Consider the following 47372-nt stretch of genomic DNA (forward strand, 5'->3'; position numbering starts at 1 on the left):
TGAATATGCGTCCCATAACGCACCACCGATTAAGTCATTCTTTGCCATTTTCTTTCCTTTAGTTGTTGTATAAAATTGCCGCTTAGATTCTAGTATCTAGCACATTAACACTCTGCGGCAGTATCTTTGAGAAAATCACAAAGGTAGAATAAAGCCGCTCAATGCAAACCCTAGCAATTCTAAGATTTTTGATGAGAAATGTGGGTTGCAAGAAAAATTTCAAGGGAGTTACCTTAAAGGGTAATGACCGCAGAAATTTTTCGCCGCTCCCGCATTTATCGCAAAAAGCTGAATTGCCAAGCCAAAGATACAAACGCAATCAGTTTTCATAGCTACTAGAAATCGCCCTTAGCCTCTCCACCGCCTTCTTAAACACTTCAAAAGTGTAGTCCATCTCGGCTTGCGTGTTGTAGCGGCTTAGAGAGATTCTAATCGCCGTGTGAGCTAGCTCTTTATCCGCGCCTACTGCTACCATAATGGGATTTGCCTCTAAGTCCTCGCTCGCACACGCGCTACCTGTGGAAGCCGCAATGCCAGCTTTGTTTAAATCCCACAGCATTGCCTCTCCCTCAATGCCCTTCACGCTCACTAGGATCGTGTTTGGCACGCGGTGTGTAATATCGCCGATGACTTGCACATCATCTAGCCCAAGCAGTTTGGATTCTAGCTCATCGCGCAAGTTTTTGACATAGCTATTTTCATAGTCTAAATACTCCACCGCAAGCCGCATAGCCTCGCCCATACCCACGATATAAGGCACATTAAGCGTGCCCGATCGCCGCCCTCTCATATGCTCTCCGCCGTGTAGCAGTGGGGTTAGCTCCACACCCTTTCTAATGTAAAGCCCGCCCACGCCCTTTGGTCCGTGGAATTTATGTGCTGAAAAGCTTAGGAAATCCACATTCGCACTTTGCACACATACAGGAATCTTGCCAATCGCCTGCACCGCGTCCGTGTGGAAAAGCACGCTCTTTTCCCTACAAATCTCGCCGATTTCTTCGATGGGGAAAATCGCGCCTGTTTCGTTGTTTGCCCACATTACGCTTACAAGCGCGGTTTCATCGCTGATGGCTTCCCGCACATCTTTGACATAGATCGCGCCGTGTTTATTGACCTTTAGGCGCGTGATTTTTACCCCCAAGCTCTCTAAAAAGTCGCAAGTTGCCCCCACGGCTGGGTGCTCGACTTCTGTGGTGATAATGTGGCTTTTCTCTCCGCTTCTAATCTTGTCAAAATACACGCCTTTAAGCACCCAGTTATTGCTCTCTGTGGCGCAGCTTGTGATGATGATGTCATCTTCATCGCGTGCATTGATACCAGCGTAGAGCTTCTCAAGTGCATCGGCGATTGCTGGGTGCGTTTCTGTGCCGTATTTATGCAGGCTATTTGGATTCCCATAATGCTCGCAGAAAAACGGCTCCATTGCTTCTTTGACTTTAGGATCGACCATTGTTGTGGCATTATTATCAAGATACACTCGCATGTCATCTCCTTGCTTTTCTTTTTGTTTGTGGTTTTTCGGCTCATGATCGCTCTATTGATAGCTGTGGTTGATTGATATCTATGAAACAAGCGCGGATTGTAGCATGGATTTTCTTAAGGATTGCATGGAGTTTGTGGGAGCATGAGAATACTAGAATCTCCCAAAACACTCTAGAAACAAGCAAAATCACTCACGCATATTGAACTTCCAAGCTCGTTTAAGCTTTTTAAAAAAAAAAAAAAAAAATAGAATCCCAAAACAAAAGCAACCCCAAGACTACAAGATTTTAAGGATATTTCATGCTTGCAGAATCTACATCTCCCATCACTCATGCCTTGCGCTATGTAAAAAAGTCCATTAAGCCCTATGTGCCATTTAGCTTGCGCTACTACTACCGCACTAAGCTCGCTCCTAGCACTATGAGACGAGTGGCGCTGGATTCTCGTGCAAGCGATGCGATGAGCGTGCTTAATCGCTATATCGAGCTTACTACGCCCACTAGCGACCCTGAATGCAAAAGAAAAATTCTCAAAGACAATCTTCGTTTGATTGAGATAGAGATTGCAAGCTTTTGCAATCGCACTTGCTGGTTTTGCCCAAACTCTATCATCGATCGCAAATCCAAAAGTATCCAGCTCCCAGAGGAGATTTTCCTAAAGCTCATCGATAATCTTGCAGAGATTGAGTATGCAGGTGTGCTGAATTTCCACCGCTTCAACGAAACGCTCGCCGATAGAGATCTTATCATCAAGCGCTTAAAGCAAACCCGCTCTAAGCTACCAAATGCGGTGCTTGGGATTTTCACTAATGGCGATTATCTCAACCGAGAATATCTCGATGAGCTACGCGATGCGGGAGCGAGCTATATGTATATGAGCTACTATGCCAAGAAAGGTGAGCGGTTTGATGTGGAGCGCTATATCAAACCTGCTATTAAGAGAATGGGCAAAAATCTTGGGCTAAATTATGTCGTAAGTGTAAATACTCCAGAGGAATATGGTGTAACATTTGACTATGAGAGACTTAATGTCTATTATTGTAGCTGGAATGCTGATATCGGCGGCGGCGATAGGGGTGGAGTCATCGAGCAGATTAAGCAGCGGGAGCTACACAAACGCACAAGCCCATGCTATTTTCCGCTTATGGATATTTATGTGGATTACAATGGGCTTGTCATGCCCTGCTGCAATCTCCGCAGTGATGTAGGCGCGCATGCGCCATATATCTTAGGTGATGTGTCGCGCGAGAATCTTTTTGATCTGTTTATGAATGATAAATTTATCGCACTGCGTCAAGAGCTTACAAGAGAGGGCGAAAAAAGTGGTGCATGTGCGAGCTGTCATTACAAGAAATCCATGGGGGAGTGGGCGTTCTCTAAAAGCTAGGATAGAATCTAAGCTAGATTCCATAGCCCCATTTATGTCCTATGCTTGCTAAGTATCTCCATAATCTCGTGCATTTTGGCGCAGTCTTTTGCGCCATTAGATTCTAGCCCTTTGGAGAGATCGATTCCATATGGGTGTAGTGCTAGCGCGCGAGAGAGATTGCCTGCATTGATCCCGCCAGCAAGGAAAAACTCCCTATCAAATCCAGCTTCCCGCGCACGCACCACATAGTCCCAGTCAAAGCATTTTCCGCTACCGCCTTTGGCATTATCAAGCAAGAGCAGATCTGCTGTGCTTTCTTGCTGGGCGAGAATATTTGGCACATTGCTTGCTGCGATGGCTTTGATGATGGGTGTGCTAGTGCGCTGTCGCAGCGCTAGAATCCTGCTCTCACGCCTAGTGAAGTTCTCGCTAGATTCTATCTCATTGCTATCGTGGAGCTGGATATAATCAATCACGCCAGAATCCACTAGCTTCACAATCTCATCTACACTCTCCCCTACAAATACCCCAACCGCCTTAATCCTGGAATCTAGCAGAGACTTTAGACGCGCAGCTTGTGTTATGCTTACCTGTCGCGGACTGCTGGCAAACACAAACCCCACAAAATCCGGCAGTAGCGTATTTACACAAGTGATATCCTGCTCCCTGCTAAGCCCGCACATTTTGATGCTAGGGGGCTGCTTGGCTTGGTGTGGGCTTAACTTGGATTCTCGCATTAGAGCATGTCGTCTTTGGTGGGTTTCTCAAGCCGAAAGCACTGCAAAATCCCTTGACACGCGCGCATGCCAAATAGCATAACAAGCCATGAGACATAAATCCATACCATGAGAAATAGCACAATAGAAACCGAGCCATAGAGTGTGGAGTAGGTGGTATTAAGCGTTACATAATAGACAAAGAGATTTTTCATCATAAACCAAATGCTCCCAGAAACGCATGATGAGATAAGGAGGGTTTTTTTATGCAATGGCTTGTTGGCGGAGATACGAAATAGCACAAGAAATAGCACACAAGTCGCACACCATGAAAAAATATGCGACCATAAAAGCGACTTGGAGTGGGCGTTTAGGATATCTTGGGCGTAGAGACTGAAATAAAACATCGCCACAGAAGCTAGCGGAAAGAGTGTAATCATAGTCCAATACATCATAAGCGAGTCAAAGAATTTGCGCGGCTTGGAGTTAAACATTTTTGAGGTGATAAACTCATAGTTGCGAAAAAATAGCAATGAGGTGATAAACACAGAAATCACCCCAACCATACCCATTTTGTTGCCATTTGCGAGAAATGTATTCATGAAATTCATCACCACTTCGGCATTTGTAGGCAGGATATTTGAGAGAATAAGACGCTCGACATCGATGACTTTATCCTGGAAGCTCGAGAATGCCAGCAAGACAGAAAAGGTGATAAAAAGCATAGGAATAAGCGCGAAAATCGTATAAAAGCTTAGCGAAGAGGCATAGTAGAACATCTCTTGGCGATAGGTGAGAAAGCGATAGGCGAGCATGAAGCTTTTGCACAGCTTGCTTATAAACTCGCGCCAATCTCGCACCTCGCGCCAGCTTGCCATGCGGCTTTTGAATGATTTCATATACTTCCTTCATGCTTTTTGGTAACCAGCCCACATCATAGCAAAAATTGCTTTGGATCTAGCGCGAGCCTAGAGTCCAAAAGCCCTAAAAGCTAGAATCTAAACCAGCTAGAGTAGGGGATCTAGCGCACTCACCAGCGCAGCTATCTCAAGCTCTGCATTAAGCGTGATGTCTGCTTGGGCTTGGTAGATGGCTTGACGCTTGGTAAAAAGCTCAAGCGCCTTTGTCCTATCGCCAAACAGAGGGCGCTTGGCTAAATCGCTTTGGGAGAGCCTTGCGCAAATGCGCTCAAATGCCATATCCAAATACACCACTATGCCCATGGGCTTTACGCTATTGTGCGCACTCATGCCTCCGCCTGTGGAGATGATAGCCCCATGCACACTGGATTCTACCCAGTCAATAAACTCCCTCTCCCTCTCTCTAAACGCCCCCTCGCCATAGCGCGCGAAATACTCTGCCACACTGATACCCTCGCGCTGCTCGATAAGCATATCACTATCAAGTACAAATCGCCCAGATACCCTGCCAAGCTCACGCGCTAGCGTGCTTTTTCCGCAGCCCATGAAGCCAATTAGCACGATGTTTTGCATTATTGCACAGAGATAATGTAGTAGTCGCCATCGCGCGTGATGTCATAGGGGTATTGCCCATCAAGCGTGATGACAAAGCGATAGAAATCTTTGTGAGTCCCGAGTGAGGCTTTGGTGAAATACTTCACGCCAAGGTTGATTGAGCCGCTTGGATTCTCGTCTTTTCGCTCGATGTCTAGCACGATACGATAGGGGCTTGGCAGGACAAAAGAGCGCACAATCGTGGCGTTAGTATAGAGATAGAATTTGTTCCCTTGTGTGAAAAACTGAAATGGCTTAATCGTCCAGTAGCGCACATCTTCGTTTAAAATCGCGCCTTTTTGCGTGAGTAGTAGTGGATAGTGCCAGTCGATACTCTCATCTATGGGGATTGTTTTTTCCTCGATGCTGCCATCGATTTTCTGGTAAGTGATTGTAATGCTTTTTAGGATTCTGGCGTTACTTGGGAGCTTAAAGTCAAGCTCGGTGAATGGGTCTTTGGCATTTTTGGGAGTGATGTTGTCTTCTTTGGGACGAATGATAGGCTCAAACGGATTCTCGCGCGCATGGAGATGAAGCGCTACCATTGCCAAAGCACAAATCCAAAGGATATACTTTCTCATGGTTCAAGCCCCTTTAGCTCAAACAAACTCTTCTGTAAGCTCGCATTTTCATCTTGCAGGCTATTGACTTCTTTGATGAGATCATCGCGCTGGGCGATATTTCTCATCAGCACGCTTAGGGAGTGATCACCAAAAAGCAGCACCCCTACATACCCACCAGCTACCACAAGCCCCACAAAGCCTAGCAGGTAGATTCTGCGCGCATAAAGCTTATACCAAAAGTCTTGGTTTTTTAGCATGGTCAGCAGCGCGCGCATATCCAGTCCCAGAATCTACTAGAGTCTTATAAGAAGCTTTTGTCAAACAACGCTCTGCCCAGATAATGCGCATTGGCGATGTCTTTTTGGATAGCAAGCAAGCGATTATACTTGCTCATTCTCTCACTCCTAGCAGTCGAGCCTGTTTTAATCTCGCCTGTGTTTAGCGCGATAGCAAAATCTGCGATAAAGTGGTCTTCACTCTCTCCGCTTCTGTGGCTCATAATGCACTTATAGCCGTATCGTTGGGCAAGGCGCACGCTCTGCATTGTCTCACTCACTGTGCCAATTTGATTAGGCTTAATCAAAATCGCATTGGCGATGTTGTTTTTAATCCCTTGGGCTAAAATCTCGTGATTGGTTACAAACAAATCATCGCCTACAAGCTGGATTCTCTCGCCTAGCTTTTGTGTAAGCAGCTTCCAGCCCTCCCAGTCATCTTCACTTAGCCCATCTTCGATAGAGACGATGGGATATTTCGCGCAAAGCTTCTCATAATACCCCACAAGCTCGCTAGAATCTAGCTTTCTCCCCTCTCCCTTTAGATGATAGACTCCCTTTTCATCGACAAGCTCGCTGCTTGCTACATCAAGTGCTATGGCAATCTGCTCTCCGGGCTTATACCCTGCTGCTTCTATGGCTTTTAGTATTACTTCAATAGGCTCTTCATTGTTTGTAAGATTAGGTGCGAAGCCCCCTTCATCGCCGATACTTGTGATATGCCCAGCTTTATTGAGAATCTGCTTTAAATGCTGATACACCTCCGCACTCGCACGCAAGGCTTCATCAAAGGTATCAAAGCCTAGGGGCATAATCATATACTCTTGGAAATCCACGGTATTATCCGCGTGGCTACCGCCATTGATGATATTAAGCATTGGCACGGGGATTGTTAGGGCATTGCTCCCGCCTAGATAGCGATAGAGGGGGATATTTAGGCTCTTTGCCGCTGCGCGTGCCACTGCCATAGAGACGCCAAGCGTGGCATTTGCTCCAAGGTTTGCGTAATTATGCGTGCCATCAATATCTTTTAAAATCCCATCGATAAGCCCTTGATCAAAAGGGCTAGAGCCAATGAGTGCATCGCAAATCGTGGTATCGACATTTTCGCACGCCTTTAGCACTCCTTTGCCAAGGAAACGCTTCTTATCTCCATCGCGTAGCTCTAGAGCTTCTCTCTTGCCTGTGCTAGCCCCACTTGGCACGATGGCACTGCCACTTGTGCCATCGCTTAGAAGCACGCTTGCGCAAATGGTTGGATTCCCGCGAGAGTCAAGCACTTCTTGGGCATAGATATTATCGATGTAAATCATAGTAGCTCCTTTGTGAGTTTTGCGATTGGCTTAGTTAGATTCTGGCTCATCTGGGAGTGGAAGGATCTCTTCACTCGTGCCAATTTGCTCTTTGATCTTTTGGGTGATTTCTTGGGCTAGGGCGGTGTTTTCTCTAAGCATAAGTTTGGCATTTTCCCTGCCTTGCCCTAGCTTTTGGTCTTTATAGCTAAGCCATGCGCCACTTTTATCGATGAGATCAAGCTTCACGCCATAGTCGATAATCTCCCCCTCCTTACTAATCCCCTCGCCAAACATAATGTCAAACTCCGCTTCTCTAAAAGGTGGGGCGACTTTGTTTTTGACAACCTTTGCTTTGACGCGATTACCGATGTGCTGCTCGTTTTGCTTGAGCGAGGCGATGCGGCGAATATCTATGCGCACACTTGCGTAGAATTTCAGCGCATTCCCACCTGTGGTGGTCTCTGGGCTGCCATAGCCCATCATACCGATTTTCATACGGATTTGGTTGATAAAAATGAGCGTGGTGTTCATCTTATGCAATGCGCCTGTAATTTTACGCAAAGCGTGGCTCATAAGCCGTGCTTGCAAGCCCACATGCTGATCACCCATATCGCCATCGATTTCTGCCTTTGGCGTGAGAGCTGCCACAGAATCGATCACCACCAAATCCACCGCCCCACTGCGTGTAAGCGTCTCTAAAATCTCTAATGCCTGCTCGCCATTATCAGGCTGGGAGACTAGGAGATTCTCCGTATCGACCCCTAGCTTTTTCGCATAATACACATCAAGCGCGTGCTCGGCATCGATAAAGGCGGCGATCCCGCCATTTTTCTGGCACTCCGCGACAATTTGTAGTGAAAGGGTGGTTTTCCCGCTGGATTCTGGACCATAGATTTCGATAATCCGCCCCTTTGGCACGCCCCCAATCCCTAGAGCCATATCAAGCCCAAGCGAGCCTGTCGCGATAGAATCCACTTTTTCCACCTGCTTATCGCCAAGCCGCACAAGCGCGCCTTTACCAAAGGCTTTATCGATTTGCTTTAATGCTAAATCAATCGCCTTTTTTTTATTCTCGTCCATCGCCATAAAAGTCCTTAAAATGTGGTATCTAGTATTTGATGATAATCTCGTGCGAAGCGCGATTATAAGCTAGGTTTTATCAAATATTCCTTAATGATACCCAGAATCCTCAAGCACACAGCACTAAGCCTCTAAAGACTTTAGAGTCTCCATGGTTTGGGCGATGAGCGTAGCACACGCACTAGAATCTAGCTCATTACGCGGGGTGGTAAGTGTTATATAAGTGAGCTGCTCGCTTCCCCAGCGTCCTTGATCGTAGCTAGGATATAGCCCGATACATTTAAGCCCAAGGTTTAGTGCTAGATGTATCGTGCCTGTGCTTGGGCTTATGCAGTAGCGTGCTTTGCCCACCATGGCGATAAGATTCCCTAGATTTGTATCATTGGCAAATACAAAGATCTTCCGCGCCAATCCTCGGGCAATGAGTGCGTGCATAAAAGTTTTATGCACGCTTGGATAGGTGATAAGTAGCACAGGATAATCGCGTGCTAGAAGTTCTTCTATGAGATCAAGCCATGCGGATTCTGGGAGCGAGAATCTGGAATTGTGATTAAAGGGATTTACCAGCACAAATCTAGAATCCAAAATGGCTTCATCGTGCCCACTACGGCAAGGTGCTAGTAACCCCCCCCCTCCCCAATATCGAGCGTTTTTGTAGGTAAAGATTTTGTCGATTTTTTCTTGCACTTTTGGGCTTGCATGAAGGCGCGCATTTGCCAAGAGTGGGATTGAGTGGATATACTCATCATAGCGCGCTGTATCGATCATGCGCACAAGATGAAGCAAGATATGTTCAAATGGTATAGATTTGTATTTGGGCTTAGAGTAGATTGGTAGCGTGCGCGCACGCGGGGCGAGCAGGCTGATAAATTTTCTTGCACAAAGCACTCTTTTGGCATTGGTGGCAAGCGCGAATCGCAGGAATGCGCTTTTGGCATCGCTTAGGATAAGATAGTCGCAGGAGAAGCTGCTAATTGTAGCAATTTGCTTAGCACGCAGAGGTGCGTAGGACTTTTGCGCGGTGGGGGATTTGTCTGTGGTTTGCCAAGTATTGATTGCAATATCTATGAGATGATCGATGTGCTTGGCTTGGGAGTAGAGTGCTGTGGTAATAGCATTGCCAAAGACGATAAGCTTGCAGGGGTAGAGGGCTTTTAGCGCATAGATTGCCTTAGCATAAGCGACATTGCTTCCTAGCTCTATTGATGCCACCAGGAATCCAATCTTAAGTGGCTTTTGTGCATGCAGCTTGCTAGGCTTTGAAAAACAAAAACTCATGCGCTCTCTCTTTTTGTATGGGTGTAACATGGAGAATTTCATCACCGACTTTTACGCGTTGGGCTTTGGGGGCAATATCTGGTGCGCCGAGATTGGCTTGTGTGGATTCTGGGCTAGAATCTGCTAGGCTTTGCCTCTGCTCGTGAGGCTTGGCATAGGCGAGTGTGCATTGTGCGGCTAGAAGCTTGTCTGCCTCGCTAGCATTAGATTCTACTACGCTTACAGGACCTATGGAGTCTAGTAGCGTGATTTGGAGCATGCGTGGGTTTGGCGTGCTTAGCTTGGCGTTTTCTTGTTCATTGCGCCCGATGATAAGCCGCGCGCCACCAGGGAGAATCATATAGCGCCCGACTTTGACAAGCTCGATATCCTCTAGCACCATTTTCCTATGCGCGCTTAGGTCTTTGAGCTTTTGCGCCACACTTAGATCTGTGAGTAAGCAGCCCCCGCCTGGATTCTCATAGTGCTCCCAGCCCCAGCTTTTTACCATTTCAAGCTGCCTGCTTCTTCCGCGCCCACTCACATCAAGTAGCTTCTCTCTATCTACCCAGCCTACTCTCTCTGGGAAGCTTGGCTCTAGGAGCTTGGCACTCATAGGGCGTAGCAATAGCTCATCAAGGAAGCGAGGTTTAGATTCTGGGCTACTAGAATCTAGCGAACTAGAATCCATGGGGCTAGAATCTAGCAAGTGTGAGAATCTAGGATCATTGCCCAGATCTCGCACAAGCTTTCTTACTTGATCGAGTGCTTCTTTGCGCTGGGATTTTGGACGCTGCCCTAGCACCTCTCCGCTTACCACAAAGCTCGCGCCAAACTCCTCTAGACGCAAAAATGCTTGCGCAAACATATTGGCATGGCAGTCGATACAAGGGTTGAAATACTTACCATAGCCATATTTGGGCGTGAAAAGCACATTGTCAAAAAACTGCTTTCTAATATCAACTAGCACAAGCTCTGCGCCCACCTGTGCTGCTGCTTTGCGCAGATACTCGCTTTTGTCCTTATTGCCTCCAAAGCCGATATTGAAATGCACGGCTTTGACATTGATTCCTTGGAGTGTGAGTAGCTTCATCGCTATAAGGCTATCACACCCTCCGCTAAAAAGTGCTAATGCTGTCATATTGGTTGTAATTCTCCTTGTTTGAGTTTGGCGATTTTGCCCCGAAGCGTGGTGATTGTTTCAAGTGAATTGCCCGGAGTGCGGAGCTTAGATTCTAGGAAGCGCTGGATAAAGATTCTAAGCTCCGCGTCAAACCCGCCCTCGCACACAGGCAGCGGGTCAAGGGCTATGGCAAGCAGATCTTTGTTGTGCAAGTCATTGGCGCAGAGTGCATGAAATGCTTCTCTATACTGCAAAAATATACTCTCATCGATAAAATCCAATCCACGATTGAGCAGGGCTTCATCTTCGAGCATGTAGCGCAGGATTAGCCGCTCGAGCTTATCGCCGCTGGATTCTATGAGTGGTAGTGTATTGTGTGTGCTAGCTGTGCGTGCAGAGGATTTGGTGCGCTTAAGCAAATGGAGCGGGATTTGCAGTAAATCCGCGATGAAAGGTGCGTATTCTTCTTGCATAAGCGGGGAGAGCGTGCGAGAAAAAGCGCCGATCTCTTTGAGTGCATCTTCCTTGGCAAGGGGGTTGGCGAGATTATGCTTACTAGCAATCATCTGCAAGCAAAATTCTATAAAAGGTGCAGGCTTAGCAAAAAGCGCTTTAAGCTCTTCAAGCCTACCACTAGCTACCATATCTGCTGGATCTGCGCCATCTGGGAATATCACCACTCCGCCCTTCTTGCTAAGGGGGGCAAGCAGGCTGCTGGCGCGAAATGCTGCGTTAATGCCGGCTTTATCTCCATCATAGCTTAGGATAATCTCTGGATCGCCTTTATTAAGCAGGGGGATATGCTCTTTTGTAAGGGCTGTGCCAAGCGTGGCAACAGCATTTGTCATGCCTGCTTTGTGGAGCATGATTGTATCGATATAGCCTTCGGTAATGATGATACGCCCATTTGCAAAAATACTCTGCCTAGCCAAATGATAGCCATAGAGCAAGCGAGATTTATTAAAGAGCGAGCCTTGTGGGGAGTTGAGGTATTTAGCTTGCGCATCTGCGCGCAAGCTTCGCCCGCCAAACCCCACGACTTTCCCGCTAGCAGAGTGGATAGGGAAGATGATACGATCACTAAAGCGCGCATAGGGTCTAGCGTTTTTCTCGCTTTTCCCTAGCACGCCATGTTTTTCTAGCTCGGTGGTTGGAAGATTGTGCGCGTTGATATAAGTCAGGTGGCGCTCATAGCTTGGGGCAAACCCTAGATTCCACTGCGCGATGAGTGTATCGGTGATCCCGCGATTATGCAGATACTCTAGCATGGCGCGAGAATCTAGTAGGCAAGTGTGGTAGAAGCTTGCGATTTTCTCCAGCACTTCGCTTTTTTCCACGCGCTTGCTGTCGTATTCAAGCGTGAAATTTAGCATGTCTGCGATTTTCTCCACTGCCTCAACAAAGCTTAGTTTCTCATATTCCATGACAAATTTTATGCTATCGCCACCTATCCCGCAGCCATAGCAGTGGAATATCCCCTTGCTCGGCGAGACCATAAAGCTTGGAGACTTTTCGTTGTGAAAAGGGCAGTTTGCCGCATAATTTGCGCCCACGCGCTTTAGCTCAAGATAGCTAGAGATGATTTCGAGAATATCGATACGATGTTTTAGATTCTCGATTGAAGCTTGAGTGATCATAGTGCTATATTCTTGTGTCCTAGATTTTAGACAGGCATTGTAGCAGTGGATTTATTAGAAGTTGATTAGGGCGGCTAAGGCGTGCTAGAGTGGGCAAACAGAGTCGTAGGGTATGGTAGAATGTCGGGCAAAATTTCGACGCTCGTATGGAGCAAATTCTCGTATAAAAGCTAACGCGCATTTAGAGCAAGGAGAATCCATGAGTAAAAATCTCGCCTGGCTACTAGTCCTCATCGGTGGCGTATGTGAGGTGTTTTGGGTAAGCGGGCTTAAATATGCCGATACGCTTGGTTTGCAGATTCTCACAGGTGTTGGGATTAGCATATCATTTGTATGCATGCTGCTTGCTATCAAAGCACTTGAAATTAGCGTGGCATATAGCGTTTTTGTGGGTATTGGGGCTGGCGGAATTGTGATTATGGAGATTTTGGCGTTTGGTGAGCCAGCTTCGCTTGCCAAACTCTCGCTCATAGCACTGCTGATGTGTGCGGTGCTTGGACTAAAATTTACCACACATGAGGGTGGGCAGGAAAATAGCAAGAGAGAAAATGCAGAGCAAGAAAGCACAAAACAAGAAAGCCACATGGATAAAAACCCCCTCAATACACATAAAGGAGTGAAATAATGCATTGGCTCGCATTGCTTGGCGCTGGAGTGCTGGAGATCGTGGGCGTGATTGCTATGAAGCGCTTTGTAGATGGAAGGAGAATCTATCTACTAGCAATCCTTGCTTGCTTTGCACTAAGCTTCACTTGCCTAAGCTTTGCCATGCAGGCAATCTCCATGGGCGTGGGGTATGCGATTTGGACAGGGATTGGCGCAGCGGGAGGGGTGATCGTGGGCGTGGTGTTTTATGGGGAGAGCAAATCGCTGCTAAAACTCCTTTGTGTGTGCGTGATTATCGCTTGTAGCGTGGGGCTAAAGCTACTAGGCTAGATTGTTATAAGCATAAATATAAGTGTCTAGTATTTGTTAAATATTGCTGCGATTTGTGCTGGGCTGTTTGTTTGAGTAAGTGCTAGGAGCAAAAGCACGCGCGCTTTTTGTGGGTTCAAATCCCCACTGCCGATGAAGCCAAGCCCAGAATCCTCCTCATTTGCGCTGATGAAGCCATTATTGATACGCGAGCTTTGCACGACGATTAGCCCTTGAGCCATGAGCTTTTTTAGCATGGTTTTGTGGCTTTTATGGATACTTCCTGCCCCCATGCCAGCGATGACTAGGGCTTTTGTGCCGTGATGAAACAGCGCTTGTGCTGCCACTGCCAAGCCATCATTAGCATAAGAGTAGAGGATATCAACCTTTGGCAGAGAATCTAGCGCGCTTACATCAAACTCGCTCTCTAGTGTGTGGGGCTTGGTTGGCATGGTGTAGAATACCACTTTGCTATCAAGCACATAGCCCATATCTCCACTAGCTGGCGAGCCAAAGGCTTGGGTATTGAGCGTGTGCAGCTTGCTCACATAGCGCGCACTTTGGATTCTATCATTCATCATCACCATAACGCCTTTGCCTTTAGATTCTGGGCTAGCGGCGAGTGCTATGGCATTGTAGAGATTTTTAGGACCATCGGCGCTTAGCGCTGTGGCTGGGCGCATAGCCCCTACAAACACAATAGGCTTATCACTCTTTGCCACTAGATGTAGGAAAAACGCACTCTCTTCCATGGTGTCTGTGCCATGGGTTATCACCACGCCATCGACGCTAGAATCTATCAGTAGTGCATTTACGCGCTTAGCAAGCTTGAGCCAAATCTCATCACTCATGTCCGCGCTATCGATATTAGCGATTTGCTCCCCTGTAATATTTGCCAGCTTTTTAATCTCTGGCACGGTGCCAATAAGCGCTTCCACGCCTATCGCACCTGCTTTATAGTCTGCGGTCTTTAGTGCAGAATCACTTGCGCCAGCGATCGTCCCGCCCGTAGCGAGGATCACAATTGTTGCGCGCTTGGCACTAGTGCTTTGGGCTGTATTGCTTAGATTTTGTGAGATTGCAGGATTTTGGCTTTGATCTTGCATGGCACTCCTTCGCTGTTTAGAATCCTCGAGTGTGTCGCTAGATTGCACAGAATCATAGCGTATATTAGGGATTTTGCATATCAGCGTGCCTAGCCCAAATTCTGGCATATTGTTTTGTGCTTTTAAGCTGTTATTGCCGTAGGGAGTGAAATAGTGGGATTGCGCGTTGTGTTTGCGATGTGGATTGATGAGGTTGGATTCTGGGCATAAAGCCAAAAAGTCTTTACGCTTTGCCCTCTTGCCCCAAAAAAGCACGCCCCTATGCCGCTGTCTAAGCATATTGGGCAAATGCTAGCAGCACATGTGGGCGCAAAGGTGTATTGGGATAATGCTACTCTACTTCCGCATCGATGACATCATCGTCTTTTTTCTTAGAGTTTGCTGTGTTGGCATTTTGGCTAGCCCCTTGCTCTTTGGCATACATTGCTTCTGTGAGCTTGTGGCTCACTTCTGTCAATGCCTTTAGCTTCTCATCGATTTGCTCTTTTGTGGCGTTTTCATCTTTGAGCACTGCTTTTAGCTCTTCTAGGGCGGTGTTGATTTTCTCTACTTCGCTAGATTCTAGCTTGTCTTTCATCTCGCCTAGCGTTTTTTCTGTTTGATACACGAGCGAGTCCGCCATATTGCGGGACTCTATCGCGCCTTTGCGCTTGGCGTCTTCTTCTTTATGCAGCTCGGCGTCTTTGACCATTTTTTCAATTTCGGCATCAGATAGCCCGCTAGAGCCTGTGATTTTGATCTCTTGGGATTTGCCGCTGACCTTATCTTTCGCTGATACCGTTAGAATCCCATTGGCATCGATGTCAAAGGTTACTTCAATTTGCGGCACACCGCGCGGAGCTGGTGGGATACCTTGCAAGTCAAAATTCCCTAGCAGTTTATTGTCCCTAGCAAGCTCTCTCTCGCCTTGTAGCACGCGGATGGTAACAGCTGGCTGATTATCTTCAGCAGTGGAGAAAGTCTGCGCCTTTTTGGCAGGAATTGTTGTCCCCCTATCAATCACGCGCGTCATCACACCGCCAAGCGTCTCAATCCCTAGTGATAAAGGCGTAACATCAAGCAGCAGCACATCTTTGACATCACCTTTCAAAACGCCGCCTTGGATCGCCGCGCCCACAGCTACGACTTCATCAGGATTGACAGATTTATTCAAATCTTTGCCGATGAAGTCTTTAACTCGCTCTTGCACCTTTGGGATTCTAGTGCTTCCCCCTACCATCACCACTTCGCTAATATCACCCTTGCTAAGTCCCGCATCTTTGATGACGGAGTCAATCTTGCTAATCGTCTCTTCAATCAAATCATCAATCAAGCTCTCAAATTTCGCACGAGAGAGCTTTTTGACAAAGTGTTTAGGACCATTACTATCAGCGGTGATAAAAGGCAGGTTGATCTCTGTCTCTTGCGCGCTAGAGAGCTCTTTTTTAGCATTTTCTGCGGCGTCTTTGAGCCGCTGGAGTGCCATAATGTCTTGCTTAATATCAATGCCGCTTTCATCTTTAAACTCACTCGCTGCCCAATCGATAATGCGATTATCAAAGTCATCGCCCCCTAGGAACGCATCGCCCCCTGTGGCAAGCACTTCTACGACATTATCACCAGTTTCAAGCACGGTTACATCAAATGTCCCTCCGCCTAAGTCATAGACCATAATTTTCTCGGCTTCTTTTTTATCTAGCCCATACGCAAGCGCGGCAGAAGTAGGCTCGTTGATAATGCGCAGCACATTAAGCCCTGCGATGGTGCCTGCTTCTTTGGTGGCTTTTCTTTGTGCGTCATTGAAGTAGGCTGGCACGGTGATGACTGCTTCTGTAACACTCTCGCCCAAGTAGCTCTCGGCATCTTCTTTGATTTTCATCAAAATCTTTGCCGAGATTTCTTGGGGCGTATAAGTCTTATCCGCGATTTCTACCGCACAAGCACCATTTCTATCCACGATTTTATAGGGTAGTCGCTCTTGGGCTTGCTTTGCCTTATCTTCATTAAGCATTAGCCCCATAATGCGCTTGATAGAGTAGATTGTCTTTTGCGGATTGGTGATCGCCTGTCGTTTTGCTGGCTCACCGACTAGAATCTCGCCTTTATCGGTAAATGCCACGATTGATGGGGTGGTGTTTTTACCCTCTTTATTAGCGATGATTTTGGCTTCATTGCCTTCATACACTGCCATTGCGGAGTTTGTTGTCCCTAGGTCGATTCCAATTACTTTTGCCATTTTGTATCCTTTATGTTGAGATTAGTTGTTTTTCACCACTGCGACCATCGCTGGGCGCAAGGTGCGTTCCTTATACTTATAGCCTTGCTGCATTACTTGGGCGATGTGCCCATCTTGCGCTTCTGGCTTTGCCACTTGCATAATGCACTCGTGCAAATTTGGGTCAAACTCCCCACTTGTGTCAATCGCTTCTACGCCGTGGCGGCTAAGGATTTTTAGGAAATTATCTTGCACAAGAGCTATGCCCTCTAAAATCGCGCTATGCTCCTTGGCGGCGGCTTTGGCATTATCCAAAGCGTCCAAAATAGGCAGCAAATCTTTGGCGATTTTTTCATACGCATATTCTAGGGCTTGATTTTTCTCGCGCTCTAGGCGTTTTTTGACATTTTCAAAGTCCGCGTAAGCGCGCATGTATTTTTCCTCTAGCTCCTTATACGCAGCATCGAGCATGCTGGGTTCATCACCAGCTGTATTAGATTCTGGCGCACTAGAGTCCAGGGTGGATTCCATAGATTCTCCAGAAGCCAGTGCGGAATCTTGGCTAGATTCTAGCTCTGCATTATCGCAGGTGTCTTGCGCCTGATTTATGTCATTGTTTTTTGTTTCTTGCATTCACTCTCCTTTACTGAAAGATTGGATTCTCTTGGCTCTAGGAAGCTAATGCCTCGTAGAATCCTTGATAGTCCTGACTCAAGCGCCCAAGCGTTAGCATTTGCACTCTCTCGCCTTTAAATATTGCATTATGTGCGATGATGAGATAGTCGCTTGAGTCTGGGAAATGCAGCGCACACCCTAGAGAAAACATCTCACCGCGCGCAAATCCAAGTGCATGCTCTGGCATGCTTTCAAACATCTCACCAAGCGCTGCTAGACCAAAAAAGCGCGTTTTCTCTACGCTCTGGAGAGCTTGGAGAGCCTGGCTTAGGCTTTGGGCGCAGACATCGTGAGCGATTTTTTGCAGGTCATGGATTTGCACACCTACAAGCTCATGACAGAATCTCGCCATATTTGCCACAAACGGGATTGCCACGCAATCGCGCTCAAACACCAACACCAGCGTGCCATCATCATTGGTATCCACCTCGATGACGCGTAGGAGCTTTTGGCTTGCACTAGCGCGTATGGCACAAGTGAGACCAAATTCATCACACAAGGCATGAAGCCGATTGGGCTCAATGCTAGGCTCTAGGAGCTCTGGCTGGAGGACTTCTCTCCAGTAGTTTCGCAGTGCCAGTCGTGTAGGCACGCGTCCAGAGCTGATGTGCGTCTGGATAAGCACGCCTTCTTGACCTAGGATCTTAAAATAGTTGCGAATCGTGGCAGAGGAGATCCTGCCCTCTAGGCAGCTTTTTAGTGATTCTGACCCAATAGGCTCCTGGCATTTGACATACTGCTTAATCATCTCCTGAAGCAGGAAGTCCTTTTTTTTCATGCCTTATCCCTAAAATTTGCTTGATTTATGCTTGGAGTTTTGCTTGTAAGCACCTGCTATTTACAAGCGGGAGAATTCTACCCCGCAAAAGTAAATGAAATTAGCATTTATCTAAAAAGATTGCTAAAAATCGCTAAATATTAGTCTAGTAGTATAAAGTTTAGTTAGTGATATAGGATAATGATTCTTTACTATATCCATATAATAATCCCTGCGTTGCGCGAGAATCTTGGGCTATCAAAACAGCATTGCGCCATATTATTAAGAAATCTCATAAGGATTTTTCGGCACAATGCGTGGCTATCCAAGCCACCCTAGAATCTAGCCGTATTGTTTTGTAGAATCTAGCGCACTGCGAGATTCTAGCCGCACTCTAGGAGCTTGGCAATCCACTATCACGCAAGGATCTTGTATGTCTGCTATCACTGAAGAAAATCTCCCCCTACTCACCCAAGCCGCAAATGAGCTGCGCTATCTCTGTGCTGATATTGTGCAGCGTGCTAATAGCGGGCACCCGGGCGCACCTATGGGGCTAGCAGAAGTGGCAGTCGTGCTATCCCACCACCTGCGCCTAAACCCCAAGAACCCGCGCTATCTCAACCGCGATCGCCTAGTTTTTAGCGGTGGACACGCCAGCGCGCTTGTGTATAGCCTGCTGCATTTATGGGGCTTTGAAGTGAGTATGCAGGATTTACAAGCCTTCCGCCAGCTTGACTCTACAACGCCCGGACACCCAGAGTTTGCCCACACGCCCGGCGTGGAGATCACCACAGGACCACTAGGACAAGGCATAGCCAACGCCGTGGGCTTTGCTATGGCACAAAAACGCGCCAATGCTATGCTAGCAAAAGTGGATTCTAGCCCTGAAGTGCTTGATCATTTTGTGTATTGCCTTTGTGGCGATGGGGACTTGCAAGAGGGCATTAGCTATGAGGCTTGCTCGCTTGCTGGCTTGCACCAGCTAGGCAAGCTTATCATCATCTATGATAGCAATGGCATAACCATAGAGGGCGGCACGCAAATCGCCTTTAGCGAAAATGTGCGCGCGAGGTTTGAAGCACAGGGCTTTAGCGTCTTTGAGTGCGATGGGCATAACCTTGTAGCCATAGATTCTGCCCTAGAATCTGCCAAAGCCTCTCCTAAGCCAAGCCTTATCATCGCGCACACCACTATCGGCAAAGGCGCGCTAGAGCTAGAGGGCAGCCATAAAGCCCACGGCGCACCGCTAGGCGCAGAGCTTATCGCTAAGGCAAGAGAGCAAGCAGGCATTAGCAAGCAGAGCTTTGCTATCAGTGATGAAGTGGGCTTTGTCTTCCGCGCGTGTATGGAAAAGGGCGCGAGCCTAGAAGCCTTGTGGGAGAGAGGCTTAAGCGATCAAGCAAAATCCCTGCTAGCAACACTCACCGCGCCACTAGAGCAAAAAGTGGATTCTATCTCCTACCCCACTTTCACGCAAGGAGACTCCCTAGCCACGCGCGTGAGCAATGGCAAAATCCTAAATACCATCGCCAAAGCCCTGCCAAACTTCATCGGCGGCAGCGCAGATCTCGCCCCTAGCAACAACACTGCCCTGCTAGATTCTAGCGACTTCCCTAGTGGTAACAATCTCCACTTTGGTATCCGCGAGCATTCTATGGGCGCGATTTGCAATGCCTTTGCCAACTACGGACTTTTCCTGCCCTTTTGCGCGACATTTTTTGTTTTCAGCGATTATATGAGTGCGAGCGTGCGGATCGCTAGCATTATGAGGGCAAAGGTGTTTTATATCTTTACGCACGATTCTATCGGTGTGGGCGAAGATGGCGCGACCCACCAGCCAATCGAGCAGCTTAGCCACTTCCGCGCTATGCCAAACCTCTTAGTCTTCCGCCCAGCCGATGCGCAAGAAAACATCGCCTGCTGGCAAGTAGCCCTAGAATCTAGCGCGCCAAGTGCCTTTGTCCTCTCGCGCCAAAATCTCCCTGTGCTAGAGCCTGTGGCAAAGAGCCAAGCGCAAAAAGGCGGCTATGTCAAAAAGGATTCTAGCCTAGATAATCAAGCGCAAATCACCCTGCTAGCAAGCGGGAGTGAAGTGTCTTTATGCCTGCAAGCCCAAGAGCTGCTAGAATCTAGTGGCATTGCTACACGCGTGGTGAGTATGCCCTGCTTTGAGCTACTATGCGAGCAGGATTGCAGCTACCACAAAGAGCTTTTTAGCGGAGCGGTGCTAGCTGTGGAAGCCGCTAGGGGCAATGAGCTTTATCGCTTCGCAGATTTTGTGCTAGGGCTAAATAGCTTTGGCAAGTCGGCTAAGGGTGAAGAGCTTTTTACGCATTTTGGGCTTAGTGCGGAGCATATCGCCACAATCGCCAAAGATCTTGCAAGGGAGCTTTTATGCTAGGGCTAAAAAAGTGGATTCTAGGTAAAAGGTGGATTCTAGCCGCAATGCCCTATTTCCGTCATTGCGAGACTTCTGCTAGGAAGTCGTGGCAATCCACAAGCCCCCTCTATCACTCTCAAGCGGCAAAGCCACTAGCACAGCAGCTCATAAGCCCACGCAAGTGGATTCTAGGAAGTGGGCGAGTGTGGCTTATCGCGCTAGGGCTTTTGGGGGCTTTGCAGTGTATGGATGCGAGAAAATCACCGCAATACATCACAGATTCTAAAGACTTTAGCACCATAGGCATTGATCGCCACGATATAGAAGCAGTGGTAGAGAAAACCACGCGCAAGCTCCTAGGGTCTAGCTTTGTCCGCGAGCTACAAGGGCAGAGAGTCCTAGCCATATCCACGATACAAAACAACACAGAAGAAGATATTGATGTAGAGTTTTTGAGCCGCAAGATTACACGCACACTGCGCAAGAGCAAGAAATTTACCCTGACAAACGCCATTGCTGGCAGTGGCTCTAGCACGGATAATTTACTCACAGATTCTAGGAAGCTTACCAAAGACAAACGCTTCAACCAATACACCACCCAAGAAGATGGCACACTCCTAGCCCCTGATCTCTCCCTTAGCGGCAAGATTATCCAGCGCACCAAAAGTGTGGGCGATAGGGTGAGGGTGGATTATGACTTCTTGTTTGTGCTAACAGATTTAAAAAGCGGGCGCGTGGTGTGGGACGATGAAGAAAACATTGCCAAGGCAATTGACAAATCCCAAGTGGCGCGATTTAGCAAGCTAGGGGCTGGGACTTGCCAAGGTGGCGATGCGATCGCGTGTGAGAGAGAGGCGCAAGCCGCGCTAGAAGCAGATGACCCACAAAGCGCGCAAGAGCTTTTTAAGCAAGCGTGTGATTTGGGCAATCGCCAAGCTTGCGAGAATGCCGCCTATCTCAAACGCGCACTAAAAGAGCAAAAAAAGCAAGAGAAAAAGGCTAGAAAGCAAGCAAGAGGCGGGCGATTTGGGCTAAGTGTGGGCGCGGACATTGGCTTTGGCGGGGGCAGTGCGAATATGGCTCCTGTGCCTTATATCTCTAAGCCAACTACTAGCAGCGGTAGCAGTAGTGGCAAGGGATTTATCCACTACACTGATGGCGAATACTCCAAAGATATTTCATCAGTCTATATGCTTAAAGCTGGGCTATGGTATCGGCAAAGAAATGGCATATATCTAAGTGCTGATGTGCTCTATGGCGGCTATCAGGCTAAAACCTATGACTCACCATATCAATTTACCTGCACGGGCAATAGCTATGGGTATTGCAGCTGGGAGGGCGTGGATATTACAGGACTAAAGTTTGACCATAAGCTCTTTGGCGGTGGGGCGCGCGTGGGCTATGCGATTGCAAATGATGATAATAGCGTGGCACTAGTTGGCTTTGTGGGTGGAGGCGCACTCAAAGATGTAGGCTCTAGTATGAAAAGTGTCGGGGGCTATGCCATCAACCAAAAGCTTGATAATCTCTTCCCATTTTGGGAGATAGGGCTTATGATGAGCTTTAAATATGTATCGCTAGAGACAAGCTATCGGCATTTGTTTAATGGCAAAGATGATAAAAGCTGGGCGAGTATCGGTGCGTTTAATGTGGGTGTAGGATTCTTGCTCCCGGTATGGTAAGTGCTGTGTATCCACATGCGATATTGCCAGAATCCACAGAATCTAAAATCTTCACGCTAGATTCTGTGGATTCTGGCTGGATTTTCGCGCCAGGCTTCCCTGCAAATCTCTCTAGCGCACATACGCGCTATGTCGCAGAATCAACCAAGCTCCGCTATATATCTAAACGCCATGCCAAACGCCTATTTCACCAGATTCTCGCATGCCAGAATCCAGCCTCACAAACTCCACATAATCGCCCCTGTAGTCCCCGCCAGAATCTAAACCCCAAATACCTAATCGCGCGCAACAAAGCAAGACACCTGGCACATCTTCCCCACATCATCACGCTTGGCATTGGCGGGAATATGGGAAGTGAGCGTCAAATTCTCGCGCGATTTTCTCATCTCTTGCGATCTTTGCTGCGCACTAAATCTTGCCAGCTCATCTATGCAAGCCCAATTTACCGCAATCCCCCTTTTGGCTACCTAGATCAGCCCCATTTCTATAATGCCACGCTAACACTTCGTAGTTCGCTTAGTATTACACAGCTTTTTGCGCGTGTGTTTTACTTGGAGCGGCGCTTTGGCAGGGGGAGAAAAAGAGCCTTCAAAAACGCTCCGCGCACGCTGGATATTGACATAATTTTCTATGATAAAGTGATAATAAAGCGAGCATATCTTACAATCCCTCATGGAGAATTTCACAAGCGAGAATCTATCTTGCTGCCCCTAAGCTTTGAAACCATGTATCTAAGGAGTGGATCGTGCAAACCTTTACTTACAGCGGTGAGACCCCAGCCCAGGCACTAAAAAAAGCGCGCGATGAGCTCGGCGATGAGGTAATGATTCTAAAAACGCAAGAAGTGCGGAAAAAATCTCTCAATCAGCCTGCTCTCTATGAGCTAGTCGTAGGGCTAGAAGAGCCAGCCCAAAAACCAGAATCCAAGCCACAAGAGTCCAAAGAAGCTGCGCAATCCCCCCAGAGCTCTCAAAATCCTGTCGATCTACTCCCAGCCAATAGTATTCAAAAGCGCCTTGAAGCCATAGCCGAGAAAGAAATTGCTGCGAAAAAACGCCAGCGTAGCTTGAATCACATGTTTGATGATGATGTTACAATCCAGCTCTCTGATACTGTGCGTGAGATTAGTAAGCTCGCAGGCTTACCCACTTCCATGCCCGATCTCTCCAAACTCTCCCAGGTCAAGAAATCCCAGCCGCTCATTGCGCCAGAATCCATAGCTCCAAAAGCCCAAATCCCCAAAGCCTATGCCAATACAGAGTCGCTCAATAGCGCTCTGCCAGAATCTAACACAGAGCTTCAGTCTCAAGTGGATTCTAGTGAGGGAGAATCTACTGCCAAATCTCGCGCTATACCAAGCAAGCCCAAGAGTGATAGAGCCGATAGGACATTTGCCCCAAGCGATGATGCGCAAAATATCAAAGAAATCCAAAGCGAGCTAAAAAAGCTTAATGACAAAGTCAAGCTCATACAAAACACGCTTTGGGACGAGAAAGCTCCTAGGAATATAGGCGTAGAGATCCCAAAGGAATTTGCCGAAATCTATCGTATCGCTAAAAATAGCGGTATGAATAAGGCGCATTTAGAAGAGATTATGCGCCTAAGTTTGGAGTTTATGCCGCTAAAAATGCGCGAGCAGACCCAGACGATCCGCCGCTACTTCCGCGAAGTGCTGCGCAAGATGATCTACTGCCGCAAGGAAAATAGTGTGGGCAAAAAGATTATCATGCTAGTGGGTCCCACGGGTGTGGGCAAAACTACCACCCTAGCAAAGCTTGCAGCGCGTTATTCCCAGATTCTCAATCCTAAGAAAAAGGTGGGCATTATCACGCTTGATGACTATCGTATCGGCGCTATGGAGCAGCTTGCGTGGTATGCGAGAAAAATGCGCATTAGCATAGATTCTGTGAGTGAAAGCGATGATTTTATCAACAAAATCGAAGCACTAAGCTATTGTGATTATATTTTGATTGACACAGCTGGACACTCCCAACACGATAGGGAGAAAATCAATGAGCTAAAGCGATTTATCCGCAATGATGAGTATAAAATCGATGTAACGCTTGTGCTCTCTGCTAGCACCAAATATGAAGATCTCAAAGACGCTTATGCTGCCTTTGGCGAGCTTGGGATAGATACTTTTATCTTTAGCAAGCTTGATGAAGCGCGCGGGCTTGGCAATATCTTTTCCCTTGTGTATGAGACCAAAAAGCCCATAAGCTACCTAACCATAGGGCAGGAAGTGCCAAGCGATGTTGTCGTCGCGGATAATATGTATCTGGCAGATTGCTTGATGGGCGGGTTTTTTTTACCCAAACCGCGCTTAATGTGCTGAGTGTCTAAATCTACGCCAAGGAAATCCATGCAAAAAAATCAAGCTGCCAACCTAGAATCTATGATGCAAGCTAGCAAAAAAAGCACGGCAAAATTTATCGCCATAACTTCTGGCAAAGGAGGCGTGGGGAAGTCCAATATTTCAGCCAATCTTGCCTACTCGCTCAATAAGCTTGGACACAAAGTCGGGGTATTTGACGCGGATATCGGGCTGGCAAATCTTGATCTCATCTTTGGCGTGAAAACCAAGAAAAACATCTTGCATGCACTTAAGGGGCAAGCCGAGTTTAAAGATGTTCTCTATGAAATTTCAAAAGACCTCTACCTAATCCCGGGCGATAGCGGGGAAGAGATCCTTAAATACTCTGCGTCAAATATGCTTGCGGATTTTGCTAGTGAGGCTGCGATTTGGAATCTATTTGACTATGTCATCGTTGATACGGGCGCAGGGATTAGCACGCTGACACAGGCGTTTTTGCAAGCAAGTGATCATATCATTGTCATCACCACCCCAGAGCCAAGCGCCAAAGCTGATGCCTATGCCATGCTAAAGGTTAGTGCGAAATTTACCAATGAGTGCATGATGATTGTCAATATGGCAAACTCCCAGAATCAAATCCAGCAGGTTTTTGCCACGATCGCCAATGTCGCTAAAGCAAATATCCCCAATCTCTCCTTGGGTTTGCTTGGAGGCTTTGAGCAGAATAATGCCGTCAAAAAGGCGATTCTACACAGGAAGCTTATCTGCCAGAGTGAGCCGCATAATATTTTCTCGCTCACCATGCAAGATATTGCAAAATCCCTCGTAAATAAAATGGAACATAATATGCTTGATACACCAAAAAAGAGTGTCGGGAGCTTTTTCAAGCGTCTGCTAGGATATCTCTAAAGGATTTTTATGCGTGTATCAAATTTTATCAATCTCTCTGTTGTTGCTGGATTTTTCATCGGGCTTGCCATTGGGATTATGAAATTTGAAGAGCCAGAGCATATGCTCTTTATGACGGTTGTCGTAACGATTTCCATGTATCTTATCTCGCTCACCATGGCGGCGGTGTATATCTATGTCATCGAGCCTAAGCGCTCTATGCTTGTCAATAAAGAGCTTATCGAGCGCCAGCTAGAGTATTTTGATAGTGAGTTTGACCAAACAGAGCGGCAAGCGCGTGCGATTCGGCAGTTTATTAGCAACTTTGATTTCTCTGATGAGAAAGAGACCACTAAGAAAAAGGCACAAAAGTGAGACCAAATAGCTACGCGAATGAAAAGCAATTCTCGCAAGATCAGCTCGCTATCCAATATCTCCCTGCCGTCAAAGCTATGGCATATAGGATTAAAGAGCGCCTGCCAGCACATCTTGAGACAAGCGAACTTATCTCCATTGGCACAGAGGAGCTTATCAAGCTTGCTAGGCGATATGATGAGGGTTTGAATGACTCCTTTTGGGGCTATGCTAAGTCGCGTGTCTATGGGGCTATGCTTGATTATCTGCGCTCACTTGATGTGATCTCGCGCGCCAATCGCAAGCTTATTAAGGCAATTGACACAGAAGTGAGCCGCTACTTCAACGAGCATGAAGAAGAGCCTAGTGATGAGTATCTCTCTGGCGTGCTAGGTGAGAGTGTGGAGAAAATTAGAGAAGCAAAGATTGCTGCAGATATTTATATGCTTGTGCCAATCGATGAGCAATACAACATTATGGAGCCTACAAATATTATTGACAGGCTGGAGAAAGAAGAGCTTGTAGCAAAAATCCATAGCGTGCTAAAAACTTTCTCCCAGCGTGAGCAGCTCATTATCCAGCTTTACTTCTTAGAGGAGCTAAATTTGAGCGAGATTAAGGAGATTCTGGGGATTACAGAATCTAGAATCTCGCAAATCACAAAAGAAGTCATCAAGAAAATCCGCAATTCTCTAGGAGATCAATAATGGCTGATATACTAAGTCAAGAAGAGATTGATGCGCTACTTGAAGCTGTCGATGATGGCGAGAGCGATGATGCACTCCAGAAGCAAGACATACTCCCCCAAAAGCAAGTAACACTCTATGACTTCAAGCGACCAAATCGTGTCAGCAAAGAGCAGCTCCGCGCTTTCCGCTCGATCCACGATAAAATGGCTCGCGCACTCTCTAGTCAAATTTCGGCGATTATGCGCTCCATTGTAGAAATCCAGCTCCATAGTGTCGATCAAATGACTTATGGAGAGTTTCTAATGAGTCTCCCAAGCCCCACAAGCTTCAATGTATTCTCTATGAAGCCCCTTGATGGCACAGGGGTTTTGGAGATAAATCCTAGCATTGTCTTCCCTATGATTGATAGGCTTTTAGGCGGCAAGGGCGATCCTTATGACAACTCGCGAGAGTTTAGCGATATTGAAATCAATTTGCTTGATACGATTTTGCGCCAGATTATGCAGACACTAAAGGACGCGTGGAGCTCTGTAACAGATATGTTCCCAAGTATTGATGCCAAAGAGTCAAGCCCCAATGTCGTGCAAATCGTGGCGCAAAATGAAATTGTCATTATGGTGGTTATGGAGCTTATCATCGGGCATAGTAGCGGTATGATCAATATCTGCTACCCTGTCATCTCGCTTGAAACCGTGCTGCCGCGCCTTGGCAGCAGGGATTTAATGCTAGGAGAGACCAGCAGCAAAAAGTCGCGCAACAAAGAGCTGCAAGCTCTCATCGGTGGGGCTGATGTGAATGTAGAAGCCTTTATCGGTGGGACAAATCTAAGCCTAAAAGAAGTGCTAGATCTCCAAAATGGCGATGTCATACGGCTTAATGAAACGGCGAGCAATGATGTGATTGTAAGCATTGATGGCAGGGATAAATACCTTGCCACCATTGGCTTGCAACGCTTCCGCAAGAGCATAAAAATCCAAGAAGAAATCCTCACAGAAAAAGACAAAGTCAAAGAGATTTTAGAAATGCTAGAAACCCAGCGCAAAAACAAAATCGATGATGAAGAAGACGATGATGAGGAGGAGTAGAAGCGGATTCTGGCAAAATCTTGGCACAAGCGCAGTATAAACCAGGCTAAACATGTTAGAATCTAGCCTGCAGGCACACAATTAGGCATAAAGGATAAGAGTATGGAACAATTTATCAAGCTCCTAGTCCAAGAAGCGACACAAACCATAGAGGGGCTCACTGGCAACACCCCTACAATCGCCAATCTCAAAAGTGGCTCGGTGAATGAACTCGTGCAGCAATTTCCCTGCGCGATGACAACAATTAGCTTCAGTGGCGATACGACAGGCACGATTGCCATTATCAATCCAATTGATCTAACCACCGCATTATCAGATCTCATGCTAGGTGGCGATGGACAGAGTCAGCCAGAAGCCACAAGCGATGATCTTGATGCGCTTAAAGAGATCAATTCAAATATTTTGGGCGCTGTTTCCACTGCGCTTGGATCGCAAAAAGACATGCCCAAAATCAATTTTGCTCCGCAGAAAATCGAAGTCATACACAATGCAAGCGCGCTTGGCGGATACACAGAGGCGTATGAGCTCTCTTTCTCGCTAAATTCCATTAACTCTAATACCTTTTTTCTCGCTTCTGGACCATTTTTGCAGCTTTTTAAAGCTGATGAGCCAGCTAGTCATGCTGGCACTGGGGGCGGTGGCGAGCTTTCACACACTGCACTAAACCCAGATGAAATCCGCAATATCGGTATGCTGCTTGATGTCAAGCTCACTATCAAAGTGCGCATCGGGCAGAAAAAAATGCTGCTAAAAGATGTCATCTCTATGGATATAGGCAGTGTTGTGGAGCTTAATCAGCTAGCAAATGACCCGCTAGAAGTGCTTATTGATGACAAGGTCATCGCCAAAGGTGAAGTGGTGATTGTCGATGGAAACTTTGGCATACAAATCACTGATATTGGCACAAAACGCGAGCGACTCGAGCAGTTGCGCGGGTAGTCCCTGTGGCATGCCAGAATCCACAAACAGCCACCTTGTAAGCCCAAGTTAAATCAAGTCAAATCACGCTATGCTACAAGCAAAGGATACACATGAGCCAGAGCACAGCCCAGATTTTTGATGAGCAAACTCTCGATAGAGAGATTCAGTTTATCCGCGAGATTATGATTGACATGCTTCAGCAAGTCGATAAGCAGGTGTGCGATTTTTTTCTCTCGCTTTATGGCAAGCTTCAAGCAAGCACAGACACCACGCATGATGACAAAAACTTCCAAGCTATCCGTGAGGAGCTCCATACCATTGGCCTTGCTGGCAAGACGCTAGAAATCATTAAGGCTTTTTCGCTCTATAATATTCTTATTAACATTGTCGAAGAGCGTTTTAATATCGATGCTACCCAAAGCCTAGAGCGAATTGCTGGTGCATACGATAGTTTGCTGTTGGAGGGATTTGATCGCCAGGATTTAGACAAAATCCTAGAATCTATTTGCTTCTACCCCGTTTTTACCGCCCACCCTACAGAATCTCGCCGTCGCACATTTCTTGAAGCACATTCTCAAATCACCCAAGATTTACGCAAAATCTTTGAGCTAGGGGACAAAAAGGCAAAAGAGCATATCCAATACCGCCTCCATCTCCTTTGGCAGACCAATCTTGTCCGCACGCAAAAGATCGAAGTGCTTTTTGAGCTAGATAATTTGCTCTTCATCGTGGAAAACTCTATCTTGCCATCAAGCCAAAAGGTGCTTGAATACATAGAATCTATGCTAGAGCACCCACTCAAACACTCGCCAATCCGCTTAGGAAGCTGGATTGGCGGAGATAGAGATGGGAATCCATTTGTTACCAATGATCTAATGACAGAAGTGATGAAAATCCAGCATAAGCTTATTGTCAATTTTTATATCAAAAAGCTCGAACGACTTGTGCGCGAGCTATCTATTAGTGAGGACTATACAAAGACAAGCCCGCGCTTAGACAAATCTCTGCAAAAAGAGCTGCCAATCCTCGATGAGAAAATCGCGCAAATCTGCGCTAGCGAGCCCTTCCGCGCGAAACTCTACATAATGATCAAAAAGCTGCAAAATCGCCTTGTATATGTCAATGCCCCAAGCACGATTTCTCATACTTATGCCACACCCCAAGAGATCATCGCTGATGTGGATATGCTTATTGAAAGTCTTGATGAAGTTTCTGGCAAATACCTGCGCCAATTCCGCCGCTTTGTGCTGCTTGGGGGATTCCACCTTATGCAGCTAGATTTTAGAGAGCATAAAGATGCCTTCGCCCAAGCGATTAGTGAGATTCTCTGCCTACTAGGGGTTTGTGATAATGACTTCATGAGCTACAAAGAAGATCGCAAAATCGAGATTCTAAACACCGCGCTTGCCATGCCAAAACTTGAGCTTGGCACAATCAGTGAGCAGCTAAGTGAGAGCACGCAAAATGTCATTGATATTTTCTTACGAATTGTTTGGGGCAAAAAATACATCAACGAAGGGATTTTGAAAACCTTTATCCTGTCAATGACTACTGATGCGAGCGATTTGCTTTGTGTGCTGTGGTTTGCCAAGCAAACAGGGCTTTGGAAGCCAAGTAAGTCGTATAAAGAATCGCACAAAACAGAAGTAGATTCTAGCGATGAGTCTAAGCTTCGCGCGCGCATTGCGATCACGCCATTATTTGAGACAATCGATGACCTCTGCCGTGCAGGCAATATTATGCGCACATTGGTGCAAAATCCTCACTATTCACACTATCTGCATGATATTGGCATGCGTCAGGAGATCATGGTGGGATATTCGGATTCTAGTAAAGATGGCGGAATATTCACTAGCAACTATAGTCTCTATGTTGCTATTGAAGAGCTAAAAGCTTTAGAATCTAGCCTTGGCGTGGAGTTTGTGCTGTTTCATGGCAGAGGTGGGAGTGTGAGCCGAGGAGGAGGCACACTAGAATCCGCTCTGCTAGCCTCACCTCCGCGCAGCGTGTTGGGATTTTTAAAGACAACAGAGCAGGGTGAGGTCATCAGCTCTAAATATCTTAACCGATCTTCGGCGGAGTTTTTTCTTGCCTCTACCATGGCAGGGCTTTTGAAAAAAACTAGTTATGACGCATTCTGCGCCAATAATACCAAAATCCCGCCCACGCCAAATATGCTTACCCAAGGCAATATCAAATGCTCGATTAGCCCGCACCATAAGCAGATTATGGAGCAGCTCTCTGCCATATCACACAAAACCTACCGCAAGCTTGTGTATGAGACAGATGGTTTTATCGAGTATTTCAAATCTGCCACGCCTATTTCATTTATACAGCAGCTAAACCTAGGCTCACGCCCAAGCAAACGCCGCGATACGACCAGAGTAGAGGATTTGCGCGCGATCCCGTGGGTGTTTGCTTGGACGCAAAATCGCGCAATTATCCCAGCGTGGTATGGGCTTGGTAGCGCACTTAGTGCGGTGGATCTAGGAGAGCTTCGTAGCTGCTATAAAGAGTCGGAATTTTTTGCTGCGACCATTAGCAATATCTCGCAGGCGTTCTTGAAAGTCGATTTATGTATCGCCAAGCAGTATAATGACTTTGTGCAAGATGGTGCGATACAGGATCGTATCTGGGCGCAAATCACAGATGAATACGAAAAAACCCTCCGCCTACTTGTGGCAATCCGCGAGGAGGAGAATCTACTTGATAGCGAGCCTACATTGCAAAAATCTATCCTCCTGCGCAATGATTCTGTGATGACGCTCAATCTTTTGCAAATTGAGCTGATGAAAAAATACTTTGCCACACCCTATGAAGCTAAGCGCACACGCCTAATGGAGCAAATCCACTCCACCATTATTGGTATCGCGCAAGGCTTGCGCAACACGGGCTAAGAAACGCTCAAGTTAAAACATCTAAAACAATGTAGAAACCAAGGGAAGCTATGGGGAAGAAATTTATTCTAGGTATTAGTGGGGCGAGTGGCGTGCAGCTGGCACAGGGATTTTTAGCGCATTTGCCTAAGGATTTTAGCGTGCATATCATCATCTCAAGGGGCGTGATAGAATGCGCCAAATATGAGCTAGGGCTAGATTCTAAGCAGCTAGAATCCACTTTTTACACCTTGAAAAAAGGCGTGCAAATTTGGCGCGATGATGACATCGGCGCGCCGGTGGCTTCTGGGAGCTTTGGCGCGGAGGCTATGGCGATTATCCCCACAAGTATGGATACACTTGCCAAAATTGCTTGTGGCATTAGCGACACACTGCTAACCCGCACAGCAAGCGTGATGATCAAAGAGCGCAAAACCTTGCTGCTAGCCCCTAGGGAAATGCCACTCAATGCCATTGCCTGCGAGCATCTCCATAAGCTTGCAATGCTACAAGTCATCATCGCCCCGCCCATCATCGCCTACTACTCTTATCCCAAAAATCTCCAAGAAATGGAGCGTTTTCTCTATGGAAAATGGCTAGATATACTGCAAATCCCAAACAATCTCTACACCCGCTGGGGCGAGCAATCCCACAGCCCCGCCAAACAAGCCACCCCCAAAAAGAGCGGCACAAAGCCCCGCCAAAAAGGCGAGCGATGAAGCACCCCATTGGCATATATCCGGGCACCTTTGACCCTCTTACAAATGGGCATTTAGACATCATTAAGCGCAGTAGTGAGATCTTTGACTCTGTGCTTGTGGCTATCGCGCATTCTGCGAGTAAGAATCCGCGCTTTAGCGTCCAAGAGCGGCTTGAGATGGCACGGCTTGCCACCAAAGATTTTAGCAATGTTGCTTGCATTGCTTTTGGTGGGCTGCTTGCTGATCTTGCCAAAGCTCATAATGCAAAGTTCCTAATCCGCGGCTTGCGCGTGGTAAGTGATTTTGAGTATGAATTACAAATGGGCTATACCAACTCTTCCCTAAACCCAGAGCTTGATACCATTTACTTTATGCCTACCTTGCAGCACGCTTTCATCAGCTCCTCTATCGTGCGCAATATCCTAGAGCACAGCGGCAAAATCTCCCACCTAATCCCAGAATCCGTATTTCACTACATTAAGGATAGAATGCAATGTATGTAGCACTAGAGGGCATAGACACTTGTGGCAAAAGCACGCAAATCGCAGCCCTGCGCGAGCATTTCCCCCAAGCAGTTTTTACCAAAGAGCCAGGCGGCAGCGCGCTTGGGGCGACTTTGCGCGAGCTTATCTTGCAAGCACACACAAGCTCACAGCCCTCCGCAAGCCCCATAAGCAAAGAAGCGGAGTTTTTTCTCTTTTTAGCCGATCGCGCCGAGCATATCGCCAAAGTCATTAAGCCAAATCTTGATCGCTTAATCATCGCTGATCGCTCTCTTATCTCTGGGATCGCCTATGCCAAGGACCTGCCAGAATCCAGCAGCATAAACCTCCTTAGCACGCAAGGGATTGTGCCGGATTTGTGCTTTGTGTTTGTGATTGATAAGCCTAGCTTGCAAGATCGCCTAAGCACAAAAACACAAGACTCCATAGAAATGCGTGGGCTAGACTATCTGCTAGCTATTCAAAATCGCATTATCCACACCGCCCAAAACATCGCCAAGCACACCATAGAAATAGACGCCACAAAAGACATCGCCCACATCACGCAAGAGCTTTGTGCGTATATCACGCGTGCTATGGGGTCGCGCTAGAATCCACTTTGATGAAATGCCTAACTTGCGGGCGATTTTGCCTAAGCGTGCTATGCCAAAACTGCCTAGATTCTATCCCTTTGCGCCCTAGTGTGCGCGAAGTGATGGGGGTAAGAGTCTATTGCTTTTATGGCTATGATGATGTGAGCTTTTTACTAAACTCCAAGTATTACACCATAGGCTCTAGAATCCTAGCACGCTTAAGCGACAAAGCCGCACGCTACTTTGCGCACACTTTTGACAAAAGCCAAGCCCTACACGCACTCACGCTTATAGGGATTGATGATTTTGTAAGGAGCTATTACTCCCACACAGGCGTGATTACGCGCTCCTTTGCCAAGCACACGGCGATGAAGGCTCGCTATGGGCAGCTTAAAGCAAGCAGCCAAGTCTCCTACGCTGGCAAGCCACTTGCCTACCGCCAAGCCAACAAGCGAGGGCTCTCCTACACCGCTAAGGCAAAAGATCTAGTCATAGTCGATGACATCATCACCACAGGCACAAGCTTTAGCGAAGCTATATCTGTGTGTGTGGATTCTGGCGCGAGGGTGCATTTCTGCCTATGCTTGTGTAATGCGAGAATCTAAAACAGCGAGCTAGAGAGATTGAAATGTAGCGGAGTTGGGTAGGCTTTGCTAAGCTTTTCGCATAGCTGGGAGCCAGATATGGGCTGGATCCGCACTTGGAGATTTTGTGCGGAGACATCGATTATCACGCAGTTATTGGCAGAATCTGGCACGCCATTTTTGCCAAGCCGTATGCCAGATCCCTGCGCCACCCAACGAGAGGGGGAGAGTCCAGAAGATTGCATGATAAATGCTCCATCAATGCTCTGGGCGCCTAGATCTTGTGTGAGCGCGGCGACTTGCATGGAGCTAATGACTGCTTGGATATCGCTATTTACCGCGGCATAGAGAGCGTCTGTGCGCGTGGCGGCGAGTTTTGGGATAGCAATGGCTGCGAGAATCCCCACTACCGCGATGACAAATACAAGCTCGATGAGACTAAAACCACCACGGCAATCACGCGCAAGACTATCTTTTTGGAGATTTTCTCGCGATCTTGCCTGGATTTGCAGCCCAGACTCGCGTGTGTAGATTCTGGTGCTTGCCCGCATTACACGAGCCTATCGACCATTGTTTTGACAAAATTTGCACAGATTTTGGCTGATGAGTCGAGAAATTCATCAAAGCTCACATCAGCACTGCCATCAGCGCTATCGCTGATTGATCGAAACACACAAAATGGCACCTTAAAGCTCTCGCACACTACTGCCACGCTAGCGCCCTCCATTTCCACTGCCGCCGCACCAAAACTCTCGATAATCCAGTGCTTTTTCTCCGCGCTATGGACAAACACATCGCCCGAAGCAATCACTCCCTCCTTGAGCTCAAGCGAGCATTCTTTGGCGACGGCTCGCGCGATGGTATTTAGGCTCTCATCTGTTTCTATGAAAACGCGACTCTCTGGGATAAATCCTAGTGGATGACCAAATGCCGTAATATCCACATCGTGCTGGCAGAGCTTGGTAGCAATCATCAAATCCCCCACGCGCAAATCCTCGCGCAATCCTCCTGCCACGCCGCCAAATATGATTCTCTCACAGCCAAAATGCACAATCATTGTTGTAGCAGTGATTGCAGCATGGACTTTGCCAATTTTGCTATAAGCGATATAGAGATCTGCACCTTGGTAAGCGACATGGTAGAAAGTATTGCCCCCTAGCATGATTTGCTTGCTCTCTGGGAAAAGCTTGAGAAGTGGGGCGATCTCCTCTTGCATTGCGCCGATTATGCCGATTTTCACTCTTGCTCCTTTTGCAGTTGGGTGATGGACTCTTGTAGGGTTTGGACATTGGCGATTGTGAGGGTGGGCTTTTGACTTAGGCGCTTGTTTAGACCTTTTAGGATTGTGTTGTGCCCTAGCTCGATATAGGCGTCAATCTCACTATCAACGGCGAGAATGGATTGCTTATATAGCACAGGCGAAGTGAGCTGGAGAGTGAGTAGCTCTATGGCGTCTTTGGCATTGTCATAGGGCTTGGTGGTGGCATTTGAGATGATAGGCAATGCGAAGCTTGGTTTTAGGCTCTTTTGCAAAAGCTCCTTAAATGGCTCACACATAGATTCTAGTAGTGGGCAGTGGCTTGCCACAGACATGGGGAGCAGGAGCGCACGCTTGGCGCCCAGATCTTTGATAGCAGATTCTAGGCTGGCTAAATCACTTTTGCGCCCAGCAAGCACGATTTGCCCATCGCCGTTGTAGTTCGCGCACCACACACTTTTGCCTTCATTTCTCCATGTGCTGCATGCGGATTCTAGCTTTTCGTCTTCTAGCCCTACGACAACCATCATGCCAGCATCTTGACCCTCACAGGCTTTGCTCATAAGCTCACCGCGAGTATGTGTGAGTCGCAATCCATCTTCAAATCCTACTCCAAGTGCCACACATAGCGCACTAATCTCGCCTAGCGAGTGCCCAAGTGCAAATTCTGCAAGCAGTGGATATTCTTGCTGTAAAATTGCATGTGCGATCTGGCTTACAAGGAAAATCGCAGGCTGGGTGTATTGGGTTTGATTAAGCAGGTCATTTTCTTCAAAAAGTAGCTTTTTGTAATCCATACCAAGCGTGTCGCTTGCGATTTCAAACATCTCTTTCGCTACACCAAAATTCTCATAAAAATCCTTGCCCATTCCTATGGCTTGCGAGCCTTGTCCTGGGAAAACAAACGCATATTTCATAGCATTCCTTGAGTAAAGATTTTAGATCTAAAATCGGGCATTGTAGCAGGTTGTGGCTTATTGTCAAATAAGCTTTTTGCGCTGGGTGCGACTATTGAGATGAGGTTAGTTGCTTGTGCGGTAGCGGAACTGCCCCTTTTTAAACACCATTTCAAAGCCCCCAAGGCTAAAGAGCCATTTATTTTCGATTGTATTTTTCATAAATGCCGCAAATTCGCCTTTGACTCCGCGTTTAAACACTACGCCCACACCATCAGTATGCCCGATGGAGCACACTGTGCCACGATGATTAAATACAAATGGGCGTGTAAATGGCTTACCAGCGAGCTTGGCGCAGAAAAGCTCTGCGATATAGTCCCCCATCTGTGCGGAGAGCTGGGCGGTGGGCGCATGAATGACATCTTTATTTTTGGCTTGTGCGCTATCGCCCACGACATAGATATTGGGATACTCTTCACATTGTAGCTGGGCATTGACGGGGATTCTGCCTTTTTTGTTTGGCAGGATTGACTCTTCGATGACTCCATTGCCTTTCACCCCAGCACTCCAGAGAATTGTATTCCCTAGAATCTCCACTTGCTCTCCGCTTTCTCCCTGTGCTGCCTTATAGCGCGCGATAACTTTGCCTTCTTTTATCTCCTCAATTGTGGCATTAGACACAAGCTGCACGCCGAGTTTTTGGAGTTTAGATTCTGCGATGTGAGCGAGTTTTTTGTTAAACACAGGCAGGATATGTGGCGATCTGCCGATACAAGTAATCTTTGGCAAGGAGCGATCAATCCCGCAGATGAGGCAGAGCTCATCAAGCTGTGTAGCAAGCTCGGCGGTAAATTCTATCCCGGTAAATCCGCTTCCACACACAATGACGGAGAGATCATTGATATTTTTGGTGTGGGTGTATTCTTTGAACTTGTTTTCGATATTTTTCATAAGCTTTAGCGCAGCATTTAGCGAGGAAAGCTTGTAAGTGTGCTTATCCACACCCTTTATCCCAAAGCTATCAGGGCGGAATCCAAGCGCGATGATGAGATAGTCATACTCATAGCTGCCACCATTGCCGATGACTTTGTTATCTTGCGGGCAAAGCTGGATAATTTTGTCTTTGACAAAGCGGATTTTCTTAGAGTCTAGAATCTTGCGGTAGAAAATTCTGGCTTTGCGCGAGCTTAGTGTGCCAATAGCGACTTTATGTAAGAGAGTGGTTTGGTAGTGGTAGTCATGCTTGCTAATAAGCGTGATATCTGCTGGGGCTTTTAGCTTGCGCTGGAGACCAAGTGCAGCCTTTAGCCCGCCATAGCCTCCACCGATGATGAGAATCTTTGGAGGGATGCTGGTGTGTTGTGATTGCATAGTTGCTCCTTGCATGTTTGGTCGCCATGGTGGTGGGACATGTTTGGGATAATTGTGGCGCGATCTTGTGAGCGCTAGATTCTTGCAAAATATCTCAACAAGAGATGGCAAAATAGTAGCCCAAAAATTTTTATAGTTTTATGAAAAGGTAAAAAATTTTTGTCTTTTGCATAGTTTGGGGTGCAACAATGCGACTACAATGGTTTGAGATGTGTTTTTGGTGTAAGGAAAGATGATTACTTCACGGAAGTAATTAAAATCTTTGGCTTTGATATTGGATCAAAACACTACGCGCTGGTGCGCGGTGTTTTGATAGATTTTATTTTGTTACAATCGTTTTTACACCCTCGTTGGAATATACTAAGAATCGCTTGGTTTTGTCTTTGTATTTATTGAGCGCTCGTGCGAAGTCGCCCGTGTCTTTAATAGTGATATCCTCGACTTGTGCGATAATATCGCCCTGGGAGAATCCAGCCTCCTGCGCCTTAGAGTTTTCTGCGATATTTGTAACAATGACACCATTGATATCATCTGGTATGTTATAGCGTTGGCGCATTTGTGGGCTTAGCGGTTCGACACGCATGCCACGCAGTGCGCTGGATTCTGGTGCGGATTCTGGGAGAGTTTGGGGAGCGTTTGTCAAGTCTTTGCGCTCGGCTAGAGTGAGTGATATATTTTGGGATTTTCCATCGCGCAGGATTGTAAGTGTGATTTTTTGGTTAGGCTTGATACTGCCTATGGAGTTGCGTAAATCGGCAGCATTTTTGATAGGCTTGCCATTAACGGCGGTGATCAAATCCCACACGAGCAATCCAGCGCCTTTGGCTGGGGATTTTGGATCGATACTGATGACTACGGCACCTTTAGCATTGCCATAGTTTTCGCGGAGATTTTGGCTGATGTCCTGTGTCCCTACGCCTAGGTAGCCGCGCGAGATTTTGCCATCTTTTACCAGTGAGTCTGCGACTTCACGCACCATATTTGCCGGGATCGCAAAGCCTATGCCGTGATTGCCACCAGATCGCGAGAGAATCGCGGTATTCATGCCTATAAGCGCACCACGAGAATCAATAAGCGCACCACCAGAGTTTCCGGGGTTGATTGAGGCGTCTGTTTGGATAAAGTTCTCATAAGTATTGACTTGGATATTTTTGTTTGTCGCAGAGACTATGCCTTGAGTAACGCTCTCTCCCACGCCAAATGGATTGCCAATAGCAAAGACAATATCCCCGATTTTTACATCTTGGCTATCGCCAAATTTCACAAATGGCAAGTTGTTCTTGTTGATACGGATTACAGCAATATCGCCCTCTTTATCACTGCCTACGAGTGAGGCGGTGTATTCTGTGTGGTCGTTTGGCAGGGTTACGATGATTTTGTCTGCGCCGTCGATGACATGGTCGTTTGTGATGATATAGCCATCAGGCGAGATGATAACCCCACTGCCAAGCGAGCGCTCGACTCGATCTTTGGGGATTTGGTTATACATATCGCCGAAAAACTGCTGGAAAAATGGGTCATTAAACATCGGGCTAATAGCGGCATTTGTGATTTTTTTCTGTGTGGAGATATTGACGACTGCTTGCGTGGCGGGCGCAATGGTGTCATGGTAGGAATACACAGAGTTTGGCTCGCTCATGGGATTTACGCGCTTGGAGACTTGGGGTGCTTGCTTGATCTCATAGGCATGAGTGAGTGAAAGCAAAAGTGCGCAAAGGCTAGAGGAGGCAAAAAGCCGTAATGAAAAAGCTGTCATAAACGCTCCTTAAAATAGGGTGCAATCAATAGAATGCGGGATTATAGAAGCAGAGATTAAATAATCTACAAATCCAGGGATTAGATTCTGCTGCTAGCGAGCGTTGGAGAGGCATGGAGATGGCGGGCTAGATTCTCGTAAGCTAGAAGCTATATTGTGGGCTAATTTCTAAAAGTCGCTCATGCCATTACTTTTGAGCTATAAGCGAGAATCTATGTCTTAGAATACGATTTGCAGGGCTTGCATGTCTGCATATTCCTTGCTCACATCTTCAAAGCGCTGGCGGAAGTTTTTATACTCTCTAGAAAGATGTGCAGCAAGCTCTTGGAACTGCTGTCTAGGCAGCTCGGATCCTGCGTCAATGCAGACATTGATGAAATGCTGGTCGTCTGGGTCGTGTAGCGCGTGCTTGAAGCTATCGTGATAGTGTGCGACAAGATCTTTGACCGCAGCAGCTTGGAGCTCTTTCTCGCGCAGGTCTTGGAGCAGGTCTTGGAGCTCTTGGATAGACATGCCTAGCAGGACCCCCTTGGTATAAGCCGCACTTAGGCGCAAGATTGCATTGATAGCAGAGATTTTCTCCGGACTATGGTCATAGAAGCTTTTGTAGTTGGATTCTAGCTCATCGGGCATGTATTCTTGGATCATGGAGAGCTTTACTTGCGCGATGAGAGCGATTTCATCGATATACTCCGGGGATTTGGATTTCTCGTGAATCTGGCGTAGCATGTGTAGGTCATCTTTGTTTGCCAGGTAGTATTCCATGAGAGCTTCGCGCTCTTGGGGTGGGAGGGCAGAGAGGTTGGATTCTAGCTCAAGCAGCCAGATTTCTTGGAGCTCGCGGATTTTGACACGCACCATTTTTTCTATCTTGCTGAGTTTGACATTAGGCAGGCTAGCTAGAAAAATATTGGCAATATCGCGCGTAGAATACAAATCCACATAATCATCGATTTGCTCATATAGAGCGCATAAATCTTGCGCGACAAGCGCTATGGACTCTGGCATGATTGTGGTGGATTTTTTGCGTAGCTCCTCATGCTCCTCGCTGGTTTCTAAGATATCTTGGGCTTGAGTGATGAATGCACGCGTATGCTCTTCATAGAGCTTGGCTATACGCTCATCACTCATTTTTCCAAGCTCATCTTGTGTGTAGCCTTTGTTTTTGAGATATTGTGCCATGAGCGCGATGTCAAAATGTGCATACATAAAGCCCCCTGCAGCCTTTTACGATAATTTTATCAAATCAATGCTATATTAGCGCATTTTACATAGCATACAAGCAAGGACTCTCATGCCTCAATCCTCTTCAATCACCCCTAGCACTAGATTCCGCCGTCTGCGCTACAATCCTAGAATCCGTGATTTGGTGCGCCAAAGCCATGTGCATAAAAGCGACTTTCTTTACCCGCTGTTTGTCTGCGAGGGGGCAGGGATAAAGCGTGAAATCGCGTCTATGCCAGGCGTGTATCAAATGAGCTTAGATTCTATTCTCAAAGAGTGCGAGGAGCTATGTAGGCTTGGGATTGTGGGGATTGTGCTATTTGGTATCCCGGGGCATAAAGATGAGCGCGGGAGCGCAGCGCTGGACCCTGATAATATCGTGTGCTCCTGCGTGCGTGAGATCAAATCTCGCTTCCCAGAGCTTGTGGTGGTGGTTGATGTGTGTTTCTGTGAATACACAAGCCATGGACATTGCGGGATTTTAGATAGCAAACTCCAAAGCGTGGATAATGATAAAACACTAGCAATCCTAGGTGCGCAGTCATGCAATCTCGCCACAGCTGGGGCAGATATGATAGCTCCAAGCGCAAGTATGGACGGCATGGTGGGTGCAATCCGCTCCGCGCTAGATTCTAGTGGATTCTCGCATTTGCCTATCATGAGCTACTCGACCAAATTTGCCAGCAGCTACTATGGACCATTTCGCGATGTGGCAGAATCCGCGCCGAGCTTTGGCGATCGCAGGAGCTATCAGCAAGACATTGCCAATGCCAAAGAAGCCCTGCATGAGAGTCTAATCGATGCGCAAGAGGGCGCAGATATTCTTATGGTTAAACCCGCGCTTGCGTTTCTTGATATTATCCATGATCTCGCGCAATCAACCCTCCTGCCCATAGCAGTCTATAATGTCAGCGGAGAATACGCCATGCTAAAAGCCGCGCAGCGCGCTGGCGTCATCGACTATGCTCGCGTGCTACATGAGAATCTAATCGCTTTCAAGCGCGCTGGAGCGAGCATTATCATCTCCTACCACGCTAAAGAAGCTATTGAGCTAGGACTATGCGACTAAACGCGTTTATCGCGCATAATAGCGCGCGCAGTAGGCGAGAGGCTGATAGCCTTATTGAGCAAGGTCGTGTGCGGATAAATCGCCAGAAAGCACAGCTGGGCGCAAGTATCACAGAGGGGGACAAAGTTTTCATCGATGGGAATCTCCTAAAACCTCGCGACAAGGAACAATACACATTTATCATCTACCACAAGCCTAAAGGCGAGCTTGTAGCTAAAGCAGATTCTCGCGGACGCAAAACAATCTATGATAGCCTAGAAGCTCGATTTAAGGGCTTTGTGCCTGTGGGGCGGCTGGATTTTGCTAGCGAGGGGGTGCTGATTTTGGGGGATTCTAAGCCAATTGTAAGTGCGCTTATGCACAGCCAGCTTGAGCGCGAATATATCATTAAAATCCATTCTAAAATTACCAAACAAATGTGCGAAGCTATGGAAAACGGACTCACTCTAAGTGACGCTAGCCGCGGGGCGCATGCACTAAGCAGTATTGCTAGTATGGAGTTTGCGCCATTTTGCTCCTACCAAGTGCTAAAAGACACGCCCACTTTCTCGCGGCTAAAAGTTGTCATACAAGAGGGGCAAAATCGCGAGCTTCGGCGGTTTTTTGGGTATTTTAAGGCAGAAGTGCTGGATCTTCGGCGCGTGCGCTATGGCTTTGCCAGCCTAAATGCGCTGCCGGTGGGAAAATGGCGGTATTTCAGCAAAGATGAGTATAAGCAGTTGCGTAGATTTCTCCACGCCAAGCCCTTAATCCCAGAATCTAGCTCTAGAATCTAACCCCACACAAAGGACAATTATGCAAATCACACCACTTACCCCAATCAACAAGCAAGCCCTAGAATCCATAGGCTTAAGCTGGCATACCGATCGCGACACTACGGACTATATCGCGCCAGAAATGGTAGAAATCTCCCAAGAAGAAGCAGAGAGATTCTACAATGCAGGCAATGAGCTCTATGAGATGTTTTGCGAGGCGGGGCAGTATGTCATTGATAATAACTTATTTTTTGAGCTAGATATACCTGTGTCGCTTATCCCTATGATTAAGCAGAGCTGGGAGCAGGAGGTGCATTGGCATTTGTATGGGCGGTTTGACTTTGCTGGGGGGCTTGATGGGCTGCCATTAAAGCTGCTTGAGTTTAATGCCGATACCCCTACAATGCTCTATGAAAGCGCGGTTATCCAGTGGGCTATGCTTAAAGCTAATGGGCTTGATGAAAACGCGCAGTTTAACAATATCTATGAAGCACTGCAAGATAATTTTAAGCGCATTATCACGCTTGGGGCGGACACAAGCCGATTTAGCGAGATTTATGAGGGCTGGAAGATACTCTTTAGCTGTGTGAGTGGCAATGATGAAGAGGAGCGCACGACTAGATTCCTGCAAGAAATCGCTAGGAGTGCTGGCTTTGAGACGGAGTTTGCCTATATCGATGAGGTGCAGTTCTCCCAAGATGAGGGCGTGTTTTTTAATGAGTGCAATTATGAATTTTTATTTAAGTTACTGCCGTGGGAGAGTATCGCCATTGATGAGCCAGAGCTAGCTATGCTTATGCGCTCCATTATGGAGAGCAAGGCTGGGATTTTCCTAAACCCCGCCTACACGCTACTTTTCCAAAGTAAAAGAATGCTAAAAATTTTGTGGGATCTCTTCCCCAATCACCCATTGCTGCTTGAAGCGAGCTTCGAGCCTTTAAGCGGAGTGGCGCAAGTGAGCAAAGCAAGCTTTGGCAGAGAGGGGATAGGCGTGGAAGTGTTTGACAGCACGCGCACGCTCCTAGCTGGCAACACCCAAGACTATCAAAACTACAAAAAAGTCTATCAAGCCTACTATGAGCTAAATCACAATGGTGGATTCTACTATCAGCCAAATGTGTTTTTCGCCTATGAGTCTTGCGGGCTAGGATTCCGCAAGGGCGGGCTGATTTTAGATAATTATGCAAAATTTGTCAGCCATAGTATTAGGGGGTAGATTCTGCTGCTCTAGTGCAAACTAATTGGCACGAGCATTTGTGGGTGTTTATTGAGCAGTAGTGAAAGTCGCTCTGCTTTTGTCGAGAAAAACGCCAACCACCTGCTACGCGCGATACATCGTTCAAATGGCAAAAAATGCAGCAGTGGCTCATCAAGCTCTTTTAGGTAGAAAATTGGATTTTTGCTCGTGGTTTTGGTGATTTGCACCTTTTTGCCAAAGCTCCTGCCTAGCGCTTCATAGTCCTTGATAATCTCATCTTGATGCACGCCATCTGGCTCAAAATCATAGGCTTGAATGTCGATTTTAGTCTGGATAGCGATGTCAAAAATCACACTTGAAATATTCTCGCCCGCGTTCATTTCTTCATTGATGATGACAAGACTCTTTTTGCACTGCTCGAGTGGGAGGGCGGCAGTTTTTAGCACAGGAGTGGCGGTATCATAGAGAGCTTTGCGATGAATGCGCTTAGAGAAAAGCTCGCGCCCCACGATGATAAGCCCGATTTTTTTCGTGCGATCTTGCTCGAGACGCTGGATAAAAGGCTGATTGGTATAGTCAAATTTCAGCATGACACTGGGGTCTTCATCACAAAGTGTTTTTATCGCATAGATTGTGGAGAAATCAGCTGGATTTAGCACGATGACAAAAAGCCTAGTCGAGCGGATAAGACTATGAAAATACATTGCCTGCTCGATATCGCGCAAAATCGCGCTAGAATCTTGCGCTAGCATATCGACATAGACATAGATATCGCGACCAAATGGCGAGGGAAACTGCCCTATGTTGGATTTGATTTGCTTGTAGAGATTGGTAAGTGTCTTGGGCTCACCTGCGACAAGCACGACATCTTGTGGCTGAATGACAAGCGAAAATGTGCTAAGCAGTAGCTCATCGTTGCGATAGAGACCGATGATTTTGAAGTTTTTTTGCTGGATTGAGCCAATATGCCGATAAGCAAACATGCTCCCAAAAGGCACGCCAACTTGCATGATCTCGCCTTTGCCCAGACCAAAGCCACGCGGGATAATAGGGACATTTGGCAGGCGCGAGATAAACTGCCCTGCGACGATACTTGCTTCATCGATTGTGATAGTGTGGTCGTCTTTTTTGTCTGGCTGGTGTTCTTGGTTGCTGGCGACATCTTGGGGGGCTTTGGCACTAGAATCTAGCGCATGCTGCTTATGGGCGAGTGTTACGATTCTAGCTTCCTTGCAGAGCTTGCGCATGATTGTAAATACTGCTGCTGACTCCGCAGGATCTTGCAGGATCAAAAACACATCGCCAAGCTCGCTAGCACCATGCTCTTGGTGCTCTTGAAGTGTCTGTGTGAGATGAAACTCCGAAGTAGGGTCAAACTGATAGAAGCTAAACGCACTCGGGGGCTTTTCTGGGATCATCTGGGGGTCTTTGACGATAACGATGTAGAGATTGTTGCTGAAATATTTCTCCAGCACAGAGGTGAGAAATATTTCACCCACCACTCCATCAAGCACAAGCACAACTTTTTTCACATTATTTCCTTGCCATGAAATCCAAAAGAGAATCCAAATTTACCACTAGAGCCAGTCTAGCTAAAGCGAGCGAGCGAGAAATGCTCTTTAATCGCAGAATCTAGCTTGCGCGTTTGCAGGGTATTATGTGCTAGCTCGCCCAGAGCCGGGGCGAATTTGAAGCCATGACTAAGCCCGCCAAGATACAAAAACCCCTCATCGATAAACTCGATGATAAACCCCTCATCTGGTGTCATCGCATAGGTGCAGACTGCCCCGCGTGTAAGGCTATGCAAGCCTGGCATAAATGCGCGAATGTGTGTATCAATCTCGCTTGTATCACTTTGATCATCGCCAAACTCACCCACGCCCTCACGCCCTGCAATCTCTTGCCCAAAGACATTAAGCCCGATTTTCACGCCCCCACCAAAATCCGGGAATCCATAGAAATGATCCCCGCCAAACTCCATGATAAATGCAGGCATACCCTCGCCAAGCTTATAGCCACTTGCGCTAAACCAATTTAGCATTTTGCGCTTTGGAGAGACAGGGATAGTAGGGAGTGCAAACGCACAAGCCTCTAGCACCTCGCTAGCAAAGCTCCCCGCACTTAGCAAGATTGATTTTGCAGTGATTTCGCAGGTGGATTCTGGGGTGCGTGTAGAATCTAGCGGGGCTAGGCTGATATGATAGCCACCCTCGCGCTTAGTGATTGCTGCAATATCGCCCACAAGCAAGTCCGCGCCGCACTCTTGCGCGCCCTTTATCGCACACTCTACGCTTCTATCACTATACACAAACCCAGTATCCCGCTCTAAAATCCCAACAAAATGCCCAGGAAGCGTGAGATTATAGCGGCTTTGCATTTGGGCGGGAGTTAGATTCTCTACATTAAGAGCGAAGTCGTGGCTACTCTTGGCGACATTGCGCATAAATTCACTATTAGGGTCGCCGATATTAAGCACACCGCAGCGCTCAAATAGCCTCTCCCCGACACAGCGCTCAAACTCGCCCCAGAGCGTATAAGCGCGCTGAAGCAGTGGGATATAGCGCGCACCCTCGCCATAGGCTATGCGGAAGATTCTGGTATCTCCATGGTAGGAAGCCTGATCGTGTGGCGGGGGGAATTTATCGATATAGCAGATCTTTTTCCCAGATTTTGCGGCGTAGTAGCCTGCGAAACTCCCCACACTTCCACTGCCAATCACGACAATGTCATACTGCATATTTGCCCTTTCATGCGCATTATGTGCGATTGATTTGATAGGGCATTGTATCTAAATGCCACTAAAACCTGCAAACAATACGGAGCTAGACCCCAGAATCTGCTTTTTCAAAAATAGATTCTGGTTGAGCTGCTTTTATTGTTGGCTTGGGATTCTAGCCCAAAAGTCAAATCCCTAGAATCTACTTGTGTGGCTCTTTGTTTCTTAATGGCTGCTATAATGCGCGCGATTTTGGAAAGAGAGCAAGCAAGGGGAGCAATGTGAAGCTAGTGCGATGTATGATAAATATTCTCGCTCATAAGTCGCGTGGTAATGGTATTTCTGGGGGGGGGGGGGGGAATATGCGTGCGCTGATATTCGCCCCATTTGTGCTGGCTCTGGGGTTACCTGTATTTGCGCAAGAGAGTGAAGATATAACAAATAGTGTTTATAACCTAGAAAGTAAAACCGACTCTACTGCAAAGACCTTTATAGTAAAAGATGTAGAAACCTACAAATCTGGCGACACAGAATTTACCCACAAATATGAAAATGGCGAACTTGTCTTTAACGGCAAACTCACCTTTAATGTCGCAAGTGGCTGGGACTGCGTAGGGCTACCTTGTGGGAGCAAAATCACTGGAAACTTTGAAGCTAAAGAAATCAACCTAAATGGCACCCAAATCGCAGCGGGGCGAGATGGGGCTATGGGGGTTGGAGTGTTTAACTTCACTGCCACAGATAAGCTCACTGCTAATAATCTCTCCCTAACTTTTGCCGCAACTAGCAGAAACTCCCAAGCAAACTTCAAGGCAGATTCTATCTCTATGGACAATGCGAAGTTTTATGTCAATGCTGGCGGACATACGCTGAAGTTTGAATCAAATAAAGACATAGATATAAAGGGCAGCGGCTCTTATATGAATCTCTATGCTGGGACAGCTAAATTTGGCGGAGCTACTGCGACATTTAAGGGGGAGAATCTAAACTTTGCAGGCACGATTGTGCTAGGTAGAGAGAGTGGAGATGATGCGTGGCTAGATTCTGCGCTAAATGGCGCGAAAATCTATGTAGAAGACATCAAGGGCAAAGCAAGCTTTGGCACAATCAAATCGCGCAAGGGGCATATCATCGCCAATAGCAATATGTCTATCGATACGCTAGAAATCCTCCAATCCGCACAAGGAGCAACAGGACACGATATAAGCCCAGAATCTAGGCTATTTTTAAAAGACAATGGCACCTATACGATCAAAAATCTCACCCTACACGATGATCAAGCAAGCTCTCGAGCGTGGCTCTATGTCTATGGTGGGACAGGCTCTAGCTTGACAAGTGAGAATATCACGCTAGGGGTTAATGCTGCTTTCCATAGTGGGGGCATAGCAAACCTAACAAGCAATAATATCACGCTAAAATCTGGGGCTGCTTTCCACGGCGGTGCTATCACACACACCAAGGTCGATACTATCACGCTAGGCAGTAATTCTGTCGCGCACTTTCACAATCTCACCCTAACCCCCGGTGGGCAAATCACAATGGACGCTACCAATGCCCAGCTCGTGCTAGATAATCAACTAGTCAATGGTAAAAATGAAGCAGGTGTGCTAGAGCTAGGTGTAT

The 47372-nt window shown here is 47.1% G+C and carries 44 protein-coding genes; 21 read left to right on the plus strand and 23 right to left on the minus strand.

Translation table 11 applies throughout. The features are described from left to right. Window positions 1-319 precede the first annotated feature (319 nt). Complete coding sequence (locus Q0171_RS02130) at window positions 320-1483, minus strand: NifS family cysteine desulfurase (protein ID WP_299326181.1); 1164 nt, start codon at window positions 1481-1483, stop codon at window positions 320-322. A 299-nt stretch (window positions 1484-1782) separates the two neighbouring features. On the opposite strand from Q0171_RS02130, the gene Q0171_RS02135 reads away from it, so the two are divergent. Beyond that, window positions 1783-2868 (plus strand): radical SAM/SPASM domain-containing protein, encoded by a 1086-nt coding sequence (locus tag Q0171_RS02135; protein WP_299326183.1) that lies wholly within the window; start codon window positions 1783-1785, stop codon window positions 2866-2868. Window positions 2869-2900: 32 nt separating this feature from the next. Here Q0171_RS02135 and Q0171_RS02140 read toward each other — a convergent pair whose 3' ends face one another. The 10 genes from Q0171_RS02140 to dnaG all read right to left on the minus strand — a co-directional run bounded on the left by Q0171_RS02140 (window position 2901) and on the right by dnaG (window position 12310). Continuing rightward, entirely contained in the window at window positions 2901-3587 is a 687-nt protein-coding gene (locus Q0171_RS02140; RefSeq protein ID WP_299326186.1) for a phosphoribosylanthranilate isomerase, read from the minus strand. Continuing rightward, a complete protein-coding gene (locus Q0171_RS02145; protein ID WP_299326189.1) occupies window positions 3587-4465 on the minus strand; it encodes a YihY family inner membrane protein in 879 nt (292 codons plus the stop codon). The genes Q0171_RS02140 and Q0171_RS02145 overlap by 1 nt, the downstream gene beginning before the upstream one ends. A gap of 108 nt (window positions 4466-4573) precedes the next feature. After that, window positions 4574-5059: a shikimate kinase gene (locus tag Q0171_RS02150; RefSeq protein ID WP_299326192.1), complete on the minus strand. Its 486-nt coding sequence runs from the start codon at window positions 5057-5059 to the stop codon at window positions 4574-4576. Next, window positions 5059-5661: an AMIN domain-containing protein gene (locus tag Q0171_RS02155; protein WP_299326195.1), complete on the minus strand. Its 603-nt coding sequence runs from the start codon at window positions 5659-5661 to the stop codon at window positions 5059-5061. Before Q0171_RS02155 ends, Q0171_RS02150 begins: the two co-directional genes overlap by 1 nt. Next, a complete protein-coding gene (locus Q0171_RS02160; RefSeq protein WP_299326198.1) occupies window positions 5658-5918 on the minus strand; it encodes a hypothetical protein in 261 nt (86 codons plus the stop codon). Before Q0171_RS02160 ends, Q0171_RS02155 begins: the two co-directional genes overlap by 4 nt. A gap of 26 nt (window positions 5919-5944) precedes the next feature. Beyond that, window positions 5945-7231: a phosphopyruvate hydratase gene (gene eno, locus Q0171_RS02165; protein WP_299326201.1), complete on the minus strand. Its 1287-nt coding sequence runs from the start codon at window positions 7229-7231 to the stop codon at window positions 5945-5947. A gap of 30 nt (window positions 7232-7261) precedes the next feature. Continuing rightward, on the minus strand, window positions 7262-8299 hold the full coding sequence (recA, locus tag Q0171_RS02170; RefSeq protein WP_115010884.1) for a recombinase RecA: 1038 nt from the start codon (window positions 8297-8299) through the stop codon (window positions 7262-7264). A 117-nt stretch (window positions 8300-8416) separates the two neighbouring features. Further along, window positions 8417-9571, minus strand: coding sequence for a glycosyltransferase family 9 protein (locus Q0171_RS02175; protein ID WP_299326210.1), 1155 nt, complete (start codon window positions 9569-9571; stop codon window positions 8417-8419). After that, on the minus strand, window positions 9546-10691 hold the full coding sequence (locus tag Q0171_RS02180) for a 7-cyano-7-deazaguanine synthase (protein WP_299326213.1): 1146 nt from the start codon (window positions 10689-10691) through the stop codon (window positions 9546-9548). The genes Q0171_RS02175 and Q0171_RS02180 overlap by 26 nt, the downstream gene beginning before the upstream one ends. After that, a complete protein-coding gene (dnaG, locus tag Q0171_RS02185) occupies window positions 10688-12310 on the minus strand; it encodes a DNA primase (RefSeq protein ID WP_299326216.1) in 1623 nt (540 codons plus the stop codon). Before dnaG ends, Q0171_RS02180 begins: the two co-directional genes overlap by 4 nt. 199 nt (window positions 12311-12509) lie before the next feature. Between dnaG and Q0171_RS02190 the strand changes: the two genes are divergently transcribed. Both Q0171_RS02190 and Q0171_RS02195 read left to right on the plus strand, forming a co-directional pair. Next, on the plus strand, window positions 12510-12935 hold the full coding sequence (locus tag Q0171_RS02190) for a multidrug efflux SMR transporter (protein ID WP_299326218.1): 426 nt from the start codon (window positions 12510-12512) through the stop codon (window positions 12933-12935). Next, window positions 12935-13246: a multidrug efflux SMR transporter gene (locus Q0171_RS02195; RefSeq protein ID WP_299326221.1), complete on the plus strand. Its 312-nt coding sequence runs from the start codon at window positions 12935-12937 to the stop codon at window positions 13244-13246. The genes Q0171_RS02190 and Q0171_RS02195 overlap by 1 nt, the downstream gene beginning before the upstream one ends. 26 nt (window positions 13247-13272) lie before the next feature. Here the strand turns inward: Q0171_RS02195 and Q0171_RS02200 are convergent, their stop codons facing one another. From Q0171_RS02200 to Q0171_RS02215, 4 genes are all read right to left on the minus strand, one after another. After that, window positions 13273-14331, minus strand: coding sequence for a type II asparaginase (locus Q0171_RS02200; RefSeq protein WP_299326306.1), 1059 nt, complete (start codon window positions 14329-14331; stop codon window positions 13273-13275). Between the two features lie 331 nt (window positions 14332-14662). Beyond that, complete coding sequence (dnaK, locus tag Q0171_RS02205; protein WP_299326224.1) at window positions 14663-16546, minus strand: molecular chaperone DnaK; 1884 nt, start codon at window positions 16544-16546, stop codon at window positions 14663-14665. A gap of 21 nt (window positions 16547-16567) precedes the next feature. Continuing rightward, window positions 16568-17158, minus strand: coding sequence for a nucleotide exchange factor GrpE (gene grpE / locus Q0171_RS02210; RefSeq protein ID WP_299326227.1), 591 nt, complete (start codon window positions 17156-17158; stop codon window positions 16568-16570). A 37-nt stretch (window positions 17159-17195) separates the two neighbouring features. Continuing rightward, entirely contained in the window at window positions 17196-17978 is a 783-nt protein-coding gene (locus tag Q0171_RS02215; RefSeq protein WP_299326230.1) for a hypothetical protein, read from the minus strand. 412 nt (window positions 17979-18390) lie between these two features. On the opposite strand from Q0171_RS02215, the gene tkt reads away from it, so the two are divergent. From tkt to Q0171_RS02285, 14 genes are all read left to right on the plus strand, one after another. After that, complete coding sequence (gene tkt / locus Q0171_RS02220) at window positions 18391-20358, plus strand: transketolase (protein WP_299326233.1); 1968 nt, start codon at window positions 18391-18393, stop codon at window positions 20356-20358. Beyond that, window positions 20352-22019, plus strand: coding sequence for a penicillin-binding protein activator LpoB (gene lpoB / locus Q0171_RS02225; RefSeq protein WP_299326236.1), 1668 nt, complete (start codon window positions 20352-20354; stop codon window positions 22017-22019). Before tkt ends, lpoB begins: the two co-directional genes overlap by 7 nt. Continuing rightward, window positions 22013-22810 carry a 2-amino-4-hydroxy-6-hydroxymethyldihydropteridine diphosphokinase gene (gene folK, locus Q0171_RS02230; protein ID WP_299326239.1) on the plus strand — a complete coding sequence of 266 codons (798 nt, stop codon included), beginning with the start codon at window positions 22013-22015 and terminating at the stop codon, window positions 22808-22810. The genes lpoB and folK overlap by 7 nt, the downstream gene beginning before the upstream one ends. Then, window positions 22765-24354 (plus strand): flagellar biosynthesis protein FlhF, encoded by a 1590-nt coding sequence (gene flhF, locus Q0171_RS02235; RefSeq protein ID WP_299326242.1) that lies wholly within the window; start codon window positions 22765-22767, stop codon window positions 24352-24354. The genes folK and flhF overlap by 46 nt, the downstream gene beginning before the upstream one ends. A 27-nt stretch (window positions 24355-24381) precedes the next feature. Continuing rightward, window positions 24382-25242, plus strand: a complete 861-nt coding sequence (locus Q0171_RS02240; protein ID WP_299326244.1) for a P-loop NTPase — start codon at window positions 24382-24384, stop codon at window positions 25240-25242. 9 nt (window positions 25243-25251) lie between these two features. Further along, window positions 25252-25596, plus strand: a complete 345-nt coding sequence (locus tag Q0171_RS02245; RefSeq protein ID WP_299326247.1) for a hypothetical protein — start codon at window positions 25252-25254, stop codon at window positions 25594-25596. Next, entirely contained in the window at window positions 25593-26282 is a 690-nt protein-coding gene (locus Q0171_RS02250) for an RNA polymerase sigma factor FliA (RefSeq protein ID WP_299326250.1), read from the plus strand. Before Q0171_RS02245 ends, Q0171_RS02250 begins: the two co-directional genes overlap by 4 nt. After that, window positions 26282-27349: a flagellar motor switch protein FliM gene (fliM, locus tag Q0171_RS02255; RefSeq protein ID WP_299326253.1), complete on the plus strand. Its 1068-nt coding sequence runs from the start codon at window positions 26282-26284 to the stop codon at window positions 27347-27349. Before Q0171_RS02250 ends, fliM begins: the two co-directional genes overlap by 1 nt. Window positions 27350-27451: 102 nt before the next feature. Next, on the plus strand, window positions 27452-28288 hold the full coding sequence (fliY, locus tag Q0171_RS02260; RefSeq protein ID WP_299326256.1) for a flagellar motor switch protein FliY: 837 nt from the start codon (window positions 27452-27454) through the stop codon (window positions 28286-28288). Window positions 28289-28380: 92 nt separating this feature from the next. Beyond that, window positions 28381-31167 carry a phosphoenolpyruvate carboxylase gene (locus Q0171_RS02265; protein WP_299326259.1) on the plus strand — a complete coding sequence of 929 codons (2787 nt, stop codon included), beginning with the start codon at window positions 28381-28383 and terminating at the stop codon, window positions 31165-31167. A 50-nt stretch (window positions 31168-31217) separates the two neighbouring features. Beyond that, window positions 31218-31865: a UbiX family flavin prenyltransferase gene (locus Q0171_RS02270; RefSeq protein ID WP_299326261.1), complete on the plus strand. Its 648-nt coding sequence runs from the start codon at window positions 31218-31220 to the stop codon at window positions 31863-31865. Further along, window positions 31862-32350 (plus strand): pantetheine-phosphate adenylyltransferase, encoded by a 489-nt coding sequence (gene coaD / locus Q0171_RS02275; protein ID WP_299326263.1) that lies wholly within the window; start codon window positions 31862-31864, stop codon window positions 32348-32350. The genes Q0171_RS02270 and coaD overlap by 4 nt, the downstream gene beginning before the upstream one ends. Beyond that, complete coding sequence (tmk, locus tag Q0171_RS02280; RefSeq protein ID WP_299326265.1) at window positions 32341-32940, plus strand: dTMP kinase; 600 nt, start codon at window positions 32341-32343, stop codon at window positions 32938-32940. Before coaD ends, tmk begins: the two co-directional genes overlap by 10 nt. Beyond that, window positions 32904-33527 (plus strand): hypothetical protein, encoded by a 624-nt coding sequence (locus tag Q0171_RS02285; protein ID WP_299326267.1) that lies wholly within the window; start codon window positions 32904-32906, stop codon window positions 33525-33527. Before tmk ends, Q0171_RS02285 begins: the two co-directional genes overlap by 37 nt. Here Q0171_RS02285 and Q0171_RS02290 read toward each other — a convergent pair. The 6 genes from Q0171_RS02290 to Q0171_RS02315 all read right to left on the minus strand — a co-directional run bounded on the left by Q0171_RS02290 (window position 33524) and on the right by Q0171_RS02315 (window position 39996). Further along, window positions 33524-34057, minus strand: coding sequence for a type II secretion system protein (locus Q0171_RS02290; protein WP_299326272.1), 534 nt, complete (start codon window positions 34055-34057; stop codon window positions 33524-33526). The genes Q0171_RS02285 and Q0171_RS02290 overlap by 4 nt on opposite strands. Then, the gene (locus tag Q0171_RS02295) at window positions 34057-34746 is read right to left on the minus strand and encodes a 5'-methylthioadenosine/adenosylhomocysteine nucleosidase (RefSeq protein ID WP_299326275.1); all 690 of its coding nucleotides are present in this window, start codon (window positions 34744-34746) and stop codon (window positions 34057-34059) included. Before Q0171_RS02295 ends, Q0171_RS02290 begins: the two co-directional genes overlap by 1 nt. After that, window positions 34743-35681 (minus strand): ACP S-malonyltransferase, encoded by a 939-nt coding sequence (gene fabD, locus Q0171_RS02300; RefSeq protein ID WP_299326278.1) that lies wholly within the window; start codon window positions 35679-35681, stop codon window positions 34743-34745. The genes Q0171_RS02295 and fabD overlap by 4 nt, the downstream gene beginning before the upstream one ends. A gap of 105 nt (window positions 35682-35786) precedes the next feature. Then, window positions 35787-37031 (minus strand): NAD(P)/FAD-dependent oxidoreductase, encoded by a 1245-nt coding sequence (locus tag Q0171_RS02305; protein ID WP_299326282.1) that lies wholly within the window; start codon window positions 37029-37031, stop codon window positions 35787-35789. A gap of 319 nt (window positions 37032-37350) precedes the next feature. Beyond that, window positions 37351-38787, minus strand: a complete 1437-nt coding sequence (locus Q0171_RS02310) for a Do family serine endopeptidase (RefSeq protein ID WP_299326284.1) — start codon at window positions 38785-38787, stop codon at window positions 37351-37353. 219 nt (window positions 38788-39006) lie between these two features. After that, window positions 39007-39996 carry a hypothetical protein gene (locus Q0171_RS02315; protein WP_299326286.1) on the minus strand — a complete coding sequence of 330 codons (990 nt, stop codon included), beginning with the start codon at window positions 39994-39996 and terminating at the stop codon, window positions 39007-39009. 85 nt (window positions 39997-40081) lie between these two features. On the opposite strand from Q0171_RS02315, the gene hemB reads away from it, so the two are divergent. From hemB to Q0171_RS02330, 3 genes are read left to right on the plus strand one after another with little or no spacing between them, the layout of a single operon-like run. After that, a complete protein-coding gene (gene hemB / locus Q0171_RS02320; protein ID WP_299326288.1) occupies window positions 40082-41080 on the plus strand; it encodes a porphobilinogen synthase in 999 nt (332 codons plus the stop codon). Then, window positions 41071-41856 (plus strand): pseudouridine synthase, encoded by a 786-nt coding sequence (locus Q0171_RS02325; protein WP_299326290.1) that lies wholly within the window; start codon window positions 41071-41073, stop codon window positions 41854-41856. The genes hemB and Q0171_RS02325 overlap by 10 nt, the downstream gene beginning before the upstream one ends. A gap of 19 nt (window positions 41857-41875) precedes the next feature. Further along, entirely contained in the window at window positions 41876-43051 is a 1176-nt protein-coding gene (locus tag Q0171_RS02330) for a glutathionylspermidine synthase family protein (protein WP_299326292.1), read from the plus strand. Between the two features lie 11 nt (window positions 43052-43062). Here Q0171_RS02330 and Q0171_RS02335 read toward each other — a convergent pair whose 3' ends face one another. Further along, window positions 43063-44565 carry a TrkA C-terminal domain-containing protein gene (locus Q0171_RS02335; protein ID WP_299326295.1) on the minus strand — a complete coding sequence of 501 codons (1503 nt, stop codon included), beginning with the start codon at window positions 44563-44565 and terminating at the stop codon, window positions 43063-43065. A gap of 56 nt (window positions 44566-44621) precedes the next feature. Next, entirely contained in the window at window positions 44622-45770 is a 1149-nt protein-coding gene (gene solA / locus Q0171_RS02340; RefSeq protein WP_299326301.1) for an N-methyl-L-tryptophan oxidase, read from the minus strand. Between the two features lie 260 nt (window positions 45771-46030). Here solA and Q0171_RS02345 point away from each other — a divergent pair. Next, window positions 46031-47372 (plus strand): hypothetical protein (locus Q0171_RS02345; protein WP_299326303.1); only part of this gene is annotated, 1342 nt, incomplete at its 3' end.

This window comes from uncultured Helicobacter sp. (assembly GCF_937906905.1).
Classification (GTDB): Bacteria; Campylobacterota; Campylobacteria; order Campylobacterales; family Helicobacteraceae; genus Helicobacter_B.

Bases quoted from the DNA above. Each gene is read 5' to 3' on its own strand.
- Q0171_RS02130 (WP_299326181.1), bottom strand. From the start codon at position 1,483: ATGCGAGTGTATCTTGATAATAATGCCACAACAATGGTCGATCCTAAA.
- Q0171_RS02135 (WP_299326183.1), top strand. From the start codon at position 1,783: ATGCTTGCAGAATCTACATCTCCCATCACTCATGCCTTGCGCTATGTA.
- Q0171_RS02140 (WP_299326186.1), bottom strand. From the start codon at position 3,587: ATGCGAGAATCCAAGTTAAGCCCACACCAAGCCAAGCAGCCCCCTAGC.
- Q0171_RS02145 (WP_299326189.1), bottom strand. From the start codon at position 4,465: ATGAAATCATTCAAAAGCCGCATGGCAAGCTGGCGCGAGGTGCGAGAT.
- Q0171_RS02150 (WP_299326192.1), bottom strand. From the start codon at position 5,059: ATGCAAAACATCGTGCTAATTGGCTTCATGGGCTGCGGAAAAAGCACG.
- Q0171_RS02155 (WP_299326195.1), bottom strand. From the start codon at position 5,661: ATGAGAAAGTATATCCTTTGGATTTGTGCTTTGGCAATGGTAGCGCTT.
- Q0171_RS02160 (WP_299326198.1), bottom strand. From the start codon at position 5,918: ATGCGCGCGCTGCTGACCATGCTAAAAAACCAAGACTTTTGGTATAAG.
- eno (WP_299326201.1), bottom strand. From the start codon at position 7,231: ATGATTTACATCGATAATATCTATGCCCAAGAAGTGCTTGACTCTCGC.
- recA (WP_115010884.1), bottom strand. From the start codon at position 8,299: ATGGCGATGGACGAGAATAAAAAAAAGGCGATTGATTTAGCATTAAAG.
- Q0171_RS02175 (WP_299326210.1), bottom strand. From the start codon at position 9,571: ATGAGTTTTTGTTTTTCAAAGCCTAGCAAGCTGCATGCACAAAAGCCA.
- Q0171_RS02180 (WP_299326213.1), bottom strand. From the start codon at position 10,691: ATGACAGCATTAGCACTTTTTAGCGGAGGGTGTGATAGCCTTATAGCG.
- dnaG (WP_299326216.1), bottom strand. From the start codon at position 12,310: ATGATCACTCAAGCTTCAATCGAGAATCTAAAACATCGTATCGATATT.
- Q0171_RS02190 (WP_299326218.1), top strand. From the start codon at position 12,510: ATGAGTAAAAATCTCGCCTGGCTACTAGTCCTCATCGGTGGCGTATGT.
- Q0171_RS02195 (WP_299326221.1), top strand. From the start codon at position 12,935: ATGCATTGGCTCGCATTGCTTGGCGCTGGAGTGCTGGAGATCGTGGGC.
- Q0171_RS02200 (WP_299326306.1), bottom strand. From the start codon at position 14,331: ATGCAAGATCAAAGCCAAAATCCTGCAATCTCACAAAATCTAAGCAAT.
- dnaK (WP_299326224.1), bottom strand. From the start codon at position 16,546: ATGGCAAAAGTAATTGGAATCGACCTAGGGACAACAAACTCCGCAATG.
- grpE (WP_299326227.1), bottom strand. From the start codon at position 17,158: ATGCAAGAAACAAAAAACAATGACATAAATCAGGCGCAAGACACCTGC.
- Q0171_RS02215 (WP_299326230.1), bottom strand. From the start codon at position 17,978: ATGAAAAAAAAGGACTTCCTGCTTCAGGAGATGATTAAGCAGTATGTC.
- tkt (WP_299326233.1), top strand. From the start codon at position 18,391: ATGTCTGCTATCACTGAAGAAAATCTCCCCCTACTCACCCAAGCCGCA.
- lpoB (WP_299326236.1), top strand. From the start codon at position 20,352: ATGCTAGGGCTAAAAAAGTGGATTCTAGGTAAAAGGTGGATTCTAGCC.
- folK (WP_299326239.1), top strand. From the start codon at position 22,013: ATGGTAAGTGCTGTGTATCCACATGCGATATTGCCAGAATCCACAGAA.
- Q0171_RS02240 (WP_299326244.1), top strand. From the start codon at position 24,382: ATGCAAAAAAATCAAGCTGCCAACCTAGAATCTATGATGCAAGCTAGC.
- Q0171_RS02245 (WP_299326247.1), top strand. From the start codon at position 25,252: ATGCGTGTATCAAATTTTATCAATCTCTCTGTTGTTGCTGGATTTTTC.
- fliM (WP_299326253.1), top strand. From the start codon at position 26,282: ATGGCTGATATACTAAGTCAAGAAGAGATTGATGCGCTACTTGAAGCT.
- fliY (WP_299326256.1), top strand. From the start codon at position 27,452: ATGGAACAATTTATCAAGCTCCTAGTCCAAGAAGCGACACAAACCATA.
- Q0171_RS02265 (WP_299326259.1), top strand. From the start codon at position 28,381: ATGAGCCAGAGCACAGCCCAGATTTTTGATGAGCAAACTCTCGATAGA.
- Q0171_RS02270 (WP_299326261.1), top strand. From the start codon at position 31,218: ATGGGGAAGAAATTTATTCTAGGTATTAGTGGGGCGAGTGGCGTGCAG.
- coaD (WP_299326263.1), top strand. From the start codon at position 31,862: ATGAAGCACCCCATTGGCATATATCCGGGCACCTTTGACCCTCTTACA.
- tmk (WP_299326265.1), top strand. From the start codon at position 32,341: ATGTATGTAGCACTAGAGGGCATAGACACTTGTGGCAAAAGCACGCAA.
- Q0171_RS02290 (WP_299326272.1), bottom strand. From the start codon at position 34,057: ATGCGGGCAAGCACCAGAATCTACACACGCGAGTCTGGGCTGCAAATC.
- fabD (WP_299326278.1), bottom strand. From the start codon at position 35,681: ATGAAATATGCGTTTGTTTTCCCAGGACAAGGCTCGCAAGCCATAGGA.
- Q0171_RS02305 (WP_299326282.1), bottom strand. From the start codon at position 37,031: ATGCAATCACAACACACCAGCATCCCTCCAAAGATTCTCATCATCGGT.
- Q0171_RS02310 (WP_299326284.1), bottom strand. From the start codon at position 38,787: ATGACAGCTTTTTCATTACGGCTTTTTGCCTCCTCTAGCCTTTGCGCA.
- Q0171_RS02315 (WP_299326286.1), bottom strand. From the start codon at position 39,996: ATGTATGCACATTTTGACATCGCGCTCATGGCACAATATCTCAAAAAC.
- hemB (WP_299326288.1), top strand. From the start codon at position 40,082: ATGCCTCAATCCTCTTCAATCACCCCTAGCACTAGATTCCGCCGTCTG.
- Q0171_RS02325 (WP_299326290.1), top strand. From the start codon at position 41,071: ATGCGACTAAACGCGTTTATCGCGCATAATAGCGCGCGCAGTAGGCGA.
- Q0171_RS02330 (WP_299326292.1), top strand. From the start codon at position 41,876: ATGCAAATCACACCACTTACCCCAATCAACAAGCAAGCCCTAGAATCC.
- solA (WP_299326301.1), bottom strand. From the start codon at position 45,770: ATGCAGTATGACATTGTCGTGATTGGCAGTGGAAGTGTGGGGAGTTTC.